42 protein-coding genes, 1 tRNA gene, 1 other RNA gene, 1 pseudogene and 1 riboswitch (1 of these 46 only partly in view) are annotated in these 57,671 nt (G+C 42.2%); of the genes and pseudogenes, 31 read left to right on the top strand and 14 right to left on the bottom strand.

What is annotated here, in order from left to right:
* The 3 genes in view from ACT29H_RS08915 to ACT29H_RS08905 are tightly spaced (at most 13 nt apart) and all read right to left on the bottom strand, a layout consistent with a single transcriptional unit that may run on beyond the window.
* Positions 1-741 carry the 5' portion of an AAA family ATPase gene (locus tag ACT29H_RS08915; protein WP_444821273.1) on the bottom strand. Its footprint begins 1,263 nt before the window's first position, so 741 of the gene's 2,004 nt are visible here — the first part of the coding sequence; the start codon lies at positions 739-741; the stop codon falls past the left edge of the window.
* Positions 738-2,864: a tetratricopeptide repeat protein gene (locus ACT29H_RS08910; RefSeq protein WP_444821272.1), complete on the bottom strand. Its 2,127-nt coding sequence runs from the start codon at positions 2,862-2,864 to the stop codon at positions 738-740. The genes ACT29H_RS08915 and ACT29H_RS08910 overlap by 4 nt, the downstream gene beginning before the upstream one ends.
* Positions 2,865-2,877: 13 nt before the next feature.
* Complete coding sequence (locus ACT29H_RS08905; RefSeq protein ID WP_444821271.1) at positions 2,878-4,602, bottom strand: M23 family metallopeptidase; 1,725 nt, start codon at positions 4,600-4,602, stop codon at positions 2,878-2,880.
* 486 nt (positions 4,603-5,088) lie between these two features.
* Between ACT29H_RS08905 and ACT29H_RS08900 the strand changes: the two genes are divergently transcribed.
* The 8 genes from ACT29H_RS08900 (at position 5,089) to ACT29H_RS08865 (ending at position 12,772) form a co-directional block, all read left to right on the top strand.
* Positions 5,089-5,162, top strand: a tRNA-Arg gene (locus ACT29H_RS08900).
* 501 nt (positions 5,163-5,663) lie between these two features.
* On the top strand, positions 5,664-5,948 hold the full coding sequence (locus ACT29H_RS08895; RefSeq protein ID WP_444821270.1) for a DUF427 domain-containing protein: 285 nt from the start codon (positions 5,664-5,666) through the stop codon (positions 5,946-5,948).
* Positions 5,949-5,988: 40 nt separating this feature from the next.
* Positions 5,989-7,308, top strand: a complete 1,320-nt coding sequence (locus ACT29H_RS08890) for a rhodanese-like domain-containing protein (protein WP_444821269.1) — start codon at positions 5,989-5,991, stop codon at positions 7,306-7,308.
* Between the two features lie 7 nt (positions 7,309-7,315).
* Positions 7,316-8,278 (top strand): L-histidine N(alpha)-methyltransferase, encoded by a 963-nt coding sequence (locus tag ACT29H_RS08885; protein ID WP_444821268.1) that lies wholly within the window; start codon positions 7,316-7,318, stop codon positions 8,276-8,278.
* Between the two features lie 17 nt (positions 8,279-8,295).
* Positions 8,296-9,150, top strand: coding sequence for an SDR family oxidoreductase (locus ACT29H_RS08880; RefSeq protein WP_444821267.1), 855 nt, complete (start codon positions 8,296-8,298; stop codon positions 9,148-9,150).
* Between the two features lie 122 nt (positions 9,151-9,272).
* Positions 9,273-9,875 carry a peroxiredoxin-like family protein gene (locus tag ACT29H_RS08875; protein WP_444821266.1) on the top strand — a complete coding sequence of 201 codons (603 nt, stop codon included), beginning with the start codon at positions 9,273-9,275 and terminating at the stop codon, positions 9,873-9,875.
* Between the two features lie 663 nt (positions 9,876-10,538).
* Entirely contained in the window at positions 10,539-11,132 is a 594-nt protein-coding gene (locus ACT29H_RS08870; protein WP_444821265.1) for a hypothetical protein, read from the top strand.
* A gap of 20 nt (positions 11,133-11,152) precedes the next feature.
* Positions 11,153-12,772 (top strand): hypothetical protein, encoded by a 1,620-nt coding sequence (locus ACT29H_RS08865; protein WP_444821264.1) that lies wholly within the window; start codon positions 11,153-11,155, stop codon positions 12,770-12,772.
* Positions 12,773-12,821: 49 nt separating this feature from the next.
* Here ACT29H_RS08865 and ACT29H_RS08860 read toward each other — a convergent pair whose 3' ends face one another.
* Positions 12,822-13,022, bottom strand: a complete 201-nt coding sequence (locus ACT29H_RS08860; RefSeq protein ID WP_444821263.1) for a hypothetical protein — start codon at positions 13,020-13,022, stop codon at positions 12,822-12,824.
* A gap of 441 nt (positions 13,023-13,463) precedes the next feature.
* Here ACT29H_RS08860 and ACT29H_RS08855 point away from each other — a divergent pair, with 441 nt between their 5' ends.
* Together ACT29H_RS08855 and ACT29H_RS08850 are read left to right on the top strand one after the other, a co-directional pair.
* Complete coding sequence (locus ACT29H_RS08855) at positions 13,464-14,909, top strand: TrkH family potassium uptake protein (RefSeq protein WP_444821262.1); 1,446 nt, start codon at positions 13,464-13,466, stop codon at positions 14,907-14,909.
* Between the two features lie 2 nt (positions 14,910-14,911).
* Complete coding sequence (locus ACT29H_RS08850; RefSeq protein ID WP_444821261.1) at positions 14,912-15,121, top strand: hypothetical protein; 210 nt, start codon at positions 14,912-14,914, stop codon at positions 15,119-15,121.
* A gap of 27 nt (positions 15,122-15,148) precedes the next feature.
* Here the strand turns inward: ACT29H_RS08850 and ACT29H_RS08845 are convergent, their stop codons facing one another.
* The 3 genes from ACT29H_RS08845 to ACT29H_RS08835 form a co-directional block, all read right to left on the bottom strand.
* On the bottom strand, positions 15,149-16,525 hold the full coding sequence (locus tag ACT29H_RS08845) for a methyltransferase RsmF C-terminal domain-like protein (protein ID WP_444821260.1): 1,377 nt from the start codon (positions 16,523-16,525) through the stop codon (positions 15,149-15,151).
* Positions 16,526-16,745: 220 nt separating this feature from the next.
* Positions 16,746-18,038 carry a hypothetical protein gene (locus tag ACT29H_RS08840; protein ID WP_444821259.1) on the bottom strand — a complete coding sequence of 431 codons (1,293 nt, stop codon included), beginning with the start codon at positions 18,036-18,038 and terminating at the stop codon, positions 16,746-16,748.
* 47 nt (positions 18,039-18,085) lie between these two features.
* Entirely contained in the window at positions 18,086-18,214 is a 129-nt protein-coding gene (locus ACT29H_RS08835; RefSeq protein ID WP_444821258.1) for a hypothetical protein, read from the bottom strand.
* A gap of 427 nt (positions 18,215-18,641) precedes the next feature.
* On the opposite strand from ACT29H_RS08835, the gene ACT29H_RS08830 reads away from it, so the two are divergent.
* Positions 18,642-18,779, top strand: a complete 138-nt coding sequence (locus tag ACT29H_RS08830; RefSeq protein WP_444821257.1) for a hypothetical protein — start codon at positions 18,642-18,644, stop codon at positions 18,777-18,779.
* 2 nt (positions 18,780-18,781) lie between these two features.
* On the opposite strand, the gene ACT29H_RS08825 is transcribed toward ACT29H_RS08830, so the two are convergent.
* The gene (locus ACT29H_RS08825) at positions 18,782-19,423 is read right to left on the bottom strand and encodes a hypothetical protein (RefSeq protein ID WP_444821256.1); all 642 of its coding nucleotides are present in this window, start codon (positions 19,421-19,423) and stop codon (positions 18,782-18,784) included.
* Positions 19,424-20,525: 1,102 nt separating this feature from the next.
* On the opposite strand from ACT29H_RS08825, the gene ACT29H_RS08820 reads away from it, so the two are divergent.
* The 20 genes and pseudogenes from ACT29H_RS08820 to lgt all read left to right on the top strand — a co-directional run bounded on the left by ACT29H_RS08820 (position 20,526) and on the right by lgt (position 45,348).
* A complete protein-coding gene (locus ACT29H_RS08820) occupies positions 20,526-20,990 on the top strand; it encodes a precorrin-2 dehydrogenase/sirohydrochlorin ferrochelatase family protein (RefSeq protein ID WP_444821255.1) in 465 nt (154 codons plus the stop codon).
* Positions 20,991-21,010: 20 nt separating this feature from the next.
* The gene (locus ACT29H_RS08815) at positions 21,011-22,798 is read left to right on the top strand and encodes an assimilatory sulfite reductase (NADPH) flavoprotein subunit (protein WP_444821254.1); all 1,788 of its coding nucleotides are present in this window, start codon (positions 21,011-21,013) and stop codon (positions 22,796-22,798) included.
* A 136-nt stretch (positions 22,799-22,934) separates the two neighbouring features.
* Positions 22,935-24,632, top strand: coding sequence for an NADPH-dependent assimilatory sulfite reductase hemoprotein subunit (locus ACT29H_RS08810; protein WP_444821253.1), 1,698 nt, complete (start codon positions 22,935-22,937; stop codon positions 24,630-24,632).
* Positions 24,633-24,895: 263 nt separating this feature from the next.
* Positions 24,896-26,176, top strand: coding sequence for a uroporphyrinogen-III C-methyltransferase (gene cobA, locus ACT29H_RS08805; RefSeq protein ID WP_444821252.1), 1,281 nt, complete (start codon positions 24,896-24,898; stop codon positions 26,174-26,176).
* Positions 26,177-26,198: 22 nt separating this feature from the next.
* Positions 26,199-26,294: riboswitch (TPP riboswitch) on the top strand.
* Positions 26,295-26,488: 194 nt separating this feature from the next.
* Positions 26,489-27,157, top strand: a pseudogene (locus ACT29H_RS08800) (sulfide-dependent adenosine diphosphate thiazole synthase); the annotation flags it as partial.
* Positions 27,158-27,520: 363 nt separating this feature from the next.
* Entirely contained in the window at positions 27,521-28,126 is a 606-nt protein-coding gene (gene thiE, locus ACT29H_RS08795; RefSeq protein WP_444821251.1) for a thiamine phosphate synthase, read from the top strand.
* A complete protein-coding gene (gene thiC, locus ACT29H_RS08790; RefSeq protein WP_444821250.1) occupies positions 28,123-29,397 on the top strand; it encodes a phosphomethylpyrimidine synthase ThiC in 1,275 nt (424 codons plus the stop codon). Before thiE ends, thiC begins: the two co-directional genes overlap by 4 nt.
* Before the next feature lie 311 nt (positions 29,398-29,708).
* Entirely contained in the window at positions 29,709-30,500 is a 792-nt protein-coding gene (locus ACT29H_RS08785) for a hypothetical protein (RefSeq protein WP_444821249.1), read from the top strand.
* A gap of 179 nt (positions 30,501-30,679) precedes the next feature.
* Positions 30,680-31,288, top strand: coding sequence for a hypothetical protein (locus tag ACT29H_RS08780; RefSeq protein WP_444821248.1), 609 nt, complete (start codon positions 30,680-30,682; stop codon positions 31,286-31,288).
* A gap of 56 nt (positions 31,289-31,344) precedes the next feature.
* Positions 31,345-31,974 carry a hypothetical protein gene (locus tag ACT29H_RS08775; RefSeq protein ID WP_444821247.1) on the top strand — a complete coding sequence of 210 codons (630 nt, stop codon included), beginning with the start codon at positions 31,345-31,347 and terminating at the stop codon, positions 31,972-31,974.
* A gap of 18 nt (positions 31,975-31,992) precedes the next feature.
* Positions 31,993-32,880: a DUF4249 domain-containing protein gene (locus ACT29H_RS08770; RefSeq protein ID WP_444821246.1), complete on the top strand. Its 888-nt coding sequence runs from the start codon at positions 31,993-31,995 to the stop codon at positions 32,878-32,880.
* A gap of 73 nt (positions 32,881-32,953) precedes the next feature.
* Positions 32,954-35,215, top strand: a complete 2,262-nt coding sequence (locus ACT29H_RS08765) for a TonB-dependent receptor (protein ID WP_444821245.1) — start codon at positions 32,954-32,956, stop codon at positions 35,213-35,215.
* A 160-nt stretch (positions 35,216-35,375) separates the two neighbouring features.
* Positions 35,376-35,867 carry a hypothetical protein gene (locus ACT29H_RS08760; protein ID WP_444821244.1) on the top strand — a complete coding sequence of 164 codons (492 nt, stop codon included), beginning with the start codon at positions 35,376-35,378 and terminating at the stop codon, positions 35,865-35,867.
* A 129-nt stretch (positions 35,868-35,996) separates the two neighbouring features.
* On the top strand, positions 35,997-37,517 hold the full coding sequence (locus ACT29H_RS08755; protein WP_444821243.1) for a sensor histidine kinase: 1,521 nt from the start codon (positions 35,997-35,999) through the stop codon (positions 37,515-37,517).
* A gap of 130 nt (positions 37,518-37,647) precedes the next feature.
* Complete coding sequence (locus ACT29H_RS08750) at positions 37,648-38,334, top strand: response regulator transcription factor (protein ID WP_444821242.1); 687 nt, start codon at positions 37,648-37,650, stop codon at positions 38,332-38,334.
* Between the two features lie 97 nt (positions 38,335-38,431).
* Positions 38,432-39,493: a beta galactosidase jelly roll domain-containing protein gene (locus ACT29H_RS08745; RefSeq protein ID WP_444821241.1), complete on the top strand. Its 1,062-nt coding sequence runs from the start codon at positions 38,432-38,434 to the stop codon at positions 39,491-39,493.
* 9 nt (positions 39,494-39,502) lie between these two features.
* Positions 39,503-40,519, top strand: a complete 1,017-nt coding sequence (locus ACT29H_RS08740) for a beta galactosidase jelly roll domain-containing protein (RefSeq protein WP_444821240.1) — start codon at positions 39,503-39,505, stop codon at positions 40,517-40,519.
* A gap of 105 nt (positions 40,520-40,624) precedes the next feature.
* A complete protein-coding gene (locus tag ACT29H_RS08735; protein WP_444821239.1) occupies positions 40,625-41,089 on the top strand; it encodes a hypothetical protein in 465 nt (154 codons plus the stop codon).
* An 82-nt stretch (positions 41,090-41,171) separates the two neighbouring features.
* The gene (secA, locus tag ACT29H_RS08730; protein WP_444821238.1) at positions 41,172-44,510 is read left to right on the top strand and encodes a preprotein translocase subunit SecA; all 3,339 of its coding nucleotides are present in this window, start codon (positions 41,172-41,174) and stop codon (positions 44,508-44,510) included.
* A 25-nt stretch (positions 44,511-44,535) separates the two neighbouring features.
* Positions 44,536-45,348 carry a prolipoprotein diacylglyceryl transferase gene (gene lgt / locus ACT29H_RS08725; protein WP_444821237.1) on the top strand — a complete coding sequence of 271 codons (813 nt, stop codon included), beginning with the start codon at positions 44,536-44,538 and terminating at the stop codon, positions 45,346-45,348.
* An 802-nt stretch (positions 45,349-46,150) separates the two neighbouring features.
* Here lgt and ACT29H_RS08720 read toward each other — a convergent pair.
* The 6 genes from ACT29H_RS08720 to ACT29H_RS08695 all read right to left on the bottom strand — a co-directional run bounded on the left by ACT29H_RS08720 (position 46,151) and on the right by ACT29H_RS08695 (position 57,665).
* The gene (locus ACT29H_RS08720; RefSeq protein ID WP_444821236.1) at positions 46,151-47,458 is read right to left on the bottom strand and encodes a YihY/virulence factor BrkB family protein; all 1,308 of its coding nucleotides are present in this window, start codon (positions 47,456-47,458) and stop codon (positions 46,151-46,153) included.
* 9 nt (positions 47,459-47,467) lie between these two features.
* An RNA gene (gene rnpB / locus ACT29H_RS08715) (RNase P RNA component class A) lies at positions 47,468-47,835 on the bottom strand.
* A 194-nt stretch (positions 47,836-48,029) separates the two neighbouring features.
* The gene (locus tag ACT29H_RS08710) at positions 48,030-48,659 is read right to left on the bottom strand and encodes an SPOR domain-containing protein (protein ID WP_444821235.1); all 630 of its coding nucleotides are present in this window, start codon (positions 48,657-48,659) and stop codon (positions 48,030-48,032) included.
* A gap of 28 nt (positions 48,660-48,687) precedes the next feature.
* On the bottom strand, positions 48,688-50,787 hold the full coding sequence (locus ACT29H_RS08705) for an OmpA family protein (RefSeq protein WP_444821234.1): 2,100 nt from the start codon (positions 50,785-50,787) through the stop codon (positions 48,688-48,690).
* A 36-nt stretch (positions 50,788-50,823) separates the two neighbouring features.
* Positions 50,824-51,762: a PorP/SprF family type IX secretion system membrane protein gene (locus ACT29H_RS08700; RefSeq protein ID WP_444821233.1), complete on the bottom strand. Its 939-nt coding sequence runs from the start codon at positions 51,760-51,762 to the stop codon at positions 50,824-50,826.
* 35 nt (positions 51,763-51,797) lie between these two features.
* Positions 51,798-57,665, bottom strand: coding sequence for a T9SS type B sorting domain-containing protein (locus ACT29H_RS08695; RefSeq protein ID WP_444821232.1), 5,868 nt, complete (start codon positions 57,663-57,665; stop codon positions 51,798-51,800).
* Positions 57,666-57,671 lie beyond the last annotated feature (6 nt).

Here is a 57,671-nt window from a genome sequence, read left to right as displayed (position 1 = left end):
AGTAATAAACATTTCATCGGCCGGTGGTTCAAATTTTCTATCCAGTTGCTTATTAATGAGTGACAAATCATTGGATGTAGCCGCATTTACCCTGATTTTATCCAGCATACTCAAAAAAGCAGTATCCTTTTGGCGATACACTTTTTTCAGTTCAATCTGAACCAGTGAAATGCGGGTAAAAACTCTGGCGGAAAAGAAAAATGGCGAATGATAAAAACGACTCAGGATTTTCCAATCATCGGATTTAACGACTGGTTCCAACTGGAAGGCATCCCCCACCATCAATATCTGTTTTCCTCCGAAAGGCAACTTACTTTTGGTATAAACACGAAGCACCTGATCGATAAAATCCAAAATGTCGGCTCTCACCATTGATACTTCATCAATAATGAGCAGCTCAGTTTCCTTAATTAATTTGATCTTCTCTTTATTATATTTAAGGAAATCATATATACGACCATCTTTGGTGGACAAATCAGGATCGTCATGCAGAATGGGCCGGAAAGGAATCTTAAAAAAAGAATGCATCGTTACCCCGCCGGCATTAATAGCTGCTATTCCTGTAGGTGCCACTACGATAAACTTTTTATGGGTATTTTCACTGATATAACGCAGGAAAGTGGATTTCCCCGTCCCTGCTCTACCGGTAAGAAATACTGACGTATTGGTATATTGTATCAATTGTAGGGCATTCTGAAATTCCCTATTATCCAGATCTATATTTCCTGGTAACTCCATCATTGTACTTCTTCTGTTTCCGTATCAATCTCAAAGGATCCATATCGTTTTATTACACTGTATGCTTCATAAACACCCAGTTCTCCGGCTTTGCTTAAATCCAGTGTGCCTTCTGATTTGTTGCCAAGAAAAATCCTGATTAATCCCCTATTAAAATACGCTTCCGCAAATTCTTCATTTTCATCAATGGCTCTACTAAAGTATCGATCAGCCTCTTCAAAGTTTCGAAGAATACTGTTCATATATCCCAAATTAAACCAAGCAAACTCAAATTTGGGTTCTCGATCTATCACTTTCTGCAAATCTTCGATAATCCTATTATAGCTCATCAAGGTTTGCCGACTTAATTCTTCTTCATTGTCCTTTTCTGCTATCAAGAGTGACGGATCGGCCGAAACTTTTTGACTGTTAATTTCCTTAAGGGTCTGCTCCATCTTATAGCGTGTATAAGCCCTTGCAAAATAGGCCAAATAGTAATCGGGTTGAAGTTCTATAACCTGATTAAAATTGTCTATCGCATTATTAAGATTCAAAACATCCATATAAAGCAGACCGCGTTCCATCAATAAATTCACTACTCTATTTTCAGCCGTCGCGGAATCAATCTTTTTGTCCAATAATGCTATGGTTTTAAATATTTCGGCAGAAGTATTCCGGTCAGGTTCCCTTGTGGCATTAGAAATTTCAAGGGGGCGCGAAAAGAGGAGCGAATTTTCAAGCTTTTCCACATCCTTTTCGAAATAGCGCACCCGATGTACCAATGTGTCGCCTGGGAAAAACGTAATGCCATAAGGTGCTTGCAAATCAACAATTATATTCCGGTTTTGTATTCTTCCGCGCAAAGTACTGGGGGTAAGTTGTTCCGGCTGATCGGTTCCAAAATCTTCAAGTACTGCAATTTTATTGTAATTGCGAATATTTTTGTCGCCCTCCTTTTTAGTCTCCTTGCGTTTGGAACTTTTTCCTTTTTGGTCAGCCTCCTTTTGGTTGGCTGCAGTTAACGGACCGGAAGTGGATTGTCCTATTTTTCCCCTGCGGTCCATCTCTATTTTCATGGCCGTGTTATAGTCCAGTTGAGCAGCCTCCGCCTGCCCCAAAGCTTGTTTCACCTCTGCTCGGTTATAATAAACCGGCGCAAAATCGGGATAGGCATCTGCAACCACATTAAAATCAGATAATGCATTTCTAAATTCCCCTTTCTCTTTGTATAGCATTCCTCGATAATATAGCGTCGGAAGATCATCCTCACGAAGCGCCAAAACTCTGGAAAAATCTTCTATTGCTCCGTCCAAATCCCCTATTTCGGCTCGAAGAATCCCTCGATTGTTGTATCCAATAGCGTTGCGTGGTTCCATTTCAACAAACTTATCGAAATCTTCCATCGTACCTCTCAAATCATCTATTTGGTAACGAATTATTGCACGGTTCATATAAAAAGAGGCTTCATCGGGCCTTAGCTTTATGGCTTCCCCAATATCTGCCAGTGCCGCGTCGAAATCACCACGATAATATTCTATCATTGATCGGTTAACATACCCATCGGGTATATATGGGTTGGTTTCGATGGCTTTGGAAAAATCTGCCAAAGCACCTGCTGTGTCTTGTGCAGAAAATTTGGCGAGTCCACGATTCAAATAAGCCCTTAACAAATTTGGAGACTGTTTTAATACATCAGAATAAGTTTCTATGGCTTTATCAAACTGCTCGGTTTGAATGTAGGCGATCCCCAGATTGATCATCAAATTAATATTCAAAGGATCTACTTCCAGTCCTCTTTTAAAATCCTTGATGGAAGCCTCGGGTTGTTTCATTTTCTGATATAATATTCCTCGTAAACTGTAGGCATCAATGAGGTAAGGATTTCTTTTTAAAGCATTATCACAATCCATCAACGCACCATTGTAATCTTCCAGATAATATTTCCCCAAGGCTCGATAAAAATAGGGCTCAGCCAAATAGGGTTTGGCTTTAATGACCTGATTAAAATATTGAATGGCAAGAATATAATCCTCAAAATATAAGGCATTCCGACCGATGATGGTCATCCGATCGGTATCGATCTGTGAACGGACACTGCCTGTCACTACCATCAACAATAATGTAATAATGAAAATTGTTTTTTGCATATATCGGATCTGATCAGTACCTGAAATTAATTTCTAATTTTCCCTTGTTACCCTCTCCATCAACGGCCTCGACCACCAAGGTGTGCATGCCGTTTTCAAGAAACGGAACTTTTTTAAAATAACCAATTAATTGACTTTTTTTGGGATCATATTCAAAAAGACTCCAGTTGCCATCAATGGTTGCTTTATAAGTACTTATTCCTGAAAAGTCATCTTTAACGTTCAAAACTATTTTTTTGCGACCAGCGTAATTCATCTGCGAAGGGGGATTTTTCAATGTCATCTTGGGTGGTATGGTATCCCGAAAAATCAAGTATTCCCCACATTCCCGGGTTTTTATTACAAAATGTGTACCTTCAATGCTTCCGCCTGCGTATTGGACCTTTAGATTCGAACCTATTTTTGCTCCACAAAGCCCCTTTTTATCCACATGAGGATCGATCGGAATCCTTATTTCAAACGTTTTATGAACAGGAATGGTTTTATCAAAAACGGAAAAGACCGTTCCGGAAAGAGAAATCATGGATTCCCTGACGTAAATATCACCGCGGAAATTCCGATAAAAACTCTCCTGATCAAACCTGACCCGATGATTCTTTTCTTCATAATCAAAAGGCTTTGAGGCATCCACAAAGATTAAACTGTCTTCTCCCAAGGTTTTGGGGGCGGACAAAACGTCAACACCTACGACCTCAAATCTTAATGGGGACATATTCCCTGAAACATCTTTAACAATGTAGCTAAAATTATAGGTCGATCCGGCCTTCATCTCTATCTCACCCCGAGATTCATCGGTTTGATACACATCATTAAAATTTAACGGATCAACAAAACTTTTTTGAATGACCCGACCTGTTTTAACCTTTTCCGCATAGTCAATATGGCTGTTCAAATAACGCGTATTATCATACAAGAAACCGTCTATTTGGTAAGAATACACCTTTCGGTCATTGACGTTCAATTCGATATTGTGTACGCCACATTTTCTCCACGAACCGTTATAATAATCTATAACCTCAATTCCAATTCCGATCTTTCCCGACGCAGTAATTCGAGGTTGATGCTTCAAATGAAATGCGCCGTCATAAAAAACAACTGGATAATAGTGAGCTTTTGCCTTTCCGTTTATTCGGGCATCTTCCGATAAAGGATATAATTTTATTCCAGATATGTGAGGTCTTACATCATCCCTGACCGGGTTCGGAAACATGAGTGGATCGATGGGACGCTGTTGGCGAGTTTCCCTGATTTCAAAATGCAAATGAGGACCACCTGAGCTCCCACTGTTCCCTGTATAGGCAATGACCTCACCCCTATTGATTGTTATCTCGCCGGGTTCCAAATAGTGGTTTATGGAAAATGATTCTTGTTGATATTGAAGGGCCGTCACCAGGGAATCTATATCCTTTTCAAAGGAGCTGAGATGAGCATAGACCGATGTATAGCCTGATGGGTGCGCAATGTACAAAGCCTTTCCGAATCCTGAAGGAGATATTGATATCCGAGCCACGTAACCCGAATCAACAGCATGGACAGGCCAACCAATCTTACCGCGTGTGGAAAGGTCTACTCCTGAATGAAAATGATTGGTTCGAATTTCCCCAAAACTGCCACTCACAATAGCCGCTTTATTCAGTGGAAATAAATACTCCCATTGCAGCGTATCTGTTTGCGAAAAAACATTAAAGATGGAAAGGAAAAGAAAGACAATTGACTGAAAAATATATTTCCTGCGCATGAAATGACTATTTCGGTTTTGAAAATTGGTTCGAAGGGATTGTATTTCAATCCCGGTTTTGGCCATAAACCGGTAATTCCATTCAAATCCTCTTTTATTTATTCGGCTAAAATTAGAAAAATTTGAGTGCCTGAGGCAAAATCAGAGCGGTTTATCCCTTTGTGAGCTGAGGAGATTGTTGATGCCCTTCTCTATATCAATCAGTTATTATTATAAAGATTTTTTTACGCCCTACCTACTCTGCATTGTCACTAAACAATTTTAAATCTTGTTCAAATATTACTCCTTATCTTTTGTCATCTGTCTGTTGACTGACAGACTAATTTTGATGGCACATTACAAGTTTTTGAAAACCTTAATCTTACTTTAAAACTCCCTGTTCAGGCATAAAAAAATCAACATTTTTTATTGCCCGGCCTTGGAAAAGAAACAATAATTTCCCTATCTTTGCAGCGCATTTGAGAAAAACAACAACTCAAAAGTAAAGGTTCCGTAGCTTAATTGGATAGAGCACCTGGTTACGGCCCAGGAGGTTGGGGGTTCGAGTCCCTCCGGAATCACAGTTTAAACCGCAATTCTTTATTCTTCAAGAGTTGCGGTTTTTTTATTGCTTTGGAAGAATAAAACAGGTACAAAGTCATATTATCCATGGCGTTTCTATCCCCTGATAAATGGCCCCGTTTTGTAATCTTCTTCTTTTACAAGTCTTTCCATCAGAGCGAAAACAAACAATTTCCCATAACGAAACGTTATCTTTTCATATAAAGCTGGTTTAATTCATTTTTTCAAGTCCCCAATTATGGAGACAAACCTTGAGTCGCTAACAGTTTGAAGCGTATTTATGCATTTATCAAATTTGTTTTTTCAGCTCATCTCATCTTCCATCCCAACCAAAGCATTTGGCACGCGATAGACCAACGGCATGGAATACCAAATACCGACGCTGGCCGATCTCTCTATTATGACAATAGGTAATTAGAAAAATTAAATGCTGTTTTAAAGGCTTTTCTTGACACATCAATAAAATAATCAGTAATTTACTAACCAATCAATCAGTTATTATGAAAGCAATATGGAACGGAAAAGTAATTGCCGAAAGCGACGACATTGTTAATGTGGAAGGAAATGCCTATTTCCCTCTGGAAGCGGTTAACAAAGAGTATTTAAAAGAGACTTCCACCCATACCCAATGTCACTGGAAAGGAACAGCCTCTTATTATACCTTAGTCGTTGACGGAAAAGAAAATCCCGATGCTGCCTGGTATTATCCTTCGCCTTCCGGACTGGCAGCAAGCATCAAAGGAAGAGTCGCATTCTGGAAGGGCGTTCAAATGGTTAAGGATTAAAATAATTGACAAATAACAACACTAAAAAATCCGGAATTGTATGATTCAAGAAATCACCACAAAAAATCTTTCCAGGCTCTTTAAATCAAAAAATGTCAGGATCATCGACACGCGCCCGGTGGAAGCCTACAACGGATGGAAATTAGGCGGCGAAAAGCGAAGAGGACATATCGCCAATGCCAAAAGTCTGCCTGCCAAATGGCTTAAATACATTGACTGGATTGAAATAGTTCGACATAAAAACATTTTTCCCGGGCATGACATTATTGTTTATGGCTATTCACCTCAAGAAACACTGGAAGTTGCCGATCGGTTTCAAAAGTCGGGCTACGCCCAAGTATCGGTTTATCACCATTTTGTGGATGAGTGGTCATGTCATCTCGGTTTACCCATGCAAAAGCTTCCCCGATATAAAAATCTGGTTTCAGCCCAATGGGTTAATGATCTCATATCGGGTGGAAAGCCTCAGGAATATGATAATGACAACTTTATCATTGTCCATTCCCATTACCGAAATCGTGATGCTTACCTGAGTGGCCATATTCCCGGCGCCATCGACATGGATACGCTGGCCTTGGAAGCACCCGAAACCTGGAACCGGCGATCACCCGAGGAACTAAAAAAAGCACTCGAAGCCCATGGTATCACTGCCGATACCACGGTAATTCTTTATGGTAAATATATGGCACCTGACAACAACGATGAATTTCCGGGCAGTGCTGCGGGTGATATTGGAGCCATTCGCAACGCTTTCATCATGATGTATGCCGGAGTTCTTGATGTCCGCATCTTAAACGGAGGCTTTCAATCGTGGCTGGATGCCGGGTATGAAATCGACTTTTCGGATGTCCCCAAAACACCGGTTCATGATTTTGGCGTTATTATTCCCCAACATCCGGAACTGGCAGTGGACACACCCCAGGCCAAACAAATGTTGGCTTCTCCCTCTGCCGAATTGGTTTGTGTGCGCAGTTGGCCGGAATACATCGGCCAAGTAAGCGGTTACAATTACATCGAAGCCAAGGGCCGCATTCCGGGGGCAATATTTGCCGACTGTGGAAGCGATGCCTATCACATGGAAAATTATCGCAATGTAGATCATACCACCCGCGAATTTCATGAAATAGCGGATATATGGATGCTCAACGGCATCACCCCCGACAAACATCTGGCTTTTTACTGCGGTACCGGATGGAGGGGTTCTGAAGCCTGGTTCAATGCCTGGCTGATGGGATGGCCCCATGTATCTGTATACGATGGCGGTTGGTTTGAATGGAGCAAGGATCCTCATAACCCTGTCGAAACCGGTGTGCCGAAAGAAAGTTTCCAATCCTCAGAATCCTTAGCATCAAAAAAATAATATCAGCATGGAACCAAAACTTCTGCTTTCTCAGTTGGCTGCTGACACATTAACCGGCCTGTCGGCCACTCCTAAATATCTGCTCTCCAAATATTTTTACGACGACCGGGGCAGCCGTATTTTTCAGGATATTATGAACATGCCGGAATATTATCTTACCGATTGCGAATTGGAAATTTTTTCTTCTCAAAAAGAGACGATCATTCAGGCCATACGTCCACCCAATAAGATGTTCAATCTGGTAGAATTAGGCTCCGGCGACGGCCTGAAAACAAAAATTTTACTCCAACATTTGATGGATAAATCGATCCATTTTCAATATACCACCATCGACATCAGTGCAAAAGCGAATCGAGAACTGGTAAAAAAAATTCAAACCGAATTACCCGGCTTAAATGTCGCGGCTAAAACGGGTGATTTTTTTCACGCAATGAACTACCTCAATGGTGCCGATATCCTACCCAAAACCACGCTTTTTCTGGGATCCAACATAGGAAACTTCTCAGATCAGGAAACAGAACTGTTCCTGAATCAGATATCGGCTTTCTCTAAAAAAGGTGATAAAGTATTAATCGGCTTTGACCTTAAAAAATCACCTCATGTAATCATGAGGGCTTACAACGACCCGCACGGACTCACCAGACGCTTTAATCTGAATTATTTGGAAAGACTGAATCGTGAACTGCATGCCGATTTTGACCTCAAACACTTTGAACAGCATACCGCTTACAATCCTATTTCGGGAGAAGTAAAAAGCTTCCTTGTATCCACAATCGATCAAACGGTAAATGTGGGAGCCCTTGAAAAGTCTTTCCATTTTTATCGATGGGAATCCATTTTTATGGAACGATCACGAAAATACGATTTCCAAACCATCAAGGCGCTGGCTGCTAATCATCGATTTAAGGTAATTCGCAATTTCACCGATCACAGAAACTATTTCGTGGATTCCCTGTGGACAAAAATATAATCAATAAAGATACTTTTATGAAAACAGCCATCACTGCCGTAAGTGGACAACTGGGAAGAGCCATCGCCAACCGACTTATCACCGAAACAGGAAAGGATAACCTGATCGGAATTGCTCGGACTCCCCCAAAAGCTAATGACATTGGCATCGAGATCAGAAAAGCGGACTATAATAACCGTAAGGATTTTGATGAGGCATTAAAAGGCATTGAATGTCTCCTGTTGATTTCCAGCATGGATCACCCCCAAAACCGCATTCCGCAACACCGAAACATTATAGAAGCGGCCAAAGCCCGTGGGGTGAAGAAAATCGTCTATACCAGCATCGTGGGGGACCCCGAAAAAAACGGTTTCAGCCCCGTGGTAAAAAGTAATCGCCAAACCGAGGAGGATATCAAAAAATCAGGAATCGACTGGGTAATTGGAAGAAACGGACTATACATCGATCCGGATCTGGAATATATTGACCAATACATTGCCGATGGTGCCATTATCAACTCGGCAGGTGACGGTCTTTGTACTTACACCAGCCGTGGCGAACTGGCAGAAGCCTATGCCCACCTGCTGACTCAAGAGGTCCACAACGGAAAAACCTATCATCTGGTGGGGAATCCGATCTCACAAGCTCAGCTGGCAAAATACATTAACGACGCCTTTAATACCCAACTGACCTATAAGGCTATTTCCGTCGAAGATTTCCGTAACAATAGAATAAAAGATTTGGGCCAACTGGTGGGAACCATTATCGGTGGAATCTATGAGGGAATCCGAGAAGGGGCCTTTAATCTTAAATCTGATTTTGAAAAAGCAGCCCAACGCCCTCATAAATCGGTACCCGAGATGATTGAGGCATACAAACAATTTAGAGATTAAACTGTTAGGTTGTAGATTCTCTGATTTTATACTGTCGAGGATAGGATGCAATTCAAAATCAATGATTCTTTGTCCACTTTCCCTTAATGCAATAATTAATTTTTAACTTAAAACAGATCATTATGAAGACGAAAGGAATCATTTTGTTATTGGGCTTATTTTTCCCGATGCTAATGAATGCCCAATTGCCGGAGAAAGCGGAAGATATCTCGCCTCTGTTGAATGGTGAGTCCATTCCCGATGTGAATGTAACATCACCGGATGGCAAAGAACATCGCCTGCTGGACATTGTCAGCCAAAAGCCGACCGTATTGTTGTTTTACCGCGGTGGATGGTGCCCCTATTGCAACGCCCACTTGTCGGAGATTCAGGGCGTCCAGGAGGAGGTGGTGAACCTGGGATACCAGATTGTGGCCATCAGTCCCGACTCACCTGCCAACTTAAAGGTTACCGACGATAAGCACACCCTCAATTATAGCCTTTTTTCCGATGCCGACGGGGAACTTATCAAAGCCATGGGGATTGCTTTTAAAGCGCCGGAGAAATATTCCGGCATGCTGCTGAAACATTCAGCAGGATTGAATCCCGGTTTTCTTCCCGTTCCATCGGTTTTTGTGGTGGATACTACAGGAAAAATACATTTCCTTTACATCAATCCCGATTACAAAACCCGGTTGAGTGGCAAAATGTTACTGGGTGTTTTGGAAAGCATTAACACCCAATAATCAATTAAATAAAAATCAAATAGGGTTATTAAAATTAAGGGTGAATTATTCCATCAGCGATTTGAGGCGTGGGTTATTCACCCTTTGATTTTATTATTATCTAATTGACTTAACTTGTGGACCTGATGGAACTATAATAAATATTAGTGCCTAATTTTAGTGAATGGGATATATTTTTTAATTTTATATCCCGTGGAATGATCAATTGGTTTAATTGTCTACCTCCCATTTCCTTTTACTGCTTACCTTTCCATACATTTTCTTTCTTTTGACGACTTCTATAATTATATTTTTCCCTTATTCAGAATCCAATAAGGTATTTTCTTATTAACGTTTCTTATCTGCCAGTTGAAAACATTCAGCGACATAAACGGCATACTTTCAGTAAATCGTTTTTCCCCCATTTAAAACGTCTTACACGCGGACCCAATATCATTCCCATGGATTTTTTTTGAACAATATTATTTTTTAAATATTTTTGCTTTGTTCATAATTAATTTCTGGAATACATTATAATCATCATTAAATGTACGTAGGAGGTATTTGGTCATTAGGGTATTTTCATTAATGACACATTTTTGATTTCAATCCGAAGGGCCATTTTCATCCCTCAATGAAGCAAATAAAATGAAACGATGAATCCAACTCAATATCCTCTAAAAAATGCGAACCTCATTTTTTCAGCCATTGCTCATCTGTTTTGTAGTGATTTCTCTGGAGGCACAGGCTCAGGAGATGCCCAACTCCTACTATCTCGACGACAATGAATTAAGTTCCAAAAAGAATCTTTTAAAAATAGATGTCACCAGCCCTTTAAGGGGTCAATATATGGTGTACTATGAGCGTTTCCTCTCTAAATTGGACCATATATCCGGTGAAATCGGCATAGGATATTTGAATTCCCAATTTAAATCAGCCCATATCAATATTGCGGAGAATAACTTTAAAAGATTTGAACTAAAGGAACCCGGGTATGCTATTTCGTGGGCCTTCAACTATCATCCTTATCGGTCATTCTATAAAAAATATTATGGGCTAAAAGCCTCGTATAACTGGTTTGATGAAATTAAATCCACCCAATTTCTCATGTATCGAGGTCATCAAATAAATTTAACCGATTGGATAGTTTTAGATATGCTCATAGGAATGGCAATAGAAATTTATGATCCCAAACATCCTGATGAAAACTGGTATTCCGATGTGGACAAACACCGGGTCCTGCTTGATGTGATTATAAAATTTGATTACCTCTTTTAATCCTACTAAATTTTAACATCATGAAAAAAGTTTTGTTTTTCTTATTGTTTGGTTTCCTGATCAAAGATTTTGGCTCTGCACAAACCAAAACCGAATACGAAAACTTTAACATCACGCGCACGGAAATAAGAAAGAAAAACCCCTACTTCTTTGAATTATCTTATGTGGGAACTGATTCGGGATGCTATTACGGACTTTCCATTCCCGAATCTCAATTCATAAAAAATGTATTGGCAAAAACACAAAGATTATACCGCGTTATCAAAGTGGATAGTTCCCTCAATTATACCGCTGTGGAGTTGCCCACCAAAATAGAAGGGAAAAAAGCGACCATCGAATTTATGCTGAAACTTAAAGATGATTTCTATGTATTCTCTTCATTTAACAACCGGAAGCACAAAAAAAATTATCTCTTTGCCCAAAAAATTAACAAGCAAACACTGACAGTATTGCCCGAGGCCAAAATGGTCGCTGAGGTTGACTACAGCGACTTTAGCGATTATAAAAACACTTCTTTTAATTACGTCTATTCTGCCGACTCATCAAAAGTTTTAATATCCCATAATCTGACCAACAAGGACAAAATTATTCTGAAGATGGGAATGACACTGTTTGATGACGGATTGAATAAACAATGGCATACCGACAAAATTCCTATTCCCGAAGAAGGATTTTTTACCATTGATCAAATTGAAGTATGCAAAAACGGGGATTTGTTTCTTCTCGGAAAACTCAACGATAATAAACGTGAGATGAAACAACAAATAGGATATTTAAATTACACTTATAGAGCTCTCCTTCTATATGACAATGGCCAAAAAGCAGCACATTTTCCATTAACCATTCCCGATAATTGGGTATATCGTCTCTCCTGCATTTTAAGTAAAGATGATAACATCCTTCATTGCGTTGGTATTTACGTTTCAAGCGAAACCTCAAAAATAGCAGGCGTCTGTAGTTTTAATATAGATAAGAACCGGAAAGCCATTTCCAAGCAGAACCTTACCCCCTTCAACAGTGATTTGCCATTAGCTAAACATATAATCGAAAGGAAAAAACCCACCGGCGAAAAAATTTTTTCTACTATAGGTTTAGTAAGCTATTACCATTTTTACTTTTTCATCAGAAAGCCCATTATGGATAAGGATGGTAGTTTCTGGATGATTACCGAAAAGGTAAAAGAGGTTCCCCACTTCAACAATTCTATCATTCCCGCCTTTAAGGATTTGTATGTAACCAAATTCGACAGCACCGGAAACGTGAATTGGACATCCAGAATAGACAAGAGTTTTACGGTCTATCCGGGAGAGTTCAATGTGGGCTCTTATAATGCGCATCCTATAAATGGCAAACTAAACCTTATCTATACATCAGAAAAGACGAATAAAAAACATACTATTGAAAAAGCACTCAAGCATATAAATGTAGGTATCGAAAGTGTCAGTGGAAGAAAATCTTACGTCACTACCCTCTCCGAAAATGGTGAGATTCACGAAGCCATATTCAGCGCTATAAAACAAGATAAAACCATGCTTAAAGATAGTGGAATGGGATATTTCTCTGAAAACTCTTTGTTCGGTTATGAAAATTTTGGTGAGGGATATAAGAAATACAGGTTTTTCAAAATTGATTTTAATTAGTTGATCTTAAACAACCATTATCGATTGATAACCTTTCTTTTCTTGATTGCTAAAAGACAAACCAATAAATACAATAAATAAGGGCTGCCCGTTTTTTGTAGACAGCCCTTATTTTGACTTTTAAATAATGTCTAAAATCCACTGCCACAAATTTCTCTCTACCAATATGAGAATCAATTTCAACAAGAAAATCTCTAATGCTTAACAATTGATTTCCTATTCCATCTTTTCTTGTTGTTCGAACAATCATATATGTGCATTTGATAAAAGACCAACTTCACTTCCTTCCGGCAACAGTTTTAAAGTTAACCATTTTAAAAATAATGTATTCTATAGAAAAACATCATCATTATCTCCACCGGGTCCGTATTTAACACCAATAATGCATCAGAACTTCGTCATGAGAAATAAAAGTGCAATCAATCAAGAATTTGTTGAAATGAAGCATAGCATCGCGATGATGAATTGAAACAAGTTAGCTTGCGACTTGATTAGGAGCAATTTTAATTCGCAACAGATTTTCTGAAGCATTTTTCGGGTTGAAAACACCATGACTTTTTTTCTTTTTTCTCACAAAAAATGATTAATATTTGGGTTCAATGCAGGAAGGCATTTGAACAATAAAGGATTTTTTTAAAATTATTGAAATATCCAATAATAAATTATCTTTGCCGCGCAAAATTTGGCATGCATGAATATACGGTTAGTACTAAACATCCTGGGCAGGGTGCTGATAATCCTCGGATTATTTATGTGCACCAATTTTATATGGGTGATCGTTTATCATGAACCCACCTTTTGGGGCCACTTTTATTCCTGTCTGATCACTCTTCTGGGGGGAATTGGGCTCTATCTGTGTTCATCCATCCACTTAAAGCCATCGTTGGGGCTCAAAGAGAGCTACCTGACGGTCACCTTTGCCTGGTTTGTCATCTCAGCATTTAGTGCTTTACCCTATCTTTTCACCCATTCCATTGTCGGCTTTGAAAATGCTTTTTTTGAGTCGGCGTCGGGCCTTACCACCACCGGAGCATCCATCCTCAACGATATTGAGTCTTTGCCCAAAAGTATTCTTTACTGGCGCAGTCTTACCCACTGGATTGGAGGAATGGGAATCATCGTACTGGTCGTGGCCATATTACCCATGTTGCGCGTAGGGGGCTATAACCTCTTTAAATCGGAAGCCACAGGCATCTCCTACGAAAAACTGACCCCCCGAACCGCCAATACCGCCAAAAGATTATGGGGGATTTATGTGGGATTAACATTCATACAGGTCTTTTTTCTGTTGCTTGGCAACATGAATTTATTCGAATCGCTCTGTCACAGCTTCGGGACCATCGCCACCGGCGGTTTCTCTCCCAAGAATGACAGCATTGCCGGTTATTCGCCATACATCCAGTATGTCATTATGATTTTCATGCTGCTCTCCGGCATCAACTTTACGCTCCACTATTTTACCATGCAGGGAAAATTCAGGAAGCTGACCCATAACGATGAATTAAAAACCTATCTGGGAATTATTTTAGTAACAGGCATCATCATAACCGTCGTTCTGGCCCGTCATTTCAATCTGGGCATTGAAGAAGCCTTTCGAAAAGCTTTTTTTCAGGTCATTTCGATTATCACATCCACGGGCTATATCACCGACGATTATCTGTTGTGGCCCACCCGTGGTTGGATTTTCATCTTCCTGCTCTTTTTTGTGGGGGCCAGCGTAGGCAGCACCGGCGGCGGCATCAAAGTGATTCGTTTGGTAGTGGCATTCAAAAGCTTTTATGTCAATTTTCTTCGACTGGTACATCCCAATTCTGTGTTTGTGTTGAGAATCAATGGCGAGGTGGTAGATGATGAAAAGGTCAGCAATATCCTGGGATTTATTGTCCTCTATTTCGTTACCGCTTTTATCGGAACCATGGTCATGATTTTCATGAATGTGGATGCCTGGACCTCGGTCACCGCTGTTTTATCATCCATGGGTGCCATTGGCCCCGGATTTGGAAGTATTGGACCAACCGGCAATTTTTACCTGATTCCGGAAGGCGGAAAATACTTCCTGACATTCCTGATGATTCTGGGACGACTGGAATTGACCACTGTATTTGTCATTTTCACTGGCCATTTCTGGAAAGATTAACGATGAATTTTCCCGAAGGATCTTCGGATCACGACCTGTTTGTTGGTCAAGAAAAGCGGATCTTTGGGACGCTCATCTCCATAATTCAACGGCTTAAAAACAGATCTCGACATTCTCCTGATACCCGGTGGATTCCTTTTCCTGCAACAGAACAACCGGGGTCATCCAACCGGTTTTCGGAAAAATACGAAGGCTTCATTTTTTATCGATAATGAAGAACAATCAGCGTCCTCCCCTTGTCAGTCGTGCCGGTCGATATCCATTCTTATTCGCCATTTTTTGGGAAACAGATTATTGAAACGACTGCCCACATTTTTTACAAATCCCAAAGGTAGTTGATTGTAACAGACCACGATAAATCCTTTTGGCAGATTCGAACCTGATTGAAGCGACTGGCCCTTAAGGTATCTAAGGGCTTCTTCTCTGTCGAGCGCGTGAGTAGCCCAACGGTTTTTAAAGGCCCAACTAAGAGGTAATACCGGATCGGGAATAAACTCCTTTCGTCCCATACTGCCCAGCGAAATGCCGTAATCCAAGATTTTCAAATGCTTTTGTAAGCGGTACAAAAAATTTTCATATTCAGCGGGGAAGGCCTTCCACAGACCGTCACTCTCAAAAAAAGAATAATCGCCGGGATTTTTTAATACTGCAGAAACCGAATCAGGAACCTTATATTGCTTTCTTTTAGTGTTTTTTATGGGCTGAGGGGTATGATGACCGTTTTTCCGAAGGGCGGCAACAAAAAAGCCTTCCCCTCTGACTTTGTGGGGATAAAAAGCCAGTCCGTTACCATTGTCAACGGAGATCTCCTCAATACCCCAAAGGGTCGGTACTTTCAGCGGAACGATTTCAGCCATTTGATTTTCGATGAGCCACTTTATATTCTCTTCATTTTCGGCCCCATTAAAGGTACAAGTGGAATAGATCAGCCATCCCCCTTCTTTCAGGGCAGGCCAGGCATCTTGAAGAATGCGTCGTTGTCGTACCGAACATAACGCGGCATTTTCTTCCGACCATTCCCGGCGGGCCACGTCTCCTTTTCGAAACATGCCTTCTCCCGAACAGGGAGCATCCACAACCATTATATCAAAAAGGCCTTTCACCCGGGAAAATTCCGAGGGGTCGGAACGTGAAACCACTACATTGGGAGCACCCCATTTAAGCATATTCTCCCTGAGAATCCAGGCGCGGGACTGGATTACTTCGTTGGTAACCAATAAACCTCTACCATCCAGAAATGAGGCCAGCAACGAAGATTTACCACCAGGTGCCCCACAAAGGTCAAGCACCTTAAGATCTTCCCGATCCTCCTTCGGCACAAGGCTTTCCATGACATGCCAAAGAAACATGCTGCTGGCTTCCTGTGGATAGCAACCACCGCCGTGAAATAAAGGATCAAGTGTAAATAAAGGACGCTCTTGCAAATAGTATCCATACGGGCACCAGGGAATGACCTCTGCATTCGAATAAGCTTCAGCAACCTTTCGGGGATTGATGCGAACCGAATTGACCGGCGGCGCTTCCATACTGCGCAGGAATTCTTCCGGCTCATGGCCCGGAAAAGTGGTTCTGATACGACGGGTAAAATCTTCCGGCAGAGGAACTCTATTGCTCATGATTATATTTTTGGACGAACCGTGTTCGGGATGGTTGATCGATCATTTTTCGGTCTGCAAAATAACACAAAAATAGCTGATCCTTCTGCCCTTTGACAGGATTCTTTCCTGCTTCTTCCTTCAAGCGATGGAATCAGCCCATGATAACAGCCCTAGCCTCAATTAGCTGCACCCGGGCGGCCAGCCATCCTTAACCACCCATACCCGACCACACAAACGTTTACTTTTCACTCCTCTCCGGTTCTTTGATTTCCAACACATCAACACTTCCGAGGCTCTCTCCCAGAAAAGCTTCCCACTGCTGACGCTCATCCTCATGGTTTTCTTTGGCCATCTCCAGAAAATGAACCAATCCGTCCAGATTGGGGTTGGGACTGGAATTTAAACCATCCAAATTGATGTCCTTTATTCTCAACAACTTCTCCACGCCTGCTTCTTTAAAAATTTCCCGCAAGCCTTCGATATCTGACCCTTTCATACTGTAAAAAGTACTGATCCGATCGATGCGCCAATAAGACAAATCCTGTTTCCCCATGCCAGTCAGTGCTTTCAGCTTATCGCCCTCGGGGGTGCTACTATGGGTTATAAAAAGAAAAGTGCGGATGAGCAGCACATCCTTTACGACAGAAGCCATAAAGTATCCCACTTTTATTCTCTTAATCACAAAAGGAATTAAGATGTATCCACGATAAAACACAAATTTGGATATTGGGTTGAGATTTAAATAAAACTGAAGCGTCAGATAAATATTATTAAACAAGTCCAGACGATGCACCATCCGAATGATGGCATGCGATTGGATGAAAACAGGCAATTCTTTCTTTTTACCGGAATAATGCTTTTTAAGCTTTTTGGCACTCACATTCACCCAGTCCATCCCTTCCATCTTGGTATGTCCAAGTCGATAGGCCAATCGACGGTGCCCATTAATCCGGTAAGACATTTCCAAAACGGGATAAGCACAAAGTTTGATCTCCAATTCCATACGTGGCACTTTTCCTCTGATCACATTGATTCCCTGTTTCATCGAATAATATTTGCGAACGGGGTCATTGGACATCAACAGCCCCATATAGCAAGCTCGAGAAAAGTCATCCACTATCTGCTTAAGCAACAAAAAGGAGATTTCGTCCAATAATTTCACATAGGGATCATTTTTCCCATATTTTTTGGACTTATAAATATGCGTACCCAAACACAGGCTCAGAAAGACACTGGCCTGATAAAAGGTTAGTTTGCACCCACCCACTTCTGTATAAGTGTTGCGAAAATAATATTTGAATATGCTTCCCACCCACCGAACATCTGCCGAAGAAATAAAATCGTTGCCACGCATGGGATTTTTCAGTCGGAAGGAAGATTTATAACAAAAACGCAATTGACGGGGCGAGAGATCAAACAAATTGTAGTTCAGCTTTAGTAAAGCCAATGTTTCCAATAGGTCGGAAACAAACTTTTTAAATCCGCCCTGAGGGTTCTGTTGCCCTGTCTTTTTCTTTTTAGATTTGCCCATAGAACGAAATGAATAACTGGTTATCAATCAACTACAGGAATACACATCTAAAAATCGATAGTAAAACTAAAAGCCTTAACCAAACTAACCAATCTGAATTCCGGATCCATTCTATCGGTGTTATTGGTGTGGTTCAGGCTCATTCGCACCATCTGAAGCTTTATTGAGAGACTCATTGAGGCTCTTTTTCACCCGGGCGGTTCGATGGCCGTCTCCGGTTTCCACCATGAGGCACGCATCAAACCGTATAAAAACCGAAGCTTCGTTGCCCGGGACTTTGTCCGGCCTTCTCCAACGACGTCACGGCCCTTTGCAGGGTTAGAAAAGACGATATAAACTGAAACCCTGTCAGTTGGAGAGTGGAAAAGTTCATCTTCGACTGAAATCCTGTCAGTCGCTGGGTAAAAAAGTTCAATTCAAACTGAAACCTTGTCAGTTACGGAGTAAAAAAGTTCAGTTCAATCTGAAATCCTGTCAGTTGCCGACTTCAAAAGACGACTTCCAACTAAAAATTTGTCACCTCACGAGTAAAAAAAATCAATGGCCGCCTTTGAAAAGCGACACGACGGGTTAAAAAAAGGTGTGGCTGACTAACAACTATCAATGGCCGAAGAGAAAAAGCCTTTTCGCATCTTCCCAAAAGCTACCTCTATAAATAAAGTGCCGCTCTTCGTATCCCAAAAGCCGTTGACGATCAAAGAGCGGCAAGCAAAAAAGGTGATCGCTTCTTTTGAAAGATGATACTAATCCACGATCACGCGTGCCCGGGTATACTCATCATAAAAGGCAGGATCCGAAAGTTGATATCTGAGCATCAATCCGTCCAGCGTTTTTTTGAGCAATTCACTGGTTTTGTCAAACAGTTCATCCAAGGAATTGATAGCAGCAAAAACACTGTTGCGAATTTCCCGGGGTTTACCAATTAAGGCTTTAAAATCATCAAGGGTTGTTTCCACCTCATTAATCATATCTTCGGTCACGCCGAAATCGGCTAAATTTTCCAATTCAGCCCTTACCTTTTCGATTAGAGGGACAACCATACTTTCCACCTCAGCTTCCCGGGCATATTGAATCTTGCTTTTACTGAAATTAAGATTTTCAGGAAAGGGCTCATCTTCATTCAGCGCATAATAGGCCCGGACTATACCGGAGAGGATGGCGGTTTTTATGGCCAATTGTTCCAAGATTTGCTCTTTTTGTTCTGTTACGGCCTGGCTGTCCAGTACGGTTTCTTTATCCCGTTCGCGAATTCGCTGAATCAGCTCATCCAACTGGTTTTTCACCTGAACCATTACCGGCACACTGTTCCATTTGTCGGTAGATTTATCGAGCACCGACTGAGTATTCAAAAACATCCGAAACAGTTGATTTTGTCTTGCATTCATAACTCTTTAATTTATAGTTAAACAATTAGAATTCAAGGGGAGACACCCCGTGGCAGAAGTGAAAAGAGACAAGAAACTCAACAAAAATTTGGAATAGATAAACAAAATGGAAATCCACCACGTGCAGGTGGTGGTTTGGCAAGCATCACCTTCGGAAGAGCTCTGAAGGCTACTGTTTCTGATATGTGACTCCGAAGCATCATAGCAAAACAGTGGATACTACAATGATTCGGGTATAAATTTAATGGTTTTGCGATTTAAAATCAATTTTAATTTTCTCTCTCAACATTCATTTTTTTTTCAAATCCTATTTTCGTTAAGAAAGACAGAGAAATCGGGTCTTCTACCCCTCTCCTGCCAGGGCGGAATTTTCTATTTAAGAAAAAAAAGTCCGATTTTTTTTTGCCTTTTACAAAATCCCTCTATATTTGTCTTGTCATTCCGATTGGTTTAATAGGATAAAATTAAAATAAATTGCACTAAAACCAAAGAATGCTAAAAATAAGCATCATACATATTTATTTATACAACATTAAACCTTTTAAATTAGTAGGAATTAAACTGAAATTTTAAATATCATGAGTCCAAAACGACCTTCTGCCAACCAAATGATGAATATGACAGATACCATAATGTGTATGTGTTGCGATCATCTATTGCAGAAGGGTAAATCCGATTGATACTTTAAGAATCAACAATAAGGACAAGCCGAGAAAGGCCCTTCTGCCGAATACAGAAGGGCCTTTGTTGTATTTGAACAGAAAATGCGGACACGACGATGGTTCCCATTATCAGAACTAGGACAAAAAGGATTTTTCACAATTGAAACAAGCATGCCCAACCAGGCCTGTCACAACAAGAACATTTATAAACTCATGAATAAGCGAGGTCCATCCGACCAATGGATTAACCAATTTCTATACGAATGAAACAATGTCTGGAAACCAAAAAATACGAAGCCCCATATTATTCGATCAGAGGCAATCGACTAAAAACAGGAATCACAGCTTTAAACAAACACTTTTCAGTCCGTGTTAAGACCGTTTCACAACCCCAAACAACCATTGATAAAATAAACCAAACCAATAATTGATAGAATGCCATGACATCCAAAAACTTTCTTCCCATAGCCATTGATATTTCCAACGAAAAGATTTTAATCATCGGTGGCGGTCACACGGCCTGGAACAAGATCAACATCCTGAAGCGGTTTTCTGCCAACCTGGAAGTAATTGCGCTAAAGGTATGTGATGAAATAAAAGACAGCGGTGTGCCCTTCCGCATAAAAGCATATGAAAAGAGAGACTTAAACGGCTATTTGATGCTCTATTCCTGCACCAATGACCCGATTCTCAACAGACAAATAGTGAAGGATGCCCGCCAGAAAGGAGTACTGGTGAACATACATGACCATCCGGCGCTTTGCCAGTTTGTCTCTCCCGCCATCTATCAATCAGGGCATCTGCGGATAGCCGTATCATCCAATGGTGAGGATGTCTATGCCGCGATCCGAACGCGCAACATCATCAGAGAATACTTTGAAAAGCAACCAATAAGATCCAACTGATTCAATAAAACTTAATTACGATGACCCTAAATTCATTACCATTAAAAGAGACCCAACAAAGAGCCTTGGAAGAGCTCACCCGCGGCCTTTCTGCCGATCAGGCTTTGTGGCTGAGTGGTTATTTTATGGGGTTTCACCACCAGAAGACGGAGGTGACCCCGGGAAAGCCATCGTCGCAGTGCGATTCCGCAGCCAATGATATGCCCTTAACCATATTGTATGGAACCCATACCGGACGGAGTGAATCCATTGCCCGCAGTTTGCACGAGAAGGCCTCTCAGCGTGGTATTAGTAGTACAGTTTTCGCCATGGACGAATACAATGTACGCAACCTTAAAAAGGAAACCAACCTTCTCGTCATTGTCAGCACTCATGGAGAAGGAGATCCCCCTTTGATGGCCGAAGATTTCTATCATCACATAACCGGCAGGCGAGCTCCCAAGCTGGATGGTCTCAAATATTCGGTACTTGCCCTGGGCGACAAAAGCTATAAGCACTTTTGCAAAACGGGCATCGAGATTGATCGGGCATTGGCCAAAGCGGGTGCTGCTTCTCTTTCACCGGTGGTCACCTGTGATGTGGACTTCGAAAGCGATGCCAGCTTATGGATGGACCGGGTGCTGACCGCCCTTGGCAACCAACAAATGCAAGGTGCCAGCGAGGAAAACGCAGCGGCATTCCCATCGCTTTCTTCTGCCGAATATAGCCGACGGCATCCCTTCGAGGCAGAGATTTTGGAAAAAGTACGCCTTACCGGCAGCGAATCGGACAAAGAGGTATACCATCTGGAAATATCGCTCGAAGGATCAGGTCTCACCTATGAACCGGGCGATGCCCTGGGCGTGCTGGCCAGAAATCCGATGGGACTGGTTCGGGATATACTGTCGGAGCTTGGTCTGGAAGGCGACACAACCCTTAATACCCATGTGGGAGAAATCACACTGGAAGAAGCCCTCCGACATCATTATGAAATAACCGTCTTAACCAGAGAGGTGTTGCAAAAATATGCCGAACACACCAATCATGAATCACTGAAATCCCTTATCGAGAATGAAGAAAAGCTTGATAGCTGGCTGTATGGGCACGACCTGCTGGATCTGATTCATGACTTTCCCGCACCCATAAAAGGAGAGGAACTGATTCAGTTGTTGAGACCTCTCCCCCCCAGGCTTTACAGCATCTCATCCAGTCAGGAAGCAGTGGGCGAAGAGGTACACATCACGGTTTCCAAAGTTCAATTTCATCACAAAGGCCGAAAACGAGTCGGCGCTTGTTCGGGCTTCCTGGCAGAAGAGGTGGAGCCGGGAGATCAACTTTTGATTTACATCGAAAAAAATTACAGCTTCCGGCTGCCGGAAAACGGTGACCCCGTAATTATGATCGGTGCCGGAACGGGAATAGCCCCCTATCGTGCGTTCCTGCAACATCGAAAAACACTTGGGCACAATGGTAACACCTGGCTTTTCTACGGTGATCGTCGCTTTTCATCCGACTTTCTGTACCAAACTGAATGGCAAAAATACTTGAAAGAAGGTGTCCTGGAAAAAATCGATTTGGCCTTTTCGCGCGACAGCAAAGAAAAGCAATATGTTCAGCACCGACTCCTACAACAACAAAAAAACCTCTTTCAATGGCTAAAAAACGGGGCCTACATCTATTTGTGCGGCGATCGACGAAAAATGGCGAAAGATGTGGAAAACACCCTAACCGAAATCATCCGCAAGCAGGGCGGCATGACGCCCGAAAAAGCCAAAGATTATCTTCAGCAACTGAAACGTCAAAAACGATTCAGAATAGATGTTTATTGAATGTAAGCATAAACATCAGAAGGGGAGAATAAAAAGACAACAGCCATCGGTTTACCGTCATTCGCTTACAATTATAGTCCTCAAAACGCCCCACTGTGAACGATGAAATCTAAACTCTAAACGAAAAACGAAAACAATGAACCACCAAATTGACTGGAGCAAATTGTCTCAACTGGAAAAGATCAAATACGACAGCAACTATCTGCGTGGAACGCTCACCGAGAGTTTGGCCGATCCTGTGACGGGTGCCATAGCGGAATCAGATACTCAGTTATCCAAATTTCACGGCATCTATCAACAGTTTGACCGGGACACCGAAAAAGATCGGAAACGTCGAAAGCTGGAACCGGCTTTTTCGTTCCTCATAAGAGTGCGGCTTCCCGGGGGGATCGCCACCCCCCAGCAATGGCTGCAAATGGATGGGCTGTCCGACCGTTATGCCAACGGCACCCTTAAACTCACCACGCGTCAGGCTTTTCAGCTTCATGGCGTCATAAAGCGAAATCTGAAACCCACCCTGCAAGGCATTAATGAAGTCCTGCTGGATACCATTGCCGCGTGCGGGGATGTGAATCGCAATGTGATGTCGCACGCCAACCCGGCCGAATCACCGCTCCATGCAAGTGTTTATCAGTTGGCGGGCGAATTATCCCGTCATCTGACACCACAGTCTACCGCCTATCATGAAATATGGCTGGATAAACAATTGCTGGCATCCTCAAAGAAAGAAATTGAACCCATTTACGGACGGACCTATCTGCCACGAAAGTTTAAAATAGGCATTGCCATTCCGCCTTACAATGACATTGACGTCTTCTCTCAGGACCTGGGATTCATTGCCATAGAAGAAAAGGGCAAATTGGCCGGGTTTAATGTCACGGCGGGCGGCGGCATGGGTTCCACCTTTGGGAATCCACAAACCTATCCTCGTCTGGGCGATGTGATCGGTTTTTGCCAACCGGATCAGGTGCTCAAAGTGGCCGAAACGATTGTCTTGATACAGAAAGAAAACGGCAATCGACAAGACCGTAAAAGAGCACGACTTAAATACACCATTGACGATCGCGGAATAGAGTGGTTCAAAGATGAGTTGAATACCCGTCTGGGTTTTGCTCTTGAAGCGCCCCGCCCCTATCGTTTCACCCGCAATGGCGACCGCTACGGATGGAAACAGGGTATCGACGGCAAATGGAGCCTCAACCTTTTTGTGGAAGGAGGAAGAGTGAAGGACACCCCCTCTCTCCTCTTGAAAACAGCTCTGCGAAAAGTTGCTGAAAACATTGACGATGCCCAATTTATTCTAACCGGAAATCAAAACCTGATTATTGCGAATACCTCTCAAAAAGAAAAGGTGGCGCGCATCCTCAAAAAATATGGCGTATGGCCGGCCACGCTTTCCGGATTGAGACAGAATTCCATCGCCTGTGTGGCCTTAAACACCTGCGGATTGGCATTCGCCGAAGCCGAAAGGTATCTACCGACACTGATCGGGAAGATAGAAACCATTCTGCAAGAATATGATCTTTTGAAAGAAGAGATCGTCATTCGTATGACCGGATGCCCCAACGGTTGCGGGCGGCCTTACCTGGCCGAGATAGGACTGATCGGCAAATCAATAGGCCATTACAACCTCTATTTGGGGGGCAACAAACAGGGAACGAGATTAAATACTTTGTATCGGGAAACGCTTACGGAAAAAGAAATTATTGAAACACTTCGACCCCTAATTGCCGATTATGCCCAAAATAGAAATTCCCATGAAAGCTTTGGCGATTTCGTAATTAGAAAAAAATATGTTTCCGAAACGGTTCAGGGAAAAGATTTCAGACATTGATCAAACCGAAAGAAAGGAAGTGAATAGTCTATGTTTATTAAAAGGTGATTCACATTTAGAATCAGATTAAAACCAACAATCCAATCTCTTTCAGACAGATGAATGCAAAGGGGAAAATCATTTCAAAGAAATGCAGATACCCCTTGCTGGTTTTATTACACATCATCATTTTTTTGATTCAATAGTATAATAAAAATGTATTTGAATTTTTCTCCACCCTCCAAAAGCCATACTCAATCATCAAAAACATAAAACCAAGAGCCATGAACAACTTCAAGCATCAACAACAAGAATTCTTGCCCATATCGGTAAATGTAACCGGCAAAAAACTATTAATAGTGGGTGCCGGCAAAGCTGCCCTGTCGAAAGTCAGAAGTTTGCGACGTTTCAATGTATCCATTACAGTCATCGGAATAAAAATCGATCCTGCCTTTCTGGAAATCGACAACATACATATCATCCATAAAAGCTATGATCCTTCCGACCTGGATGATTTTTTCATGGTATATGCATGCACCGACAACCGACATACCAATGAAATAATTCGCGAACACTGCCATGCCCGTAACATTCTTGTGAATCTGGCAGATAATCCCCGCCTCAGTGATTTCATTTCTCCTGCCGTTTACCAGGAGGAGGATCTAACAATAGCCGTCGGATCAAATGGGAAAAACGTGAAACAGTCGATCATGATTCGGGAAAACATAAAAAAAAACTCCGGGCCCGACTTAACAGGTTATCTATCATTGGAAAAGACATCTCTTAACGGAGAAAAAAACAGGGATCGTTCGCAGAAACCATTCGTTCCCAAAGTCATTCTGGCCGGTTTTGGTCCCGGTGATCCGGAATTAATGACGCTGAAAACCCATCGCTACCTTTTGGCGGCGGATATTATTTTTCATGATGCACTGGTCGATTCCAGGTTTCTGGAACACTATCCGGCCCGTAAAATAGCCGTGGGGAAACGATGTGGACAACACCATATTCAACAGGTAGAAATCAACCAGCTACTGGTATCAGCCGCCTTGAGCGGGAAAAAGGTGGTGCGACTAAAAGGGGGCGACCCTCTTATTTTTGGTCGGGCCGGAGAAGAACTTCAATTTCTGGCCGAAAACAATATTGATGTGAAAATTGTGCCGGGGATAACCAGTGCTTTTGCTGCCGCAGCTCAATATGGAATTCCATTAACCCATCGGGAGATAGGTTCTTCCGTAGCATTTTGTGTAGGACATAACATTGCCGAACGGGAATTACCCCAGGCCAGTACTCTGGTCTTTTATATGGGAGCACGACAACAATGCGAAATTTCCAACATACTGATAAAAAAAGGATGGAATAAAAATACCCCGGTTGCACTCATAAGTAATGTTTCCAATCCTCAATCAAAAGTAGTAATATCGCAACTCGACCAATTATGTCAACATCCGCTTTTACAAGAAACACCGCTATTGATAATAGTAGGACAGGTTGTAAAAAAGATGCCTGAATTTGAAGAAATTGCACCAAGAACAGAAAAGAAAAAGAAGCACATTTTTGCAGTTTAACAATATATTATCTATTTTTGAAATCCAATTTACGGGGTGCCTTACTTAACAGGCTGAGATCATACCCATTGAACCTGATCAGGATAATGCCTGCGAAGGGAAAAGATTTTATCGTATGCTCACCTTTATCAGTACCGCACTCCATAGATTTTTGATTAATCCTTTAATAATCATAAAACTATGGAACAAATGGTATCAGCAGGAATCATCGATTCCTACTTCAACAAATTAAAAGAGAATCTGGCCGTTGATGTGGCCATTGCCGGCGGTGGGCCGTCGGGACTTATTGCCGCTTATTAATTATCAAAAGCAGGCAAAAAAGTGGCTGTTTTTGAACGTAAGCTAGCCCCCGGTGGAGGCATGTGGGGCGGTGCCATGATGTTTAACGAAATAATTGTGCAAAAAGAGGCTCTGCCCATCCTTGAAGAACTCGGCATCGAAAGCAATCCATACAAAGATGATTACTATACAGTGGACTCGGTACATGCCACCTCTGCCCTCACCTATCATGCCACCCGTACCGGTGCCCGCATCTTTAATTGCACATCCATAGAAGATGTGGTATTTCACAATAATAAAGTGAGTGGATTGGTTGTCAACTGGGCGCCGGTACATCGCGAAGGGCTTCATGTAGACCCTTTGATTATTATGGCCAACGCCGTAATCGACGGAACAGGCCACGACTGTGAAATAGTGCATACCGTAGCCCGCAAAAACGATATCCAGTTAAATACCCCTTCGGGACAAGTCATGGGAGAACGTTCGCTGGCGGTAGAAGAAGCCGAAAAAACAACCATCGAAAACACCAAAGAAGTATTTCCCGGCCTTTTTGTTTGCGGAATGGCCGCCAACGGAACCAGCGGCAGCTATCGTATGGGGCCCATATTCGGGGGTATGCTCCTTTCCGGACAAAAAGTAGCAGAATTAATAGCTCAAAGACTTTCTGAAGAATCTAAAGTTCCGGAAAAAGTCAACGGGTAAAAGTTGATAATCAATAGTCATTAGCGGTTAGTGATTAGTGTTTAGTCACTAGTTTTTGGTTAATGATTGACTTTTTTAACACTTAAGAATATGGTAATTTTTGATTGGGGAGATGGCTGCTTTTAAATATTGTAAACTTCTTGTTTATATATAAATACCCCAATTTATGTCGCTTTCTCAACCACCCTGACCATCCAATCTCCCCAATCATCTCATTTTACATCGTCGGTGTGAATTGGCAATCCAAATAAATAAATCCAATGAAACGACCATGACCAAGAAGATTTGCAACAATAAGAACATGTATAAACTTTAGGTCATGCGAGTTTCATCCGGCCAATAACTTAGATAAATTTTATACGGATGAAAAATTATGGTGTTTATGTGATTTTAACCAAACCGATGCTACCGCATACGACCATTGCCGAAATATGCGTACAAAACCAGGTTGCCATGTTGCAACTAAGGGAAAAAGAGATGAGCGACCGGGAGCTTCTGAAAATTGCCCGTGATTTAAGAGCCATAACCCGTGGAACCACTACCAGTCTGGTCATCAATGATCGTCCCGACATTGCCCTGCTTTGTCAGGCCGACTATCTGCATCTGGGACAGGATGATTTGCCTGTTTCCGAAGCCAGAAAAATTGTAGGCCCCATGAAGATTGGTCTATCCACCCATTCCCTGGAACAGGCAAGGCAAGCGCTAGCCCAAGAACCGGACTATATTGGTTTTGGACCGATATTTCCCACCAATGCCAAAGCAAAACCTGACCCGCCCGTAGGCACAAACCAATTGGAACAGGTGCTTGCAATATCTGACGTTCCGGTGGTTGCCATTGGGGGTATTTTCCCTGAAAACATTGGGCAGGTAATTGCTGCAGGTGCCCAAAACATTGCCATGGTTCGTCACTTTATGCAAACCACCGACTTTGAAACAAATTTGAAACAAATTCAAAAACTAATTCCATGACCACACAAATCCACTATGCCCGTGCAGGCAAAATAACCCCGGAAATGAAAATTGTAGCTGCGCGCGAAAAGGTAGATCCTCAATGGCTTTGCAACGAGATAGCCGAAGGAAGAATCGTCATACCCAAGAACCACCATCACCATTTTGAACCCCATGGTATTGGTGCCGGACTGACGACCAAAATAAATGCCAACCTGGGCACATCGGAAAAACACTGTAACCTTTCCGAAGAACTTAAAAAACTCGATATTGCCGTTAAATATGGCGCCCATGCCATCATGGACCTCTCAACCGGGGGCAATCTAAAACTTATCCTAAACAAAATATTGAAAGCATCTCCGGTAATGGTAGGTACTGTCCCCATATACAGCGTTGCCACACGATTGTTGGCCCAAGGGAAAAGCATAGCTGATTTGACGCCGGAAGAACTTTTCCGCGAAATAGAATTTCAGGCCGAGGCCGGTGTGGACTTTATGACCTTGCATTGCGGTGTGACGCAAGCCTCCGTATCCTTTCTAAACAACGACAAGAGAGTATGCGGCATCGTTAGCCGTGGCGGGGCCATACTTAAACGATGGATGTTGGAAAATAAAAAAGAAAATCCGTTATACGAACAATACGACCGAATCCTGGATATTTGTCAAAAACATGATGTCACCATTAGCCTTGGTGACGGCCTTCGTCCCGGTGCCGGGTCCGACGCTACCGACCGTGGCCAGATTGCCGAGCTGCTGGTACTGGGCGAGCTTGTTGACCGCGCCAGAGAACAAGGCGTTCAGGTCATGGTAGAAGGACCGGGACATATGCCGCTCGACCAGATAGAGATGAACATGAAGCTGATGAAGAGAGTTTGTCATGAGGCGCCCTTTTATGTTTTGGGACCGTTAACCACCGATTCGGCCCCGGGATATGACCATATTGTTGGAGCCATCGGCGGGACGGTAGCGGCTATACATGGTGCCGACTTCCTTTGCTATGTCACGCCGGCCGAACACCTATGTCTTCCCAACGCCGAAGATGTTCGAAATGGCGTCATTGCCAGTCGAATTGCTGCCCACAGCGCAGATGTGGTCAATAAAATTAATGGTGCGCGTGAAAGAGATTACCTCATGTCCAAGGCCCGGCGCGACCTCGACTGGGAAACCATGTATGAACTGGCTCTTGACCCAGAAATGGCCAGAAAGCGTAAAATTGAATCGGAAAGCAGCGAGGAAGACCATTGTACCATGTGCGGAAATCTTTGTGCAGTGAAAAATGATAAGGTGGTTTGACAAATTTTCAGCACTGAACGATTTTAATTATTCCTAAAAAACGCATTAATACAAGCAATTTAAATACAATAAGAAAATTATTTTCCAAAATAATTTTCTTAACAGAACGTATTATTAAACACAATTTTATACATTTGTATAATAAGAGCAATAACAAAGTTATAAAACACTTGAATTTAATAACTTTTCTTTTACTAAAAACTCAAATAAAAGGAGGTGCCTATGAAAACATAACAACTTTACTATTTTAATGGCAAACAATACTGTAAGAATTGATTCAACTATTTTTTATTAACCCTAAATCTAACAAAATGGAAAAATTATCAATTGTATTAATTATTGGATATTTCTTAATTTTTACATCTTGTAGCCAAACAGAAGATTTGGATGTGCAAACACAAATTCCCGATGTATATGTTGATAATGGAATTCTTGTAATAAAAAACCAAAGTGTTTTAAACAATCTAATCCTTAGTAATTCGAAAAAATCAAAAGAAGAGCTCACTGCTTGGCAAGACTCTTTAGGATTTGAATGTTACCAAATTTATTATGACGAAATTTTCTCTGAATATGAAGAAGTAGTAAATAATGCTAAGTCAGAGGCGCCAATTCTTGAATTCATAAATACATATAAAAATGAAGTATTTATCCCCGGAGGGACTATTGATGGCCTACCAGATTATAGCATAGAACCAAAAGTCGTGCCCCCTTATCTTACAGTAGCAAACAAAGACGGAATTTTCAAGCTTGGCAATGAAACAATAGTATCTACTAAAGAAAAATTAACGACACTAAAAAGCGTTTCCACTTTTTCTTGTTCCAAAAAGCACGATAAAAGAAAGATGAATATCCAACTGACAGTTAATGACCCTAAAAGTAATTACAACTATGTAAGAGTTACACATTCCAAAAAGGTTCTCTTTGCATGGGTCTCTTATTCGACAAAATATTATTGGCGTTATAGCCCAAACGACCCTGGCTATTTTGCAACCGATAATGACATTCTATCAGGAACAATGTTTAACCTATTGCGAGGTTCTAACTATCTTGAAATGTGGAATCGGGGCGTAGGGGAGGACCATAAATGTATTTTCTCTTGGTAATATTCAAATAATAACAGCATCTGAAAGCATTCGGAATAATTTTTGTTATATTTCAGATGCTGTTTTATAGAATAAACATAATTCCAGAAATACAATTGTCAATGATGTATCGGCCATTTTTAATTATAATAACTGGAATAGTTTTTTGTCAACCTAGCTTGTCTCAATCAAACAGGGAAATGGGTATTGCCCCCAAACCGAATATAAACATACCTTTAAAATACCAACTTCCTTCACTCACATTACAACAAGAAAACCAATTATTAAATCCATATTTCGAACACAACGGCATCCGTCTCCAACGGAACTGGACGTTTACAAACTTTACTTTGGATTCCATATCCGATGTCCGTAAAATTTATTTTCAGAATACCGGAAGCATCATGCATTACCCTGCCTTCGGCGGTTACCAGCACTTCAAAAGCGATATAGTGTTTAAGCCGGTGAATAAGCTAACCGTTACTTTAGGCGGTAGCCTTCTAAGCATTGACACGCCCGAATCACTGCGTCCGGCAATGCAATATGGCATACAGTCTTCGGTCCGGTATGCATTCAACAACCACTTAAGTCTTTTCTTATACGGACAAAGACTTTGGGACTTCAGCAAATCTCAAAAAAGCAGTTTTGCAATAATGAATCCATTATTTCCGCAAACGGAAGCAGGTGCCGGCCTATCGGGGAACATGAAGAATATCCAAATTGATGTAGGCCCCAGGCTAATTTTTGATACAAAGTCCAATTTTCAAAAAATGAATTTAATAAACACAAATATTTCAATTGATTTTTAGGACAGAACTACATTCTAGCCGTTTTTTTAAACTAATATTATCACATTAAACAAATTATGAAAAGAGCAGCATTTGTTTTAATTTATGTTTTTTATATTTTTTCAGCTTTAAGCGCCCAACCCCACTCGGGAATAAAATTTTCAACCACATTTAGTGATACCAAATTAAAATCGGACGAAGAACAGGAGTTTATTCAATACAGTGAGGGTTCCGGATGGGAATTGGGATATTCATTCCATATTCCGGCCATTAAAGTGATAAGTTTTCAAATTGAACCGGCAATAGGTAAATTGCCATTGGATTATTCGGATGATTATTTAACTAATTTTAGTGACATAGACCGCTCTATTTTCTATTTTTCCATGAATACCTTTGTTAACTCTATGGCATACAAAGGTTTTAATTTACAGGTAGGACCCAGGTGGGAATATGCATTATTTGGGTCCCGAAAGTCAAACTTCAATGTTGAACTTTCTGCCGGCTTACTAAAACATTTCAAATGGGCCGATATTTATGCCCGCTACTATTTCGGTCTTTCAGATTCATACGGCTATGAGCCCATTCAATCTTCGTATTATGGAGATAACGGACCCTCAAATAGTGAGTCTTTTGGTGCTGAAACAGAAGGCTACAGCCGACGTTTTGAGGTAGGTGTGGTTATCCCGTTGTTTAAATTTCTAAAATAAGAAATAGCGTACATGTACATGCCTGGCAAGCCCCTATCCTTTATCCTGTTTCTATTGTCTCTGAATTTAACGCTTTCCTGTACCAGTGAATATAAAGGAGAATTTCCCCGGGAAGCACCCATGCCTGTTATTAATGCCATAATCACTGCTGACAGTACCATTTCAGTAACCCTGTCATGGACGCGCAGGCCCAATTCAACGGAGGCATTTGTCCCCATCACAGGTGCTGAAATTCTCCTTTGGGAAAACAACACTCTGCTAGACTTGCCACAGGAAACCGAGGAGGGGGTATATCTATTTAATCATTCAGCTAAAGCTGGATGTATATATTGTATTGAAGTATCGAAATCAGGCATGAAAACAGTCAGTGCGACAACCATTGTTCCAGAAAACATGGAAGCATCCGTTATTTTAGAGGAAAATCCGCTGGGGGAATGGGATAAAAATCATTTCAAACTGACGCTAGGTAGTCCAACCGATAGCATGAGAGGATTATGGATAGTCACCACTTTAAATAATAACAACGACACATCTGTAGAGCAGGCCTCGGGATTATACTGCAACTCAGTCCTTCCCGACGTTTTTAACAGAACGTACGACTCCTCCGTCCCTGATGGATACGTCTATGAATATGATTTTTTTATTCGCATTGATGCCCAAAGCTTAAATACCACCTCCCAGGTTCTTTATTTCAAGCCATGGACCATGTCTAACCCAATGGATGTATTTATCATCACCGCTTCGGAAGATTACGACCAATATTTCAAAACAGCGTGGGAACAAAAGAGCTGGGACCCGGAAGTGGACCTCCCCTTTTCCTATCAACCAATATTTATCTATTCCAACATTACCAATGGCTATGGAATTTTTGCCGGATGCAATATTCAGAGACTTCGGTTTTATTAAATAGCTTAACACTATGCCCTACATTCACCGCCTTTTTCATGTAATTCTCATACTTTTTCCCCTGTTTGCAAACATGGCGAACGGCTATTCCCAGCAAAAGGTCAATGGCTATGTTCTGGATATAGAAACAGGCGAATCACTGCCCGGCGCCAATATTATCACGTATCCTTGGGGAACCGGTACTACAACCAATCAATATGGCTACTTTTCGATGTCCCTGCCCAACCAAACGCAAAAGGTCACCATCTCATATATTGGTTATAAACCTATTGAAATATCTACCAGCGAACTTCCCGACAGCACCCTGATACTGTTTTTGGAGCCCGGGTATATCTTGAACGATGTTACTGTAAAAACAAACACTCTTCAAAATTTTATTGCCGCGCCCAATTCACCAACACTTAAGCTCCGCCAGTCTGAATTCAAGCAAGCCGGTTCCATTTTCGGAGAACCAGACCTGCTAAAAAAAATACAAACATTACCGGGAATCAGCCAGGGGAAAGAAGGAGGTTCTGAGATATATGTTCGCGGAGGTCATCCCGGTCAAAATCTCATAATGCTTGACGGTGCTCCCGTATATAATATTAACCATGCGTTTGGTTTATTATCCATTTTTAATGTGGATGCCTTAAAAGAGGCCACCATATATAAGGGAGGTATTCCTGCCAGATTTGGGGGACGCCTTTCATCTGTAATAGATGTTTGGGGCCGTGAAGGCAACGAAAACAAAAACCAAGGAAGTTTCTTTTTTAGCACCATCGGCGCAGGCCTGACCCTTGAGGGCCCTGTAGTAAAGAAAAAAAGCACATGGTTATTATCGGCACGCAGGTCATGGCCTGACCTTCTCTATTCAGGATTTCAGAGCCTCTCAAGCAATGGCCGTTTTGTTCCCGGTATTTCTTTTTCTGATATCACGGCCCGCATCAATTTCAAAATAGGAACCGACAGACTGTTTTTAAATCTGTATCATGGGAAAGATAATTTCTTTGTACGCTCCGAAACCGCCACAAACAAAACCAACTACCATTTAAGTTGGGGAAATTATCTGGCATCGGTAGGATATACTAGTGTCTTATCCTCCGACCTTTTTGCCCATGCCCTGGTTTATTTCAGCAACTACTTCGATAAAGAGGAAAGCGAAAACTCAAGTCAGGCATATAACGACTATTTTGAACGGCTATCTCTTTTCCGGGAACTGGGCACAAAGCTTTCATTGGATTGGCAAATTAACACAAATCTTCTTATCAAAACGGGAATAGCCGGAAGTTATCAACGTTTTAGACCTGCCAAAACAAATCAATCACTTCAAGGGCAATATTACAGTGCGAATAGTCCACTCTCGGAAATTAAAACCCTAAACCTGTATGGTGAAGGTATCTGGTCAACAGAGCAATGGAACCTGCAAGCAGGTATCAGAACTTTAGGTGAAAAAAGAGATGGCAAAAGTATCACGGCTATCCTACCCCGCCTTTCAATAGGGCATAATCTGTCAGAACAATTTGCTTTAAAGGCAAGTGGAATGATTACCAGGCAATCATTTTATGTTTTGAGTAAATCAAGCAGTGGCTGGCCCGGCTATTTCTATGTCCCCGCACCGCCACATATTGACAGTTCCCTGGGCAAAGACCTATCTGTAGGATTCAACGTATCTTCAAACCGAAAATGGAACATAGATGTTCAAGGCTACATTCGACAATACAAAAATATCGCCGCGAGCTATGAAATCCCATCAGATGCCTTTGCACAAATCGATTGGGCCGAAAAAATAAAAATTGGTGACGGTCGTTCTTCAGGATTGGAATTTCTGGGTGAATACAATTATCCCTTTGGTGCTTTGAAATTAGCTTATACCTTATCCCGAACACAGGTTAAATATAACGAATACTATGACGGTCAATGGTTTAATGGGGATTACGACAGGCGTCATGACCTTCATCTAAATCTTTTATTCAATTTAAGGGATGATGTCGCCAGAAAACGCCAACTTTCCGTCAATTTCTATTACCGCACGGGCCAACCCATGACCTTGCCATCGGCAGAAGCAACAGGTCTATACCCACCTGTTCATCAACCATCCTACTGGCATAACTTTTCTTTTATTGGTCATTATTCAGGACCAAACAACGCCAGAATGCCGGACTATCACAGGCTGGATATATCATACGAAACTACTAAGAAAAAGAAGCATGGGGCAAGGACACTTTCATTTGGTTTGTATAATGCGTATAACCGGCAAAATCCATATCTGATTTATTTCGATAATAATGACAACTCATACAAACAATTAACGTTATTTCCGGTAATGCCCTTCATTATGTGGAAAAGAACGTTTTAACCGCTCTATAACCATATGCTTTCTGCCTTTCTGAAGATTATTACAACCCTGTGACAATTTATGACAACATCTGAAAAACGGGTGACACCCAAAGATATTTGCCGCCATACATTTGCTTCTGAGAATCAACCACTACTTGTATCACTTAAAATTTATTATCATGAAAACTTTAATGATTTCCTTAGGAGCAATGTTTTTGGGAGTAATGATCGGAAGTGCCCAAAACCTGATGACCAACCATGTTGTCACTCATTCCGACACCATTTTTTGCGGCAAGCTGGATGTTCGAACTTTCAAAACCAAATGTACACTGGAAGATGGAAAAACCATCACCATTAACAACAAAGACATTTTAAGGTATTCGCAAAACGGACGTCTCTTTGTCAAATTGCCGGTGTATCGAAACAACCAATTAACTCGTCGAATGAGTATGATGGAATTAATAAAATGCAAAAACGGCGTTTTAGTCTTTAAAGACGAATTCTTCAATGGTGCAAGAGAATCTTTGGATGCCCACTTCTACTTTTACAAAGATGGTAAGTGCCTCAACATTCAGCGTAATCCGGCGGTCGACAACATCATGGCCTACCTGGACACATTCGGTGAATCGGATAACGAATTGAAGGATGGCAGAAAGATGGCCAGACAATAAAAACAGGAGGTACATCCATTATTTTTGCCGGCAATCCACCTTAAAAGTCAAATAGTTTTTTTAGTTTTAGTATCCAAATCATATTTATTTCATTGAATGACCAAAAAGTTGCACAAGATTTTAGCCGGAATGACAGTGCTGTTGCTGTTCCCCGTAGTCATTGCCACCATTTACGAATATGTAAAAATCAATGAAAACGAGGAACTCATCAGCACTGTTTATAAGGAGCAACTTGAAACCATTGTTTCTTCCATCAACTCATACACGTTGGATATTTCCGACACCTGGGGTACCCGCCTCGAATTATGGCTTAGGTATCCTTCCGACAGTGCACGACTCAAAAAAATGGTGGCCGAAAACCAATCAATAAAGGATATTTATTTAGCCGACGAAAACAAGAATTTTTCTCTGGTTTATGGTCGTCGCCCACACCCCAACCTGTTTCCGGCTCTTGATTCTATATTAAACAAATACTCTGGCGAAATAGAACAGCTGAAAAACTACTATCGAAACGGCTATCGCAAACTCATTTCGGTGCCCGGAATTGATAAAGAGACGCTTCTGTTGTTTATTGCTGAAGATCCCGATCAAAAGTTGAATATTTTTTTCGTGAACATTGATTTGCTTTCCTTTTTCCAAAATCAGGTAAGTCCACGCATTCAATCCATCGCTCAGGAACATTTTCGCATCGATCTTTTAGACCGAACAACAGGAAACGTATTGATATCCACAGAGCAGGGGGTCCCTCCGCCCGATCAGTTTGACCAGGAAGGAAGCATGTGGTTCTTTCCCAATATTAAGATTGGCATTGGCCTGAAAAATCAAACCATTGCAGGGCTGGCCAACCGAAGAATCCGGGAAGGGTTGAGACTTATGGCCCTGGTTTTGCTGGTGATGTTTGTGGGTATTTGGTTCCTCTTCGTCAGTGTAAAACGAGAGATTGAGTTGGCACGCATCAAATCGGAGTTTATTTCCAATGTTTCTCATGAAATCCGGACCCCCTTGGCCCTCATTAGTATGTACATCGAAACGTTGGAGATGGGACGAATTAAAACCATCGAAAAAGTGAATGAATATTACCAGATCATTAGTAAAGAGACCCAGCGACTGACCGGCATGGTCAATAAGATCCTCAACTTTTCGCGGTTGGAAAGCGGACGCCAAAAATTTGATTTCGACACCTGCAACCTGAATATCATCACCCAAAAAGTATTGGACACTTACCAGTTTCACTTGAAAAATAAAGGTTTTGAAGTCAACTACAACCCGGCCTCCAACCTAAAGGCCATTCGATGCGATAAGGAAGCCATTGCAGATGCTTTGATAAACCTTATCGATAACGCTGTGAAGTACAGCCGCGAAAAAAAGAAAATAGAAATCACCACCGGAATAAGAAAAAACGACTCATTTGTGGAGGTCAAAGACCATGGACCGGGAATCCCCAAAAAGAAACAAAGACTGGTATTCGATAAGTTTTACAGAGTGACCACCGGCGATCTGGCTCATGAAGTGAAAGGTACCGGGCTGGGATTGGCCATTGTCAATGAAATTGTAAAAGCCCATAAAGGAAAAGTGACATTAACCAGTAAACCGGGTGAAGGATGTTCCTTCAGATTATATTTCCCCATGATATCGGCCGATAAAGGATAAGTGAATTGTAGAAAAAGATTATAACCCGCCTGAAAATATAGAAAATAGCCATCCAAGGCCCATGCAATCCATTCGAAATGGAGCGAATTGGATCAACACAGAACATACCATATACAAATAGAAACCTCAAATGATTAGAGTATTAGTTGCAGAAGATGAATTACCCATGCTTCAGGGATTGAAAGATAATCTGGAGTTCGAAGGTTATGAAGTAGATACGGCCACCAACGGAGCCGATGCATTAAAAAAGCTCATGACCAACCGGTTTCATGTAGCTTTGTTGGATGTAATGATGCCGGAACTTTCAGGTTTTGATGTCTGCAAACAGGCCCGGGCAAAAGGCAATAAGACCCCTGTCATCATGCTCACAGCCAAAGCCGAAGAAATTGACAAAGTACTAGGGCTTGAACTGGGCGCCGATGATTATATCACCAAGCCTTTCAGCTTACGGGAACTTTTAGCCCGCATAAGAGCCATTTTGCGACGTTCCGGTGCCGAGTCGGTAACCACCGACAAAGAGATTCATCAAATTGGCCGATTGTTGGTTAATTTCTCAGCCTACATCGCATCCATCGACGGCGTGGAAATAAAACTATCCTATAAGGAATTTGAAATCCTTCATTACCTCCACACTCATAAAAATGAAACCGTTGACCGAGATGAATTATTGGATGAAATATGGGGTACCGACTATCAGCCCACCTCACGAACCATAGACAATTTCATCCTTAAGCTGCGTCAAAAGGTGGAGGCCGACCCCAATGATCCCAAAATTATCCTCACCGTTCATGGGATTGGATATAAAATGGTACTTTGACAAATGACATCTCATGACATCTCATGATTTTCTCCTGACAGCAAAAACAAATTTTAGGTGCATCTTTGGATAACCATATACATCTAAACCATATTCCATGAAATCAATCCTCATAATCCGGCTTGGGCTTTTTCTGTTCCTGTTGCACCCCATGGCCTTCGCCAATATCCATCCGGTCGTTTCCTTAAACGGTTATTGGAAGTTTAACATCGGTGATCATATATCATGGGCCGAAAAAGGTTTTGACGACAGCGATTGGGACCAAATTAAAGCACCTGACAGCTGGGAAAATCAGGGATATGTAGGATACAACGGATACGCCTGGTATCGCAAAAGTATTACCATCCCCGGCGATGCCCAACAAATGCAGCTCTACCTCTCACTCGACAGGATTGATGATGTCAACGAAGTTTATTTTAATGGAACACGGATTGGTCAAACGGGAGGGTTCCCCCCTAAGTTTGAAACGGCTTACAACATCCAGGTGGTATATCCTATCCCTTCGCATTTGATTCAATACGATGGGAATAATACCATTGCTATCCGCGTTTATGATGACGGCGAAGAAGGTGGATTGGTAGGCACGGAATTAAAACTGGGATACGACGAGAACACCCAATTGTTGGCCCTCAATTTATCCGGCAATTGGAAATTCAGTTTTTATTATACCCTTAGTTGCCTGAAACCCGATTTTAACGACTCTGAATGGGACGACATACTTGTTCCGGCAACCTGGGAAAGTCAGGGCTACAACAATTATGACGGACAGGCTTGCTACCGGAAAACCTTCACTTTAGATAACACACTCAAAGATAGAGCCCTCTACTTTATTGGTGGAAAAATAGATGACAAAGACCAGGTCTTCATAAATGGCAAGCTTATCGGATCAACAGAAAAAATGTACAAAACCGCATTAGGGAACAGTTTTTGGGGCGATTGGCAAATCAGAAGGGCCTATCCCATACCCGAAGGACTTCTTAACTATTCCGGCAAGAACACCGTTGTGGTTTTGGTGGATGATCATGGTGGCATGGGCGGTATTTTTGAAGGACCGGTAGGACTAATGACCGAAGAACAATATCAGCAATATGAAGACAAATACGATACAGAGGTGTGGTTTCCCTTCAAGAAGTTTGTAAAATCTCTATTTCCTGATTAAAAGAAAGATATGAGAACACTCTTTACCATACTATATTTTTCCATTCTTTTCCAGTCTCTGGTATTTGCCAATCAACCCCATGAGGAGTACCGGCAAATCCTGAACCTGGAGGGTAACTGGAAATTCATGATCGGGGACGATCTGGGACGAGCTGCGCCCGACTTTGACGACCGTACCTGGGAAACCCTACATGTGCCTTCAAACTGGGAAAATCAGGGTTTTCACGGCTACGACGGATATGCCTGGTACCGCAAAAAGTTTGTTTTGTCACCCAATTATAAAGAGGCATCTTTAGTGCTATTCATGGGCTACATCGACGATGTGGATGAAGTGTATGTCAACGGCCAAAGGATTGGCCACAATGGTTCTTTCCCTCCCTTTTTCTTCACAGCCTATAATGCCGAAAGAAGATATATCATTCCCCGTGGACTAATAAATTTCAATGGCTACAACACCATCGCCGTTCGGGTCTATGATGCACAGCTCGACGGTGGCATCCTCAGTGGGAATGTGGGAATTTACCAGCACATTAGAGACTTGGTTCCCGACGTAGAGTTGGAAGGCTACTGGAAATTCCAAACGGGTGATAATAAAAAATGGGCTTCCCCCCAATACGATGACTCCAACTGGTACGAAATAATGGTTCCCGGCTTTTGGGAAGACCAGTTCAGGAAAAACTATGACGGCTTTGCGTGGTATCGCAAACAAGTCATGATTCCTGTCTCTTTAACCGGGAAACGCGTTGTACTCATGCTGGGAAAAATTGACGATCTGGACGAAGTTTACATCAATGGCAAACTAGTCGCTCATACGGGACAGATGTATGACCAACCATCCCGAAATCAGGCAGACAATGAATACTCCCGCCAACGCTATTATTACCTAAATGAATCGGATATTGTTCCCGGAAAAGTAAATACCATTGCTGTCAGGGTTTATGACATTGGCAGAGATGGCGGCATTTATGAAGGCCCCATTGGATTGATCGAACTCAGACGTTTCGTCCATTACTGGCGCTCTCGGTAATCTTTTTGGGGACATACCAATCCGTAAGATTAAAAAACCGACCAAAACCGCTTCTGTTTGCAAAACTTTTAACATCTTTACATTCGAAAATAACTGGTGGTTTTGGTGAGAAATTATTCCGAAATAGGTTGTATTACTTTACTGGGTGTTACGCTTACGGTATCTGTTACCGTAGGGCAATACCATAATGCAGTATTGTTACCGGAAGGTTCGGCCAAAAATATCTTGTTACAACCCACCGACGATCTGGCAGAAAATGAGAAATTGTATTATGTTTCCATTTCCTGCAGTACGCGAAAGCAAAATGCTTCGGTGGTACTTCCTCTGTTCCGATCCCTTCATCTTCCGGACTACTCTGCCGCCATAGACCTGAGAAGTCCCGGAATCCTGTTGGTAAAAACATCACCGGCCCCTAATGTTTTTGGGGGATTACCGGCCTCACCCCCTACCCTTTTGAACAGAAGGACGAATTCACAACATTTTAGGACCGCATGTGATGGCCTACCAAAGCATCACTGGTACTCATCTTCGCTGGCCATCCGCGCCGGCCCCACATCACGCTATCTCTGACTACTTTTTAATTTTAAAAGCCTGTCTACCGGGCTTTATTGTGATGATTATAGGATTATTCAATAATAAACAGATTTGAAATATGCCGGTTTTAAACCAGATAATGACCAAGCTGTTTGGCAGCAAATACGAACGGGACAAAAAGCAAATTCTTCCGATTGTCCAAAAAGTAAAAGCCGTTTCGCCTGAGTTGGAGAAACTTACCAACGACCAATTACGCGAACGGACAAACCTACTTAAAGCAAAGATAAGAGAAGCCGTTAAAGACGAGCAAACCCAAATTGATGAGCTCAAACATCGAGTTGAAGCCGAAAAGCTCTCCATCGATGAACGGGAAACCATCTACAGCGACGTGGACCGACTGGAAAAAGAAATGACCCAAAAGCTGGATGAGATACTGAATGACAATCTTCCCGAAGCGTTTGCCATTGTAAAAGAAACGGCAAGGCGCTTTAAGGAAAATGAAACCATCGAAGTGACGGCCACCGATTTCGATCGGGATCTGGCCACCACCAAAGATTTTGTGGAAATAAAAGGGGATAAAGCCATCTACCATAACACCTGGCAAGCCGGGGGAAATACCATTACATGGGACATGGTCCACTATGATGTACAGCTCTTTGGAGGCGTCGTATTGCATCAGGGAAAAATTGCCGAGATGGCAACCGGTGAAGGTAAAACCCTCGTAGCCACCTTGCCCGTTTTCCTCAACGCCCTTACCGGAAGAGGCGTACACCTGGTAACGGTGAACGACTATCTGGCCAAAAGGGACTCCGAATGGATGGGCCCCATCTACCAATTCCACGGCCTGAGTGTCGACTGTATCGACAGACACCAACCCAATTCCGAAGAACGTCGCGCGGCCTATCGGGCCGACATCACCTATGGGACCAATAACGAATTTGGGTTCGACTATTTGCGCGACAATATGGCCATCTCACCCGGCGACCTGGTACAGCGAACCCACAACTATGCCATCGTCGATGAGGTCGACTCCGTATTAATTGACGATGCCAGAACGCCGTTGATTATTTCCGGTCCGGTTCCCAATAAAGGGACGGATGAACTCTTCATGGAGTTCAGACCTAAGGTGGAAAAATTGTTTGAGGTTCAGAAAGCCTTGGTCTCAAAAATTCTTGCGGAAGCCAAACAAAAACTAAAATCAGACGACTCCAAAGTGCAAGACGAAGGCGCCCTTTTGTTGTTACGTGCCTATAAGGGGCTTCCTAAAAGCAAACCGCTCATTAAGTTTCTGAGTGAACAAGGCATAAAAGCCCGCATGTTGAAAACCGAAAATTTCTACATGCAGGAGAACAACAAAAACATGCATGTCGTAACCGATCCTCTCTATTTTGTGATAGATGAGAAAACCAACTCGGTAGATATGACCGAAAAAGGAATCGATTTGATCACCGGATCCAGCGACGACCCCGACTTTTTCGTATTGCCGGATATTGGCTCTGAAATAGCAGCACTCGAAAAAGATCCTTCTCTTACCGATGAGCAAAAAGTGACCAAAAAGGATGAACTGCTTCAAAGCTATGCCGTGAAGTCCGAACGCGTTCATACCGTCAATCAGCTCTTGAAAGCGTATGCCATGTTCGAAAAGGATGTGGAATATGTGGTGATGGACAACAAGGTAAAAATTGTGGACGAACAGACCGGCCGTATCATGGAGGGCCGTCGTTATTCCGATGGATTGCATCAGGCCATTGAAGCCAAAGAACGCGTCAAAGTGGAAGCAGCCACACAGACCTATGCCACCATCACCTTGCAGAACTACTTCCGCATGTACAATAAGCTGGCAGGGATGACCGGTACGGCCGAAACCGAAGCCGGTGAATTTTGGGATATCTACAAACTGGATGTGGTGGTTATTCCTACCAACAAACCCATTCAGCGAAAAGATCATGACGATCTGGTCTATAAAACCACCAGAGAAAAGTATAATGCCGTCATTGAAGAGATCATCAATCTGGTCAATGCCGGACGTCCGGTACTGGTGGGGACCACCTCCGTCGAGGTGTCCGAGCTGTTAAGCCGAATGCTGAAGATCAGAGGCATCAAGCATAATGTTCTGAATGCCAAACAGCACCAGCGTGAAGCAGAAATCGTGGCCGATGCCGGAAAAAAAGGCGTAGTCACCATTGCCACCAACATGGCCGGTCGGGGTACCGACATCAAGTTATCGCCCGAAGTGAAAAAGGCCGGCGGTTTGGCCATTGTGGGGACAGAAAGGCACGAATCGCGAAGAGTGGACCGTCAGCTGCGTGGTCGGGCCGGTCGTCAGGGAGACCCGGGATCCTCTCAATTCTTTGTCTCACTCGAAGACAATCTCATGCGCCTCTTTGGCTCCGACCGTATCGTGAAGTATATGGATCGCATGGGAATTCAGGATGGCGAAGTGATCCAACACAGCATGATTACCCGAAGCATCGAGCGGGCACAGAAAAAGGTGGAAGAAAACAACTTTGGCATTCGTAAACGGTTGCTCGAGTACGACGATGTGATGAACTCACAAAGAGAGGTCATTTACACCAAACGCAAACATGCTCTTTACGGCGAACGTATTCAGGTCGATATTTCCAATATGATCGCCGATTCATGCGAAACCATCGTCGATGAATATCAGCAAAAAAATGATTTCGACGGCTTTAAGATGGAATTGGTTCGTACCTTCTCAGTAGATTCGCCTTTCGATAAGGAAGAATTTACCAAGACAAGCATGAGTGAACTTTCCAACCGACTCTATAAGATGGTATGGGAGAGCTATCAGCGACGCATGGACACCATTTCACGGCAGGCGTATCCGGTAATCAAAGATGTTTACGAAAACAAAGGTAAAGTCTATGAAAACATTGTGGTTCCCATTTCTGACGGACAACGCGTTTATCAGATCACAACCAACCTCAAGGAAGCTTATGAGAGTAGTGGTGAAGGCCTTGCCAAATCTTTTTCGAAAGCCATCTTACTGTTGACCATTGACGAAGCCTGGAAAGAACACTTACGTGAACTGGACGATTTGAAACAGGCCGTTCAAAATGCCTCTTACGAGCAGAAAGATCCGTTGTTGATCTATAAATTCGAATCGTTCAATCTCTTTAAGGAGATGGTCGATCAGGTCAACCGCAAAGTGGTTTCCGCCTTGGCCAAAGCGCATATCCCCATCCGCGATGCCAGTCAGGTCAGACAGGCAGAAGAACGAAAAAGACAGGATATGGGACGGCTTAAGCTGCAAAAGGATGAAATCCCGGGCGCCGGCATTCCCGGTGGCTATCCCGGTCAAAAAACGCAGGGAGCCGGACGAAAAGAAGAGCAAAAAGTTCAACCCATCCGGGTCGAGAAAAAAGTGGGACGTAACGATCCATGCCCCTGTGGTAGCGGTAAAAAGTACAAACAATGCCACGGTAAAAATGCTTAATAGCTTCTAAAAATAAATCTGATTTATGGTTCTTTTTAATTATATCACCTGGAATCCGGACCCGGAGATCTTTTCTCTGGGGCCTTTATCGGTTCGTTATTACGGCCTGTTTTTTGCCATTGCCTTCCTGCTGGGCTATTACATAATGGAGAAGATGTTCAAGCGCGAGGAAGCCCCTGAAGAATGGCTCGACAAACTTTTTGTCTATGTGGTTTTAGCAACGGTCATCGGTGCCCGCTTAGGGCATGTCCTTTTCTACGGATGGGACTACTATTCGCAGCATCCGGGCGAAATCCTGGCCATTTGGCATGGCGGACTGGCTAGTCACGGAGGTGCCATCGGCATACTCATTGCCATCTACCTTTTTTCCAAAAGAGTATCCAAGAAGTCGATGCTGTGGGTTCTCGACCGTCTGGTGGTGCCGGTAGCACTGGCCGCTGTTTTTATCCGGTCGGGAAATCTCATGAATTCCGAAATTGTGGGTACCGTTACCGACCTTCCCTGGGGCTTTCAATTCCTGAGGGCATCGGTCGAAAATCCTGAATTGCCAAGACATCCCAGCCAGATGTATGAGGCGTTGTCCTATCTGCTCATCTTCGGTGTTTTGATGTTCCTCTACTGGAGAACTGATGCACGTCTCAGAAGAGGTCTTCTCTTCGGCCTTTTTCTTATAGGTGTCTTCACATCCCGTTTCTTCATCGAATTTGTCAAGGAAAATCAGGAAGCCTTTGAAGAGGGAATGGCACTTAATATGGGGCAAATATTGAGTATCCCCTTTGTTCTTGCCGGATTATACTTCTTTTTCAAAGCCTTGAAAAGGCCTCCCGTGAAAAAGTAAACGGAATAGATCATACACAACTAACAATACTGAATCCCTGTGCAACGAAACGTAATGATCTCTGCACAGGGATTTTTTATGCGTACGTTTCAAAAAATGATGCGGATGTTTTGGGAAAATGATGCGGATGATTTTTAAAATGATGGCGTTCAAAAAAAATTTGATGCGCATCATTTTTTTTTTGATGCGCATCATTTTGCAAAACGATGCGCATGATTTTCAAATTCGATGCGCATCAATTAGGGAGCGGATCACGATGAAAAATAAATCTTCGATAGAAAAGAATAAACGGTCCGGAAATCAATACAATACACACGAGGCAAAAACCAAACCATTAAAACCACTCAGCATCATTAACCAACCTTCATGAGACGAAAATTTCCTAAAATAATTCAAGCGGCTTAAACCCGAAAAATGCATTAGAATTGCGTCGTGAGAATTAAAAGTGCAATCAATCAAGAACTTGTTGAAATGAGGCATAGCACCGCTATGGTGAATTGAAACAAGTTAGCTTGCGACTTGATTGGCAGCAATTTTAATTCGTAATAGATTTTCTAATGCATTTTTCGGGTTTAAGCAAAGCAGGCTTTTGTAAAGAAAAAACACATCGGTAAAATAGTTCTGAAAATTGATTGATGTCTCCTTTCTTCTATATGCTGAAAGAAGCAAAGACCCTTTTTGATTGCCATCGTCTAAAAATACATAAAACAGGCTATATTGAGGAAGTATTCACGCCGCTCACACAAAACCATAAAAAGGCCATATCAACTAAAAGAAACACAAAAGAGGACGTAAAACAGCCCTATATATCTTTCAAAAGGATATTATCTGGCGAGGAAGCCATGATTTTCTCAAAGCCATCAAAGCGGGTACTGACCAAATCCACGGCATCGGTTCTTTCCAAAATGGTTTCCGAATAACCGGTATGTTCAATCTGATGAAGTACGTTGGCAATGGTCATTTTACTAATATCATAGGCGGGCAACACCACAATATCATCTTTGGAATCGGCGCCGATTTCAACCAAAACGCCACAATCAAAGAGTTTGTAAACAAGGTCGTTAACCAACCTGATGGGAAGCTTCAATTTTTCGGCCAAATCAGAAACTGAAAAAGGTTTTTCTTTAAGCGCAAAGGCCTTCACCACTTCGCGTACCATGAGGATACTCACCAGCTTCTGGGCATAGATACTCATTTTTTTGGTATCCACTTCAAATTCAAAGCTGCGCTCATTCTGATGGGCAAAAGCCAGTTCTGCTCCAAACAAAACAATGTTCCAGCTGGTCTGCATCCAGATCAGGAAAAGAGGGAGTGCCGCGAAACTACCATAAATGGCATTATAGCGCGAAACACCGACCTGAAAATAGATATAGCCATATTGTATTCCCAGGAAGAGAATTCCGGAAATAAAGCCCCCAAAGAGAGCTGAAATCGGCTTCACTCTGGTATTGGGCATTATCATAAAGAACAAAGAAAAGACGATCCAAACCAACAGGTATGGCGCCACCCAAACCAAAAAGCCACTGGCATAGCTCACAACCCCCAAATCGCGCATCTGATTGGCAATAAAAACCACCACACTTCCCGATGTCACCAGCAAAAGAATCCCCACCAATACCAGGGATACGTAATCGCTAAATTTTCGAAGTATGGAACGTGATTTTTTTACATCCCAAATGTCGTTAAACGATTCTTCGATGCTGTTCATCAATCGCATCACCAAGAACAGCAAAATGCCGAATCCGACACCGGCAATCATGCCCCCTTTAGCATTGTCCAGATAATCCAGGGCAAATTCTTCAATCCATCGAACCACCTCTTCATGTCCCACCAGGCGCTGTTGAAGCTCTTGCTCCAGCGCCTCTCTGAAGCCAAAACCTTTGGCAATCCCAAAAGCCATAGCGACCAAGGGAACCACTGAAAGAAGTGAGAAGAAAGTGAGTGCCGAAGCTTTGATTTGACACTGATCCACCACAAACCTGCGAATGGCCAGAGAAAAAATACGTAAGAAGCGGATCAACCAGAACTGACGTTTACTGGTTTCGTCGGGACGGATCCGCCAAATGTCTTCTAAGAGAAAAACCCTTATTTGTTCTAGTTGTCGTTTCATGAAAAAAATAAAAACAGCAAACCTGTAAGCCGGATTCTGTATCCTGTTGCCAGGATGCCTGCCATTAATCTACGAGAGCAGTCACCTACCCTCTTTAGCGACCTACCCTTCCCGGCTTTCACTGCGTGAAACCGGAGCGAGCAACCCCGTACCTGAAAGGAACCGGGATATACATGGTCTTGCAACCCGCGGGGTGTACGGCTTCGAATGTTACCACCCGAACCGGTGGGCTCTTACCCCACCTTTTCACCCTTGCCCGAAGGCGGTTATTTTCTGTTACACCTGCATGACCTCACGGCCATCTTCCCGTTAGGAAGCGCGGCGCTCTGCGTTGTCCGGACTTTCCTCCCCAAAAGGGCGACAGGCCGGTTTGCTGTTTTGCTGCAAAAAATTAAAAATTGAAATTATCCGTATAATACGTCATTTTCCGTTAATGCAACTACAAACGTAAACAAAAAACATGAAAGCCTCAACAAGACATTCATGTTATGCATATCCTCGTGCCAACGAAACGACACTTCCAGGAGCCAATCGAGAAAAATTTTAGCGCCAATCCGGATTGGACAACTTATTACTCAATCCTGAAAGGTTCGTATTTTTCCAACGGAACCAAATAGGCCTTGGGATACCCCATGGCTTTAATTCTATTCAATTCACGGATCGCTTCCTCGCCAGAAAAAGCACCTACTGTGTATCGGTAAATTTTGTCGTTCGGATAAAACTCCATGACATCATCAAATTCCTCAAACTCGGAGGTATAAACTGGATATCTGTAAGCTGCCAGCTGAACCGTATAAATGGTATTTCGATTGGTCACTACACTCGATGTTCCCCCTCCGTTCTTCAAACGATAATCGCGAATATCCACCACAAAACATTGAGTATACCCCAATTCTTTAATTCTGGGAATATACTGTCTGGCTTCTTCTTTTGACGAAAATGTTCCTACCGTATAGCGCACATAACCATCCGTGCAATAATATTCATTGGCCTGATCAATATTTTTAAAGAATGAAGGATTTTGCGGAGGTTTTTCCAACGCAAGAATTTGGATGGCAAAATAGGGCGCAGAAATGTTCTTCACCGCCACAATTTTTTTGGACGACCGCAAATGGGCCAGCTTATCAGCAGCAACCTTTCCGGTAAAGGCTTGCATCAACAAAACTGTTCCTAAAATAAAGTATCTGATCAATTTAACCATGTTTCACCTTCTAATATTTCGGTTCACGTTAGTTTTGCCCTAACTTTTTCCATACAACAACTTCAATTCTCCTGTTTTTCAGATGTTCGCTTTCATCACATAATTTCCCGCGCGAACACTTATTGACTAAATATCTTTCACCGTAGCCACGAGGGATCACATTTTTCTCGCCTATTCCTAACTTGGTCAGATAGTTTTTGGCCTTTTCCGCCACATTTTGAGAAACCTGCAAATTATTGTATTTACTACCTCGTGCATCGGTATGTGCATTCAATTTCACAACGACATTCGGATTATTTTGCAAATAGGCAGCCAACTGTTCCAACACTTTAATTCCCTGGTCGGTAATTTCATCGCCGCGATAAGGAATAATCATGGTTCCTATATCATCCAATACCACATCATCAAACACAGGAGTAAGGGCAATTCCGTTTTTAGCAATGGTTTCCAGCTCCATGATGTCAACAATCATACTTTTCCGTTTATAATCATCCCCCTTACTAACCTCAATTTCAAAAGACTGTCCTTCTTTCCTAAACTCATCGGGGAGAATAAGGTGTACTCTTCCGTTACTATCGGTATTTCCTTCCACAACGGATTGTCCAGATCCATGGTCCTTAACCACAATAATGGCATTTTCAATGGCACTACCGTTATAGGTACTTGTAATCCGTGCCGAAAAAGCATCGGGAAATGCCGATAAATCGGGTTCCGGCTCCGGCTCCGGTTCGGGTTCCGGTTGCGGCTCCGGTTGCGGTTCATTATACTCCAGCCCTGCCATCGGCATCTCTTCTGGTTCCACCGTACCTTGCTCATCGTACAACAGCCCCCCCATGGGAACCATATCTTCGTCTTCGTTACTTGGCGTTTCTTGTTGGGCGCTGCGTGGCTCCACATAAAAAATAACATCATCCCCACTACTAATCCGGTTGGAAGACAAGAACCCCCGGTCCGAATTGTTGGGATCGATGACATACCCAAAATCGTCCTTATTGGAGTTAAAGGGTTTCATCATATTAAGCGGATTGTCCCAAGAGGCCTCACCTCTTTTCTCTGCTTTGTAAATATCGAGTCCACCAAATCCCTGCATACCGTCACTACTGTAATATAAGACATAATCTTTACTCACAAAGGGGAATCGCTCATCTCCAAAAGTATTAATTCTGGAACCCAGATTTTTAGGTTGACCAAAACGCCCATCATCATACCGTTCTGCCACATACAGGTCGGTACCACCGTATCCACCCTTCATATTGGAGGCAAACACCAAATAACGATCGTCGGGCGTCACGGCGGGATAGGCACAATCGTAATCGTTACTATTGATGGGCAAAACTTTTTCATTGATCCAATGCTCACCATCAAATTCAACGGAGAAAATCTTAATTCTACTTTGCCCACCGGCGATTCTTACAGACCGGGTATAATACATTGTTTTTTGGTCGGAAGTAAAGGAAATGGCCCCCACATGATAGTCAAAAACCATTTTTTCATCAAACAGTCTCTTCTTTCCAATCTTTCCATTCTCATCCAACTCGGAATAGTACAGGTTCAGAAACTCTTTTCCATATCGATCAACATTGCGTCCATCATCATCTCCCGAAGAAGATGAATAAACCACTCCGTCTTTATAGTATTGAATACCAAAAGACTGTCCAAAAGTTAAAAGGGTGGATGGGTTCACGTAGTAGTTGGGATTATACTCATCATTTTCAAGTGCCCACACACACGATTCCATCAGCTTTTTTATCTGTGTTTGGTTTCCCACGTTGTACTGCTTGGTTTTACGATACAGATCGATGGCACGCTGATAAAACCCGTTTTTATGAGCAGATAATGCATAATTCACCAAATCTTCCGGAAGGAGTTTTCCTTTGAGTTCATCAAAAGCCACAAATGCCTGCTCAATATCATTCAAATAATAATAGCAATGAGCAATTCGTCTTTGAACGTCAATGGACAGTTCCTCACCTGAATTCTTTGCTTGTTCATAGTATTGCAGAGCCTTAAAATATTCTTCGTCATTGAAGAACTTATCACCCTTTCTTAAGGTTCGGCTCTGCCCCATAACCATCGAAGCAGAAAGAAGAACAAAGGCAATGAGAGATATTATTTTACTTAGCTTCATACGGCAAAATTTTCCAAATGGTAGATAAGGAACAGATTAAAAATATCGAATGGAACGCATCCCGGGCCTTCCAGTAAACGAAAAATCAAACTGCAAACTTATTTCATGTGTTCCGTAATTATTAAACTGGTTCAATTCACTGATCGGATAATCGAATGAATATCGCACCGTAAATCGATTATTGATGGCATACTCACAAAGGAAAACCATATCGGAAATGGTTCTATACGATAACCCCAACCAGAGGCGATCCATAAACAGTACATTCCCGGAGATATCAAACTGTAAAGGAGCCCCATAAACATACTTAATCAACATGGTTGGCTTAATTTTTACCTTCTCCATCTCAAAAACATAACCGCCATAAAGGTAGGAATGCATATTTTTTAAATCAAGCGTATTCTTGAAGTCATTCACCTCCGGATCTTCATCGAACTGGTTGCTAAAGATTTTAGGCACGGAAAAACCGGCAAAATAGGTATCCGAATAGAAGTACGCCCCAAATCCCACATTGAATATCATTTTGGATTCCTTACTTTCAAAAACCGGATCGTTAGGATCTCCTACTTCAGCTTTGGTGCCATCATGCACAAGGGAACTGACACCTGCCTGCAAACCTAAAGAGAGAAATCGCTTTCTTCGGTCAAGTTGGATTTTATAGGATGCTGCAGCAAAAGCATCAAAAGTATTGCTAAACCCTATATGATCATTAACGAGCACCAACCCAACGCCCAAATTGGTCTCCTCAATGGGACTATGAATATTCAAGGCCTGGTTCATCGGCGCACCTTCCATCCCCAGCCATTGGCTACGATGAATTAACAATCCGCTAATGATATCCCGGGTACCATTGTAGGCCGGATTCAAAAGCCCTTGATTGGCAATATAATGATTAAACTGATATTGATCCTGGGCTTTTAGGGAATACCCTAAAATCAACATCAAAACAAATAATCCTATCTTATTAAAACTCATATTCATTATCATAGGGTATAGATTAATTCGCATTATTAGCGGCGAAGCTCTACAAAACCGTTGAATTTCTTAATGACGGTTTTATCCTCCACATTGGCCCTAATGGTATACACATAAAAGTAGACACCATTGGGTAAATCGTTACCTATAGAAACCATATTGGAATTATTAGATTTCCCATCCCAGTCATTTTCATAAATCTTTCCTTTAGACCGATAAACCAACGTTCCCCACCTGTTGAAAACTTCCAAGGTACTTTCTTCTGTCGTTGACCGGTTCGAGGAAATCACAAAATAATCATTCAAGCCATCTCCATTGGGTGAAAATGCATTGGGAATAAAAATAGATCGATCTTTAGTAATATCCTTATTCCCCACATAAACAAATATGGTATCCTGATCCCATCTACTGGGTTCTACAATGTTTTCGACACGATATACAATGGTATCACCACCGAAGAAGGAAGGAGACTTAGTAAATTCTACTAATCCGGTTGAAGCATCAATAGTGATTTCTCCAAATTCATCCTCATAGTAGGTGGAACCATTAACAGCAAAAAAGAAAGATAAATTGCCAACATCAATGGAAGCTTGATTCCTAACTTTAACCGTAACGGTATCGGAAACTTCACCTTCATTGAGATAAATGTAGGCAGAATCAGCTTCAAACATATCGTTCAATACATGAAGCACACCATTATATACCACTGGTTCACATAATCCCGAAGAATACCTGACATACAATTTATAATCTCCGGGTTCAGTAACAACAACAGAGGTTTCACTTGGATTAAGTTGAACGCTGGTTCCGGTGTTTTCATTTACCAGAAAATACTCCATATCACTATACAGTGCACTGACAATAACATCAATCTTTAACCCTTCGTCGCTTAGGTATTCGGTTTTTTCAGACGCCACCCCAAGGTTACTAATAATTTCCTTCATCTCACCTACCGGAGGAGTCGGATAGGTGCCAATTGTGACGGTATCAAATTCGGAGAAACAACCGGAAACTAAATCAACAGCTTGAATCACATAATCTCCCTCACCCATATTTTCGAAGCTCACAAACCCCGATTCACCAAATTGACGTTTCAAATAGTTGCTCGTATCATCAGATCGATACAAATAATAACCATACGCAGCAGAAGTGTTGCCCACAATAATGGTTGCCAGATCCGTGCTCTCCGGACAATAAAGGATTTCATCGCTGGAAATATTCGGTGGAACGATGGCACTAGAGACTGCAATATCTATTTTTCCATATTCCGCCTCACAAATATTCCCTTTGGTGGAAATTCTAATATAGTAGGTTCCACTGGCATCTATATCCCAGGAAATATTATCGCCTTCAACCTTAACACCATCAGCCTCACTAAGGATGACATTTTCATGTCCGTCATTTCCATCGACAATATCATAGTACCAAAGAGGATCATCTTCACTGATATCGTAGATAATTTTAACAGAATTTCCATAACAAACTGTAGCAACATCCGGATCCAATTGGGGAATATTAGGCACAGGCTGCATCACTTCAATCAACCGCACGGAATCGGACAAAGAGGTCACACAAGCACCTTCATAAGAAGCCGAAACCAAATAACTTCCTTCGAAAACAGGTCCTAAATCAAGATCTCCGGCACTCTCAGCCACTGCTTCTGCTGCAATGTTATTGGTATTATCCACTAACCGGTAAGTGACATTTGCCTCAGCTCCTAATATCTGCACCATGCCATAGGGTTCAGAGCTACAGAAAAAGACCGTATCATTGGCCAATACAGGCACATTAGGATCAGGCATATGAACCACATGGATACTATCCTTCATGCTGGAGGTACAGCCATAAGGAGAAATCGCGACAATGGAATAATAATCTTCGTCGCTAACCCGGTTAAACTGAATGGTATCGCCACTTGTAGGCGCAACAATTGTTTGTACATTAATCTTTCCTGATGCGGTATGTCTTTGAAGCATATAACTAACTCCCGCCTCAGAATTATCGATACCAAGAACGGCACCGGATCCATCACAAAATGCACCGGGTCCAATCATATTGAAAGCAATTGGCAAAGGACGAACTTTAAGTTCAACCCGATTAAGCATTTCATTGTTGCATGTTTCATCACTGGGAGACAATCCAACAACATAATATTCACCTTCCTCATTCACTAAATCGAACGAAATATCATTTCCTGTGCCTGCAACAATTTGTATGGTATCATTCGTAGGTGCATGAACAAGAGCATAATCAACGCCAATATCTGAACCTTCCAGTTCGAATTCAATCCCGGGTTCACCATTACATATATCACCTTCTTCCGGTTCCAAATAATATTTTTTTACAGCACCCGCGACATCTACATTTACATTATCATCTAGAACTGTAGGACATCCATATTCTGAAGTAGCTTCTACATAATATGTTGAATTCAAATCAACAATTGGATCAAAAGCTAAAGGCGTGACTGGATCCGGAACTATCAATTCTTGACCATATACTTTTTCTCCGCCAGAATTATAGGTAAACACCTGATATGTATAACCATCTGACTCAGGATTAGGTATCTCTATGATAACCCCATCATCGCAAGCAGCCCCACCACTTGAAGCAACCTCGATAGTGTTATCGGGAAGGTCATGTTCCTGAATATCCGCATTCCCTGTCATTAAGGACGTGCATAAGGTTCCAACATTGCGGGCTTCAATCTCATAAGTATCAACATCTACCACAATAAACTCAATGGAACTGCCCGTCCCCGGTTCCCATGAGCCAACACCGGAACTATTTTTCCAGCGATACTCCACATCTGTTTCGGTTGTTTCAAGACCAATAACTGCTTCTCCAGTAGGTCCACACTTTTCGGTAAATATGATAACCGGATATGGTTTTGGTAACGGATCGGCCACAACTACGATTTCATTACTGAATGCTTCACAGCCCACACCATAGGTTACAGCACGCACTTGATATGTACCTTCTGTATTAAAACCTGTCACAAACGAAATATTCCCATCTCCTTCAATACCGCTATAAGACTGAATAACAGTACCAGAACTAACCTCAAACAATTCATAAGTCACTCCGTCTTTTTGCGTTATCTCCAGGGTAATATCAACACCATCAACACCATCATCACAAAAATGACCGCCATTGGAAACTACTAAATTACCAGGATCTGGTAATGAAATCTCAACGACATCCACCCTATTATTCATTAAGTAAGGACATCCGCCAGAAGAATAGGCCACAACGGAATAAATCGTAGTATCAGAACCGGCCTGTTGATAATTGCCCAATACCAGCGCATTGCCATCCCCCGTTATGGTGTCGAACGGGGTACCATCCTGAAGAACAATATATTCCACCCCATTTTCAGAACCGGACAGAGATAACTCTACCCCATCGGGGTCATCTTCACAATAACGACCGTTATTTTCAGCGGAAAGATCAAATTTTTGAAGCTCATCGCCTTCAATGGTAAAGCTGCCTGCCATGCTATTCGTACACCCAAAATCACTTTGAGCCTCAATGGTATAAGTGCCAACATAACTGTAAGCGCTGTCAAACACAAAGGGCACAACCCCTCCGGTCTTGGTTTCCAAGACACTTCCATCTAAAATCAGACGATATTCATAATACCCCCACGAATTCTCCAAACCTATTTTATATCCAGTCCCTGAGCTACAATCACTCTCGGTTAAGCCTCCTGGGACAGGAACCATAGAACCGTTAACGGTCATCGTATCTTTGGTTGGCAAGGCATACTCTCGAATGGTAAAGGGATCACTCTCTTGAAAATCAGAGGGTAACTCAGCACGATAGGATTTAACCCGGTAAGTAGTACCGGTTGGTGCAGCACCTCCAGTAACATTATTCCATACTATTGAAATAGCCCCGTCGTAAACAATTGAAGTATAGGAAGTACTTGTTCCATCTTCATAAACAATCTCATAAGTCACATTATTTTGCGGATTAATCACTTCCACCACGGCACCACTAGCATCCTCACAATAAGAAGAGTCTGTAACCACAACTTCTGGAATCCCTACATTTTCCAAAACGATCACTTCCGTAGTGCCCGAAATATTACAGCCATTAGCGTCGGTCACATCAACAACATATTCGCCTGCATTAGCGAGGGTAACACCAGTTATTGTAGGATTCTGATCAGAACTACTGAAGCCATCCGAACCACTCCAAGTATAGGTATAGGGTTCGATGCCTCCTGATACCGTTACCGATAATGTAACATCTTCTCCTTCAAAGACTGGTCCGGAGTTACTAACATCATCAATAACAAGACTGCTAACGACAACAGTCGTTGATGTATCCAGGCTACAGCCGTTGTCATCAGTAATTGTGACAAAATACTCGCCTTCATTAGAATCGGAAACACTTACAAGAGTGGGATCTTCATCGCTAGTAGTATACCCATTCGGACCACTCCATAGATAAGAGAGAGGACTCGAACCCGATGCATCAACAGATAAATTCAGGTCGTCTCCTGCACAAACCGGACCATCATTAGAAATAAAATCCACAGTAGGAATATCATTAACAGTCAGTTGGGCGGTATCGGCTAAACTAAAACATCCCAAATCATCCTCTACAACTACACTATAGGAAGCCCCACTATTGGCCAACTCAACATCAGTTCCTGTTAAAAGGTACTGATTAGAAGGGTCATTACTTATTTCAGCACCACTTCCATCATACCACGTATAATTAACATAATTACCGCTTCCTCCTGACGTTATAGCGGTTAAAGCGACATCTTGTCCATAACAAGTGGAAACATCGTTAAGAATCACTACCGGAAGATCATTAACTACGACATTGGTAGATTGTGTAGTAGAACACCCATTAGCATCGGATACTAGAAGTTCATAATTTCCTGAATAATCGCTTGTTGGGGTAGATATTACAGGATCTTCATCATTGGAAACAAAACCATTGGGACCACTCCATGAATAGGTATAGGGACCAATGCCTCCCGAAACTGTAGAGGATAGTTCTAAGTTAGTTCCTTCACACACAGGACCATTATTAGAAATATCATCAATAGTTGGATTTTCATTCACAACCACAGAAGTACTACCCGTAGCAGAGCCGCAACCATTAATATCTGTAACTATGACATCATAAGTTCCAGCATTGGCAATTGTTACACCAGAAATAATAGGATTCTCATCCGTACTTGTAAATCCGTCAGGACCCGTCCATGAAAAGGAATAAGGACCTGATCCACCTGATACGGTCACTGACAAATTGAGTTCTCCTCCTACACAAACAGGGCCATTATTAGTAATATCGTCGATTACCGGATTATCATTAACCACAGCCGTAGTGCTTCCAATCGCAGAACCACAACCATTGGCATCGGTAACAACGACTTCATAATCCCCGGCATTGGCCACCGTCACATTGGCAATAATGGGATTTTGATCACTGGAGGTAAATCCATCTGGCCCGGTCCATAAGTAAGTATAAGGACCTGTACCGCCGGATACGACAACCGATAGATTTAACGTTCCTCCTGCACAAACAGGACCATCATTAAAAATATTGTCTATAACAGGATTTTCATTTACAACAACTGTAGTGCTTCCAGTGGTAGATCCACATCCATTGGCATCCGTAACAACGACTTCATAATCACCGGCATCCGCCAACGTAATATTGCTAATAATGGGATTTTGATCACTACTACTAAAACCATTGGGACCACTCCAAGAATAGCTATAGGGACCGGTGCCACCGGAAACCGAGACAGAAAGGTTCACTGTACCCCCTTCACAGACCGGACCATCATTGGAAACAACGTCAATCGAAGGATTTTCATTAACTGTTAAGGAGGTGGTGCCTGTTACAGAACAACCATTGGCATCCGTAACTATCACATCGTA

This window comes from Thermophagus sp. OGC60D27, assembly GCF_052400625.1.
Lineage (GTDB): Bacteria > Bacteroidota > Bacteroidia > Bacteroidales > Marinilabiliaceae > Thermophagus.
The sequence above is the reverse complement of the archived record's forward strand: the minus strand, read 5'-3'. Positions and strand labels throughout refer to the sequence as shown.

What these genes read in the sequence shown, in the direction of transcription:
- ACT29H_RS08905 (WP_444821271.1), bottom strand. Translation starts at nt 4,602, where the DNA reads ATGCGCAGGAAATATATTTTTCAGTCAATTGTCTTTCTTTTCCTTTCC.
- ACT29H_RS08765 (WP_444821245.1), top strand. Translation starts at nt 32,954, where the DNA reads ATGGCGAACGGCTATTCCCAGCAAAAGGTCAATGGCTATGTTCTGGAT.
- cobA (WP_444821252.1), top strand. Translation starts at nt 24,896, where the DNA reads ATGAACAACTTCAAGCATCAACAACAAGAATTCTTGCCCATATCGGTA.
- ACT29H_RS08820 (WP_444821255.1), top strand. Translation starts at nt 20,526, where the DNA reads ATGACATCCAAAAACTTTCTTCCCATAGCCATTGATATTTCCAACGAA.
- ACT29H_RS08845 (WP_444821260.1), bottom strand. Translation starts at nt 16,525, where the DNA reads ATGAGCAATAGAGTTCCTCTGCCGGAAGATTTTACCCGTCGTATCAGA.
- ACT29H_RS08810 (WP_444821253.1), top strand. Translation starts at nt 22,935, where the DNA reads ATGAACCACCAAATTGACTGGAGCAAATTGTCTCAACTGGAAAAGATC.
- ACT29H_RS08880 (WP_444821267.1), top strand. Translation starts at nt 8,296, where the DNA reads ATGAAAACAGCCATCACTGCCGTAAGTGGACAACTGGGAAGAGCCATC.
- ACT29H_RS08780 (WP_444821248.1), top strand. Translation starts at nt 30,680, where the DNA reads ATGGGTATTGCCCCCAAACCGAATATAAACATACCTTTAAAATACCAA.
- ACT29H_RS08700 (WP_444821233.1), bottom strand. Translation starts at nt 51,762, where the DNA reads ATGAGTTTTAATAAGATAGGATTATTTGTTTTGATGTTGATTTTAGGG.
- ACT29H_RS08910 (WP_444821272.1), bottom strand. Translation starts at nt 2,864, where the DNA reads ATGCAAAAAACAATTTTCATTATTACATTATTGTTGATGGTAGTGACA.
- ACT29H_RS08745 (WP_444821241.1), top strand. Translation starts at nt 38,432, where the DNA reads ATGAAATCAATCCTCATAATCCGGCTTGGGCTTTTTCTGTTCCTGTTG.
- ACT29H_RS08875 (WP_444821266.1), top strand. Translation starts at nt 9,273, where the DNA reads ATGAAGACGAAAGGAATCATTTTGTTATTGGGCTTATTTTTCCCGATG.
- ACT29H_RS08860 (WP_444821263.1), bottom strand. Translation starts at nt 13,022, where the DNA reads ATGATTGTTCGAACAACAAGAAAAGATGGAATAGGAAATCAATTGTTA.
- ACT29H_RS08840 (WP_444821259.1), bottom strand. Translation starts at nt 18,038, where the DNA reads ATGGGCAAATCTAAAAAGAAAAAGACAGGGCAACAGAACCCTCAGGGC.
- ACT29H_RS08830 (WP_444821257.1), top strand. Translation starts at nt 18,642, where the DNA reads ATGGCCGAAGAGAAAAAGCCTTTTCGCATCTTCCCAAAAGCTACCTCT.
- ACT29H_RS08720 (WP_444821236.1), bottom strand. Translation starts at nt 47,458, where the DNA reads ATGAAACGACAACTAGAACAAATAAGGGTTTTTCTCTTAGAAGACATT.
- ACT29H_RS08785 (WP_444821249.1), top strand. Translation starts at nt 29,709, where the DNA reads ATGGAAAAATTATCAATTGTATTAATTATTGGATATTTCTTAATTTTT.
- ACT29H_RS08740 (WP_444821240.1), top strand. Translation starts at nt 39,503, where the DNA reads ATGAGAACACTCTTTACCATACTATATTTTTCCATTCTTTTCCAGTCT.
- ACT29H_RS08870 (WP_444821265.1), top strand. Translation starts at nt 10,539, where the DNA reads ATGCGAACCTCATTTTTTCAGCCATTGCTCATCTGTTTTGTAGTGATT.
- ACT29H_RS08850 (WP_444821261.1), top strand. Translation starts at nt 14,912, where the DNA reads ATGAATTTTCCCGAAGGATCTTCGGATCACGACCTGTTTGTTGGTCAA.
- ACT29H_RS08895 (WP_444821270.1), top strand. Translation starts at nt 5,664, where the DNA reads ATGAAAGCAATATGGAACGGAAAAGTAATTGCCGAAAGCGACGACATT.
- ACT29H_RS08705 (WP_444821234.1), bottom strand. Translation starts at nt 50,787, where the DNA reads ATGAAGCTAAGTAAAATAATATCTCTCATTGCCTTTGTTCTTCTTTCT.
- ACT29H_RS08750 (WP_444821242.1), top strand. Translation starts at nt 37,648, where the DNA reads ATGATTAGAGTATTAGTTGCAGAAGATGAATTACCCATGCTTCAGGGA.
- ACT29H_RS08760 (WP_444821244.1), top strand. Translation starts at nt 35,376, where the DNA reads ATGAAAACTTTAATGATTTCCTTAGGAGCAATGTTTTTGGGAGTAATG.
- ACT29H_RS08855 (WP_444821262.1), top strand. Translation starts at nt 13,464, where the DNA reads ATGAATATACGGTTAGTACTAAACATCCTGGGCAGGGTGCTGATAATC.
- ACT29H_RS08885 (WP_444821268.1), top strand. Translation starts at nt 7,316, where the DNA reads ATGGAACCAAAACTTCTGCTTTCTCAGTTGGCTGCTGACACATTAACC.
- secA (WP_444821238.1), top strand. Translation starts at nt 41,172, where the DNA reads ATGCCGGTTTTAAACCAGATAATGACCAAGCTGTTTGGCAGCAAATAC.
- thiE (WP_444821251.1), top strand. Translation starts at nt 27,521, where the DNA reads ATGAAAAATTATGGTGTTTATGTGATTTTAACCAAACCGATGCTACCG.
- ACT29H_RS08710 (WP_444821235.1), bottom strand. Translation starts at nt 48,659, where the DNA reads ATGGTTAAATTGATCAGATACTTTATTTTAGGAACAGTTTTGTTGATG.
- thiC (WP_444821250.1), top strand. Translation starts at nt 28,123, where the DNA reads ATGACCACACAAATCCACTATGCCCGTGCAGGCAAAATAACCCCGGAA.
- ACT29H_RS08890 (WP_444821269.1), top strand. Translation starts at nt 5,989, where the DNA reads ATGATTCAAGAAATCACCACAAAAAATCTTTCCAGGCTCTTTAAATCA.
- ACT29H_RS08865 (WP_444821264.1), top strand. Translation starts at nt 11,153, where the DNA reads ATGAAAAAAGTTTTGTTTTTCTTATTGTTTGGTTTCCTGATCAAAGAT.
- ACT29H_RS08755 (WP_444821243.1), top strand. Translation starts at nt 35,997, where the DNA reads ATGACAGTGCTGTTGCTGTTCCCCGTAGTCATTGCCACCATTTACGAA.
- ACT29H_RS08825 (WP_444821256.1), bottom strand. Translation starts at nt 19,423, where the DNA reads ATGAATGCAAGACAAAATCAACTGTTTCGGATGTTTTTGAATACTCAG.
- lgt (WP_444821237.1), top strand. Translation starts at nt 44,536, where the DNA reads ATGGTTCTTTTTAATTATATCACCTGGAATCCGGACCCGGAGATCTTT.
- ACT29H_RS08775 (WP_444821247.1), top strand. Translation starts at nt 31,345, where the DNA reads ATGAAAAGAGCAGCATTTGTTTTAATTTATGTTTTTTATATTTTTTCA.
- ACT29H_RS08815 (WP_444821254.1), top strand. Translation starts at nt 21,011, where the DNA reads ATGACCCTAAATTCATTACCATTAAAAGAGACCCAACAAAGAGCCTTG.
- ACT29H_RS08770 (WP_444821246.1), top strand. Translation starts at nt 31,993, where the DNA reads ATGCCTGGCAAGCCCCTATCCTTTATCCTGTTTCTATTGTCTCTGAAT.
- ACT29H_RS08835 (WP_444821258.1), bottom strand. Translation starts at nt 18,214, where the DNA reads ATGAGTCTCTCAATAAAGCTTCAGATGGTGCGAATGAGCCTGAACCAC.